A 43752-nucleotide genomic window follows, 5' to 3' on the forward strand; every position below is an offset into this window, starting at 1 on the left:
CGCCTCAAGGGTTCGCTGCGCCGGGCTTACGCCCGCCCTCGACCCGCCAAACCACCCACTGAGAATTCAAAAGAGGCATTTTTCTCATGCGGTGTCGATGATGAGCATTTCGAGGATGCTCTTCCAGCTATTGGACCGGGCGACCCGAAGAGACACAGGGTACCAGAGTCAGACAGAATCGCGGAGCTTGTGGCTCATATCTATGAACGACACTCCCTCGCCACGCAAGCACGCCGGGAGACGCGAATTTCAAAAACAGCGTTGCTCGCCGGGGCGAAAGACGGCCGACATAAGAATGTTTCCCGGAGCCCGGAGGTTCTCGAAGCCTTAAAGGCCTGCTGTGACACATATCAAAGTTGGCGGACACGTATAACAACCATTCTCTGCGCGAAGGTCCGAAATTGTTCGCCAGCATCCCCTTACGCAGAGGAAGCAACGTATCTGAGCCTATCACGGAGACAGTTCCAATCCCGGCTATACATAGCTCGTCGCTGGCTGGAGGTCAACAATGGCAATTGGTGATGTCTCACATCTCCCTTTCTCGCGGGCCGAGGCGGAGCGAATTCGCATGAGCATAAGCCGCGGTGCAGATTGGTCGACCGCGGAGCTGGGGCGTACGGATGAGGGATATTTGAGGCAATTGACAGGGCGCCCTATCCTAAAGTGGCCGCCGGAACTCCCGCCGCATGACCCTCGTGGCGTGTCGAGTGCGCCGTCGTTCGAGTGCTGGAAAAAAGCTAGCGCGAGCAAAATCGGTATTGCAGGCTCGTACTTTAGCCACAAGGCAGGCGGTCGTACAGCGTGTCATTCTTTTCTCGAGGCAAAGCTTTTACGTTCGTTCGAGATGAATCCGTATGTGATTGAAATTCGCACCCAGTATCCATCTTGGGACAGGGACGCGTTTTTGGCGTACGCGCTTAGAGGCCGACGGATGCCTAAGAATAAGGTTTTGACCATAGACTTTATGCTTACATTGCATATACCCGGATACCCTTTTCGGCTATATCTCGGAGTCTCAGGGAAGCCGAGCGCGCTCTTACAAGAGCCGGCGGTTTTGGGTCGTCACGAGCGTGAGACTTCTCAGCTATGGACATGGGGTTGCGCGCACGAGGTGATGACTGAAAGGACGGTGACCGAGCGTGAACACGTCAACTGTCGAAGACTTCTTTCATACATGCTCCACACAGATGACATCGGGGCGCTGGTGCCGGCGGTCGTTGAATTTGCGCAGGCTATCTCCACCACAACAGCTAGCGGACCGCTGAAGAGGGTCATAGGGATGGTCGCAAAGCGGCTCGGGCACGACGAGAGAATGGGCTTCCGGCTCTTCGGCCTTGCTCATTTTCTAGGCTACCTTAGATGGAATCATCGATACGAATTGGACCCTCGCAAACCGTTGAGCCTAAGCGATTAGACTCGTTTTTGGTTCACCCCGTGAATTGGAGGTTGAACATGATAACCGCTGGGCCGTTCTTAACAATAACAGGAAACTGGGTTAAGACAGTCAAAGGTGGCGGCGAACGGCTCTATCGATATTTAGCCGAAGACGCGACCAACGTCTGGGTGATGGAGGTCGGAACCGTCAAACAAGATGCCGCAATCGTTCACAAACCCCTGAAGACCAAAGGCTATCGTAAGCAGTGGAGAAAGCAGGAGATTAGCGTGTGGCTGAAGGCGAATCGCCTTAGACATATCGAAGAGCGCTGCATCCCAAACGAGATTCTCGATGCTCGGCTGCCCCCCGGCATGAGCGACGAGTTGGACATGAAACGGAGTCTCGTCGATTTCGTAAAAGATGAGTTCGGAGACAGTTATGTATTGACCGAAAAGGGCTACAGGGAAGCCGTAAAGCTTGCATCAAGCACCTTCGACGTCGCTCCACAAACGGCGGCTGGTTGGCTCGAGTATGACTTGTTCTATGGCCATCATGTGAACTCGAATGTCCCGCATAATTGGAACAAGGGCGGCCGTGGGCTACCACGAAGGGCCCTAAGGAGCGCGGACGGCAAGCTTGTGCCGATTCTCGGAAGGCCAACTGATGCGGAGGTGATTGACCCTGACACGAAGCTAAAACGTCAGCGTTGTCCGCCTAGGCGCTATGCAAACTGGTGTGAGTTTGTAACGCGCGAGGCGTGGAACAGTGATGACAGAATAAAAGTTATCTTAGAGCGTTACAAGCTGCTCCAGGTCGGTTTTAATCGCGATGTGCAGGGTATTGTCAGAGCGTTCCCTGCTAATCGCAAACTACCAAGTGATAACTATCTTACGCAAATCGCACGGCCAATTCTCAGGCGAGTTAGAGAGGAGCGACGAATCGCTCGTTCGAATCAACCGGGCCATCGGCGGGTTCTATCCGGAGGCAGCGGGAATCAGTTGGCGTACGGTGACTTGAGCGTCTACGACATCGACGCAACTCCCGTTGATAATCACATCCTATACGGGCGAGAGGAGATTTATATAAACGGATGTGGGAAGCCGACGGCGCTACTTGCGGTCGACCGAGGAAGCGATGCCATTGTTGGCTGGTACCTAACCTTCGGGTTTGAAAACGGTGACTGTTATCGGCGCTGTGTTTTTTCCGCCTACACGCCGAAAGAACGTGAATTGGCGCGATGGGGCGTGCTTCATCTGTTGCCCGGGATGGTCTATGGAGCGGCCAGTCAAATCTTTATTGACCGTGGGCCGGGCATCTCGGAAAACATGCAAATGGCATTCGTCGAGCGCTTGCGGAATGACCTACTGATGGCTCGCCCAGGCGACCCTGCGGGGAAAGGGCACGGCGAGCAGGTCATGCTGATGATTCAAGCGGACCTGAGCCACGTCTTGGGGTCAACACACAAGACGGGAGACAAGGAAGTTGACCGACAAAAGCTGAAGGTTGCGAAGAAAGTGGCTGTAGAGCTCGAGGTCTATATGGTTGCTTTTCTCTCAGCTATTGCCAGGCGGAACCTCGAGTTGGATGCACGCCATCTTTTGACTTCCGATATGATTAAGGATGAATTGAAGCCCGTCCCGGTCGAGATATTCAATTACAACAAGGGGCTTCGTGATGGTGACTTCGATTGGGATTGGAGCGAGGAAAAGATATATCGCAACCTTTGCTGGATTCCCCCGTCGAAAGCACCGGACGGTTTCGTCTCATACGATGGTCGTCAGTATTCGTCGGCGATGCTTCGTGCACAGGCAAGAGTTTTTCAACAGGTGAACCCGGGCAAAACGCTGGTCGTGAAGCTTTTCGATGTCCCAAATGCTCCGTTGACGCTTCTCTGGGAGGACGCTGGTTGCAATCTTCAAGTCCTCGAGGCAGAGTCCAAAACCCAGGCGACGTATGAAGATACATTCAAGTGGCATCACGACTTCGTCTCAAAACTGAAAAATAAAAGATTGCGGGAGGCACGGGCTCGCAATGCATCCACAACCCGTCAGGCGACCAACTCTTCCGGCTCAGTTTCGGAGACCAAACAAATCAAACTCGATGCAGTCGAATCTCGAGGCGAAGCTGCGGGCGTAGCAACATCTTCCCGAAGTGCAAGGAAGGCGGCCAAAGAGCATCTGGACAGGCAAGACTCGAAGCATCTGTTCGCGGCACTTGGAGTGCCGCAAGGCGACGAAGGTGTTCAGACGGCAGTTAGCGGTTCCGCAAATGAGCATGACAGCGGCAATGATGGAGGGCAAGATTTCTTCACGGATTTCTAAGTCGTTGCATCGTCCATGCTCCACACATAAGCTGCCTCAGAGCTGTCCACCTAGTTAGCACTGGCCTGAGGGCGAATAGCGTGCTAGGGGTGCGCATGAAATTGTGTGCTCAGAAATCAAGTCGCTCGCGCGCGCCGGAGCCGATGGCCTGGATTCGAATTGCTTTTGAGTAAGGGAAACCGGATACCACACGGTTGGCGCAGAAATCCGGGCAGGGGTTCCGTTGCAAGGAAGCCCCTGTTTATAAAGGGTTTCCAAGACTTCTGTTGGTATTTGTGCGAATGCTACTTTTCGCACGACTCGCCAGGGTTTCCAGGCGTTCAAAATTGTGACTGAAGATGGGCCTCAACCAAAGCTGGCGGGCCCCAGCGACAAATCGTCTTGATGCCAGAAACCTTTTTATTTGAGAGCCACAAGAAGAAAAAGGTCCGCGCGTGTCGCGGACCTTTTTCATTTTCACGCGCCGAGCGCCCATCCTCCGAGCGCCGTCAACACCACGACGATGACCGGCGACACCCGGCCGACAGCCAGCAGCCCGAACGCGGTCAACGCCAGCGCGACATCCGAACGCGAATGCACGGCGCTCGTCCACACGGGGTCATAGAGCGCGGCGCCGAGAATGCCGACGACCGCCGCGTTCACGCCGCCCATCGCCCGTTGTATCGCGTCGCGCTGGCGCAGGGTCTCCCAGAACGGCAACGCGCCGAGCACGAGCAGGAACGCAGGCAGGAACATGGCGACGAGCATCGCCAGACCGCCGGTCCATCCGCCGAGCGGCGCGGGCATCACCGCGCCCAGGAACGCGGCAAAAGTGAAGAGCGGACCGGGCACGGCCTGCGTCGCGCCATATCCGGCGAGGAACACGTCGTTGGGCACCCAGCCATTCGGCACGATGCTCGCCTGCAACAACGGCAGCACGACATGCCCGCCGCCGAAAACCAGCGCGCCCGACCGATAAAACAACGACGCCATGTCGAGCCACGTCGCGCCGGTCCGGGCCGCGACGCCGGGCAGCAAGGCGAGCAGCAGGAAAAAAATCGCGAGCAAAAGCGCGCCTTGCGCGCGGCCTATGCCATAACGCCGATGCTGTTCCGACGGCAAGTGCCTCAGCGTCAGCATGCGCCAGCCGATGAGCCCGCCGATCGCGATAGCGCACATCTGCCCGGCCGCCGATGGCGCCACGAGCGCGATCAGCGCCGCGCCGATCGCGATGCCCGCCCGCAACCGGTCCGGGCAAAGCGACGTCTTCATGCCCCAGACCGCTTGCGCGACGATCGCGACCGCGGCGAGCTTGAGCCCATGCACGATGCCGGAATGGCTCGACTGCGGCCAATGCGCCAGCCCCAATGCAAACACGATGAGCGCGATCGCAGACGGCAACGTAAATCCGGCCCAGGCCGCAAACGCGCCGAACCAGCCAGCGCGTCCGAACCCGACGGCGATGCCGACCTGACTGCTCGCCGGCCCCGGGAGAAACTGACACAGCGCGACGAGATCGGTGAAGCTCGCGTCGTCGAGCCATTTCCGCCGTTCGACGAATTCAGCGCGAAAGTAGCCGATATGCGCAACCGGCCCGCCGAACGACGTCAGACCGAGTTTGAGGAACGTCGCGAACACTTCAAAGGGCGTTCCGCGCGCCGGGTTCGGGTTCATGCGAGGCCATCGTCCTGTGGACAAACGTGTTGGCACGTCACGGTGTTAACTGTTGGCGGTTTCTGAACAACTCGACGTTTACCGGCGCGACGCGAAAGTTGTCCCAGGTTCAATCCGAAACCGGACGCGCTATACCGGACTTGTCGTTGCGGTAAACCTCTGACGTAAAACGCGCATCGGCAGTTATCCACTGATTTGCGGCGAGCTTGTTAACTACTACCACGTATACATACGAACTCTTTTGTTTACTCAAGCAACGGGGCCGCCATGCTCAAAACCGCAGCGCCCATTCGTTCAGCAAGGACTCAGGCGGCAGCAGCGCCATGCGCGTGTCGCAACCGTTCGCGGCTATTGCTCAGGTGCATGCGCATCGCGGCGCGCGCGTCGTCGGGATCCTGACGCACGATCGCCTGATAGATCGCCTTGTGCTCGCTCAGCACGCTGCGCAGACGTTCGATCTGATCCAGTTCCGCGATCTCCGCTTTGCCCAATCGCGTGCGCGGACTGACGCCGCGTCCCATCTGACTGAGGACGTCGTAGAAATAACGATTGCCGCTCGCCCGCGCGATCTGCAAATGAAACTCGACGTCGTGTTGCAACACATCCGTGCTGCCGCTCGCCAGTTGCCCTTCGAAGCGCTCGAGCGCGGCGGCGATCTGCTTCAGATGCGCGTCGGTGCGACGGCCGGCGGCGAGCGCGGCGGCCGCGCCTTCCAGATCGATGCGAAATTCGATGATCGCCATGATGTCGAGCAGATTCGACAGATCCGCGTCCTTGAGACGCACCGACTCGCGCTCCTCCGACGCCCTCACGAAGGTGCCGACGCCGTGCCGCGTCTCCACGACGTTCGCCGCCTGCAAACGCGACATCGCCTCGCGCACGACGGAGCGGCTCACCGACAGCCGTTTCATCAGTTCGGCTTCGGTCGGGATCTTGTCGCCGGGGCGGAGGACGCCGCGTTCGATATCGTCGAACAAGGTTGCGACGACTTTATCGGTGAGACTGGCCATGTGATTGGTTGCTGACAGATTGTGTTTTTGGACGCGCGGCGTTTTTGCCTGTTGTCGGACGTCCCGGCTCGGCTTAGTCTAGACAGACGTCGATGGATGTCCGACAACGCATCTTCCTGCCGGCCAATCGATTCGTCAATTCGACATGCTTTCTTGTCCTCTCAGCGTTTAGAAATAAGACGTCGTATAAGTACGAGTTGATGAAACCACACCGAAGTGTCTGAAAATTAAGGAAACAAGGGTTTACGCTCCTGTCGCCAAGTCCTAGAATGACGGTACTCTGTGTTAAGACGTCTGATAACTAATCGTGCTCAGACTTGCCGCTTTCCATTCCGATCGCCGTCGTCACAGGGAGGCATCATGCCGTCTTCGTCACCGTATCAACCGCTGCCCAATACTTTCCGAACGTCGCTGCGCGAGCGCAAGCGGCTCATCGGCTGCTGGATGTCGCTGGCTAGCCCGATCGTCACCGAGCTTGTCGGCGTCGTCGGATTCGACTGGATGCTGCTCGACGCCGAGCACGCGCCAAACGACGCGCTCACGCTCATCCCGCAACTGATGGCGCTGAAAGACAGCCCGAGCGCGCCCGTCGTGCGGCCGCAGGCGAACGATCCCGTCGCGATCAAGAAGCTGCTCGACGGCGGCGTCGTCAATTTCCTGATTCCCTTCGTCGATAGCGCCGCCGACGCCGAGCGCGCCGTCGCCGCAACGCGTTATCCTCCTCAGGGCATCCGCGGCGTGTCGGTCGGGCATCGCGGCAATCGCTACGGCACGGTTCCCAACTACTTCCAGGTCGCGAACGACAACATCAGCGTCTCGGTGCAGATCGAGAGCCGCGCGGCGGTCGAAGCCATCGACGAGATCATCGCGGTCGAAGGCGTCGATGCGCTGTTCGTCGGCCCGTCGGATCTCGCGGCGTCGTACGGTCATCTCGGCAATGCGAACCATCCGGACGTGCAGGCGGTCATCGCCCATGTCTTCGAACGCGCGCACGCGGCCGGCAAGCCGAGCGGCATTCTCGCGCCCGTGCAGGAAGAGGCCGAGCGCTATCTGGCGATGGGCAGCACGCTCGTCGCCGTGTGCGCCGATCTGGGCATGCTCAGAAACGCGGCACAGGGCGTGAAGAAACACTTCATCCCGGAATGAGCGTCGCGCTCAACGCACCGGCATCGAAAATCGACATCAAGGAGCGATACATGCAAAAGGCAGGCTTCATCGGACTGGGCATCATGGGCAATCCCATGGCGGCCAATCTTCTCAAGGGCGGCGTCCAGCTCGCGGCATTCACGCGCAGCGGCGTGTCCGCCGACCTGACGGGCGCGGGCGCCACGGCCTGCGAATCGCCCGCGGCCGTCGCCGCGCAGGCCGACATCATCTTCATCATGGTGCCGGACACGCCGGACGTCGAACGCGTGCTGTTCGGCGAGAACGGCGTCGCGAGCAAGCTGAAGAGCGGTCAGATCGTCGTCGACATGAGCTCGATTTCGCCGATCGCCACGCGCGAGTTCGCGGCGAAAGTGCGCGAAAAGGGCGCGGATTATCTCGATGCGCCCGTTTCCGGCGGCGAAGTCGGCGCGAAGGCCGCGTCGCTCACGATCATGGTCGGCGGCGCGCAAGCCACGTTCGACAAGGTCAAGCCGCTCTTCGACATGATGGGCAAGAACATCTCGCTGATCGGCGAAGTCGGCGCGGGGCAGGTCTGCAAGGTCGCGAATCAGGTGATCGTCGCGGCGACCATCGAGGCGGTCGGCGAGGCGCTGCTGCTCGCGTCGAAGGCCGGCGTCGATGCCGAAAAGGTCCGCACCGCGCTGATGGGCGGCTTCGCGTCGTCGCGCATTCTCGAAGTGCACGGCGAGCGCATGACGAAGCGCACGTTCAATCCGGGTTTCCGCATCGAGCTGCATCAGAAGGATTTGAATCTGGCGCTCGCGACCGCGCAAGCGCTCGGCGTCGCGTTGCCGAATACGTCGACGTGCATGCAGTTGTTCAATGCGTGCGCCGCGAATGGCGGCAAGGCGTGGGATCACTCGGGCATGGTTCGCGCGCTCGAAATCATGGCGAATCACGAGATCGGGCAGAAAGCGAAGTAAGCATCAACGAAGTGACGATCACGAAGCCGGCGCCAGCCGGCTTTGTTGTTTTCGGCCGCCCAGCGGAGTTGTCTGACGTCTTGTGGGGATCGCAACTGTACGGAGCGAGACGTGCTGAAATGCCAGAAAGTCCTTACGAGACAAGATATTGACGACGCAAGGGTAAACGCGAGATTGGCTGGACGAGCACGTCGCCATACAATGTCATCAGACAACGTATCACCCTCACAGGATCACGCCGATGTCCACGAACACTCCGAAAGTCACCGAATTGCGCGTTGTGCCGGTCGCCGGCCGCGACAGCATGCTCATGAATCTGTCCGGCGCGCATGGCCCGTTCTTCACGCGCAACATCGTGATCCTGAAGGACAGCGCGGGAAATACGGGCGTCGGCGAAGTGCCGGGCGGCGAGAACATCCGCAAGACGATCGACGATGCGCGCGCGTTCGTCGTCGGGCAATCGATCGGCAATCTGCATTCGGTGCTGAATCAGGTCCGCACGAAGTTCGCCGATCGCGACGCGGGCGGCCGCGGCCTGCAGACCTTCGACCTGCGCACGACGATTCACGCCGTCACCGCGCTCGAAGCCGCGCTGCTCGATCTGCTCGGCAAGCATCTCGGCGTGCCGGTCGCGGCGTTGCTCGGCGAAGGCCAGCAGCGCGATGAAGTCGAAATGCTCGGCTATCTGTTCTATATCGGCGATCGCAACAAGACGGATCTGCCGTATGCATCCGGCGCAGACGGCCAGGACGACTGGGACCGCGTGCGCACCGAAGTCGCGCTGACGCCCGAAGCGGTCGTGCGCCTCGCGGAAGCGGCGCAAGCGCGTTACGGCTTCAACGATTTCAAGCTGAAGGGCGGCGTGCTCGCGGGCGACGCGGAAATCGAAGCCGTCACCGCGCTCGCCGAGCGTTTCCCGCAGGCGCGCGTGACGCTCGATCCGAATGGCGCGTGGTCATTGGCCGAAGCGATCCGCCTGTGCCGCGACAAACACGACGTGCTCGCGTACGCGGAAGATCCGTGCGGCGCGGAGAACGGCTACTCGGGCCGCGAAGTGATGGCGGAGTTCCGCCGCGCGACCGGTCTGCCGACGGCCACCAACATGATCGCGACCGACTGGCGCCAGATGGGTCACGCGATCCAGTTGCAATCCGTGGACATCCCGCTCGCCGATCCGCATTTCTGGACGATGCAAGGCTCGGTGCGCGTCGCGCAGATGTGTAACGACTGGGGCCTCACGTGGGGCTCGCATTCGAACAATCACTTCGATGTATCGCTCGCGATGTTCACGCATGTCGCCGCTGCCGCGCCGGGCAAGATCACGGCCATCGACACGCACTGGATCTGGCAGGACGGCCAGCGTCTGACGCGCGATCCGTTGCAGATCGTCGGCGGCAAGGTGAAGGTGCCGGAAGTGCCGGGTCTGGGCGTCGAGCTGGATATGGACGAAGTCGAAAAGGCGCACGCGCTGTATCAGCAGCACGGCCTCGGCGCGCGCGATGACGGCGTCGCGATGCAGTATCTGATTCCGAACTGGAAGTTCGACAACAAGAAGCCGTGCCTCGTGCGCTGAACGCGCGCCTAACCCTTCAAGCGTTCGATGAGCGCGATTCCCGCCGCGGGATTGCGCTCCTTGAATCCGCTGATGACGTATAGAAACACGTCGCGCGATGCGGCTTTCGGCGCCGCAGCCTTGCCGAAGGTCTGCAAGTCGTCGGGCGAGCCGCCCGCCGCCCACGTCTTTGCGCGCTCGGTCCAGCGATCGAGCGCCGCATTCGCATAGCCCTTCGCCTGCTTGTCCGTCGTGCCCATGATGCGCGCATAGACGAACGGCGCGGTCACATCCGCGATCTGCGGATACTTCGAATCTCCCGCAATCACCACCGCGACGCGATACTTTCGCGCAAGCGCAACGAACGCCGCATCGCAAAAGCTCTCGTGCCGCACTTCGATCGCGTGGCGAATCGCGCGGCCTTCCACTTTCGCGGGCAGCAGTTCGAGAAAGCGCTCGAAGTCGTCGGGATCGAACTTCTTGGTCGCCGCGAATTGCCAGTTGATCGGACCGAGCTTGTCCTTCAGTTCGAGCACGCCGCTGCCGAAGAATCGTTCGATCGTTTCGCCCGCTTCGGCGAGCACCCGGCGATTCGTCGCGTAGCGCGGGGCCTTCAGCGAGAACACGAAATCATCCGGTGTTTCGTCGCGCCATTTGATGAACGTCGCCGGCTTCTGCGAGCCGTAGAACGTGCCGTTCACTTCGATGGACGTCAGCGCGCGGCTCGCATATTCGAGTTCGCGCTTCTGGGCGAGACCTTCGGGATAAAACGTGCCGCGCCACGGCTCGAACGTCCATCCGCCGATGCCGACGCGAATGCGCGCGGTCTTGCTTTTCGAGGCGGCCATCGACGCTTACTTCCGGCCGACGAGATAGCTCACGCCTTGCGGACCATACTGCTCCGCGTGATCGATGTGGGTCGCGAGATGGAAGATATCGCCGGTGCGATAGGTGCTGGCGTCATCGCCGATGCGGATCGTGACGTCGCCTTCGAGAATCAGCGCTTTGGCTTCGAACGGATGCGCGTGGATATCGAGCGAACCGTTCGGCTCGCGCGTCACGGTGACCACTTCGTCGAAACCTTCGCTGGAGAGAAGAGCGAGAAATTCGTCTCGGTGCATGCTGGCCGTTCCTTGGAGAAGGGAAGGCGCGTCCGCTCTTGTCGAGCGGGCGCGCCGGGTCATGCACCTATGCTAACGCAGTTGAACCGCCTCAGTTGCCGAAGAAGATGTTGCATTGCGGCCCGCGCGTGCAAGGCTTGGAGGCCGGGCTGTCCATCGTGCCCATCGTGGTTGCGCCGGCCGCGCCGGTCGTCATCGGCGAGCCGCCGTAGGACATGTCCGTCGACTGGCTCTGCATGGCGCTTTGAGCGGGCGCGCCGGGATCGGTCCAGGTGTCGGCGGTGGCCTGACCCGGAACCTGCGCGGTGCGATAGTAAGTCTGCTGGGCCGATGCGATGCCCGCAGTGGCGAGTAACGAGGCGGCGAGCGCCGCCATGGCGATACGTGATTTCATGTCGACTCCTTGATCGGAAGGCGCGCTCGCGAGGACACCGCGTAACGCTGTTCGCTGATTCGGATCGTTGATCCGCACGTAACGTGCCACGGTGCTGCGTGTGCCATGCGTGGCGCGCTGGCGAACGGATGATCGGCGCCGGTTTCCGGCGAAGCTGCAGCGGCGGATGAGCCGGACTTGTTCGTATGCGATGCAGACGGAGCGCCGGTGCGCTTGCCGGCGAAGGGACCCGCGGGTCCGCAGAAGGCACATGCCGCGCTGCTCCCTTCGTTATAGGCCGCCGGTGCACGAATGAACAGGACAATCGAACGCGCGCGCCGCTTCCGGTCGCGCGTGTGACGTGCGGCTGTCGATCGCGTCATCGCGGCATCGGTTCTAGAATGCGAAGGCTCACTCACGAACGCAGGGACATCGCCGACATGACCGTCACCATCTATCACAACCCGAAGTGCGGAACCTCGCGCAACACGCTCGCGCTGATTCGCAACGCGGGCATCGAGCCGGCCGTGATCGAGTATCTGACGCATCCGCCGGCGCGCGAGACGCTCGTCGCGCTGATCGCGCGCGCGGGTATGTCGGTGCGCGAGGCGCTGCGTGAAAAAGGCACGCCTTATGCCGAGCTCGGCCTCGACGATCCGGGCCTCACCGACGATCACCTCATCGACGCCATGCTCGCGCATCCGATTCTGATCAACCGTCCGTTCGTCGATACGCCGAAGGGCGCGCGCCTCTGCCGGCCATCGGAGCTCGTGCTCGATATCCTGCCCGAAGCGCAGAAAGGGCCGTTCACGAAGGAAGACGGCGAAGTCGTCATCGATGCGTCCGGCAAGCGTGTGCGCTGACGCACCTTGGTTTTCGCTGACCGTTACCTGACGTTACCTTTCTGGCAAGCCCGTTGCACCTGTATCCGGCATCGCTTTTTAGACTGCACCTGACTCACAGAGCACTCGGTGCAAGGAGAAAGCGACATGAAGAAGAAACTTCTTGGTACGGCAATCGGATTGGCGGGGCTTGCAGCACTGGCGATGTCGGCATCGGCGAATGCGCATGTCGATGTCGCGGTGGGCGTCGGCGTGCCGGTGTACGCGCAACCCGCGGTGCCGGTGTACGCGCAGCCCGCGGTGCCGGTCGGCTATTACGGTTACGGCGATCGCGACGAGCGTTGGCGCGAGCGCGAATGGCGCCGCCACGAATGGCGCGAGCGCCGCTGGCATCACGAGATGCGCCGCGAGGAACGCTGGCGCGAGCGTCACGACTGGTAAATCGCGCTGAGCGCACAATCGAACGCGGCGGGCCGGCAGGGCTGCGCCGCGTTTTTGCGTGCTTTGTGCGACATCGTGCCGCATGGACGGCCGGTTCAAGGCGCGTGCTTTTATGCCGTAAACACGTCGGTGATGTCGGATACTCGTGCTCGCTCGCCGCGAGTCCCTTTCAGCGCATCATCTTGCCGTTGCGCGCGCGATTCCGCCGTGCCGGATATCCGGCGTCGACTTCCTCAAAGCACGAGCGATATCCCGTCCACTTTCAGCGATGTTCAGTCCCGTCAGCATTCTCGTCGTTACCGCGCTATCGAGCATCCTCTCGATACTGGTGCTGATTTCGCTGCTCTCGCACGCGATTGCCGGCGTGCCGCGCTGGCTTTGGGCGAACGTGCTCGCCATCGTTTCGCTGGTGCTTTTCGCCGTGCAGGGCGTCGCGCCCGCGTGGCTCGGCATCGTCGCGGCGAATCAGTTGCTGGCCGCCACGGTCCTGCTCATCTACGAAGGCTGCAACGATTTCTTCGATGTGCGCATGCGCCCCGTTCAGCGCCTGACGGGCTGGACGATGTGGCTCGTCGTGATGACGGGCATCGTGTATTACACGTACGTGACGCCCGATGTGAACGTGCGCGTGGTGATCGTGTCGGTGTTTCATGCCGCCTGCGATCTCGCGATCGCCGGGCGCGTGCTGATCGAGCGTCCGAAGGAACGGCCGCGCTACAACTATCTGTTCGTCGCCGGCGCGGCGGCGCTCGGCGCGCTCGGCCACACGGTGCGCGGCGCGATCTACGTCGTGAAGCCGCCCGCGCAGGCCTCGCTGCTCGAGCCCGGCGCGATGCAAATCACGTTTCTCGCTCTCGGCATTCTGGTGCTGCCGTCGCTGTGCATCGGTCTCGTGATGATGGCGCACGACCGGCTCGCGCAGCGGCTCGAACGGCTCGCGCGCTTCGACGATCTCACCGGCGCGCTTTCGCGCAAGGCACTGCTGGCGGCGGCGGCCGGGCGTCTTGCGCGGGCGTCGCGTGAAGGCGCGCGTGAGTATGTCGCGGTCGTCGACATCGACCATTTCAAGAGCGTGAACGACCGGTACGGTCATGCGGCAGGCGACGAAGTCCTGCGCCATTTCGCGGCGATCGTGCGTGCGCGCATTCGTGAGGGCGACGCGTTCGGGCGCATCGGCGGCGAGGAGTTTTGTCTGTTCTGCACGGCGGCGCGCATGGAGGAGGTCACCGCGCTCGTCGAGCGGCTGCGCAAGACCGTCGAAGCGACGCCGTGCGCCGTGCCCGGCGGCGTGCTGCACTATACGTTCAGCGCAGGCGTTGCGGCATGGGACGGGCGCGAGCCGCTCGCGTCGCTGATGGCGCGCGCCGATGGCCTGCTCTACGCCGCGAAGGTCGCGGGCCGCAACCGCGTGAAGGCGCCCGCCGCCGGCGCGTTTGCCTAAGTCTCTTCCACGTCGGCGTATTTCTGGCGCTCGTGTTCCGGCTTGTCCATCCAGCGCCGCAGCAGACGCTTTTCGATGGCGCGCCCGATCGTGAGCAGCGCGATCATCAGGATCATCGCGATGAACGCGACGCTCCAGGCGCCCAGACCGCAGACGATGCCGACCGCCGCCGTCACCCAGATCGACGCCGCCGTGGTCAGCCCGCGCACGCGATTCTCGCGCGGATTCTGCAGGATCACGCCCGCGCCGAGAAAGCCGACGCCCGTCACGATGCCCTGCACGGCGCGCGACACGCCGGCGTCGTTCGTGAGCGTCATCGAGAAGCCTTGCGCGCACATCGTCGCGATGCATGCGCCGAGCGACACCAGCCCGAGCGTCTTCATGCCGGTCGGTTTGCCGTGCAGATCGCGGTCGATGCCGATGACGCAGCCGATCATCATGGCGGCCAGCATGCGCCACACGACGTCGACGAGAACGGGATAGGGAAGCATCGCGTCATCTTCGCATGGCACGCCGGAGCGCGCGTAATTTTGGTGCGCTAAGGTGCCGGGTCCGACGCAGGACAAACGCAAAACGAGGAGACGAAGTGAGTCAGATGCCTAAATTCACGATGGTCGATGCCGCGCCGACGCCCGTCGGCCCGTTCTCGCATGCGGCCGAAGCCGATGGCTGGGTGTTTCTCACCGGCCAGATGCCGACCGATCCGGACGACGACACCGCGCCGCTGCCCGAAGGCGTCGCCGCCCAGACGCGCCGCGTGATGGACAACCTGATTCTCGTGCTGAACGGCGTCGGCCTGACGCTCGACAACGTGGTCAGCGTGCGCATCTTCCTGACCGAATTCAAACGCGATTACGACACGATGAACGCGGTGTATCGATCGTACTTTCTGCCGAAGCCGCTTCCGGCGCGCACGTGCATCGGCGTGACCGGGCTTGCGCGCGATGCGCTCGTGGAGATCGATTTCGTCGCGAAGCGTCCCTGAACGCGATCATTTGCGTTTCGACGCATCGACCCATCGAAAGGTGAGATTGATGCGCTCGCCGCGCGCGCCCGGCTCCTTCGGCACGCGATGTACCCATTCGAGCTGCGTGCGCCCGCGCATCACGAGCAGGCTGCCGTGCGTCAGCGCGAGCGTGTGCGTGGCGTGCGTGCGCGCGTGACGGAATTCGAACGTGCGTGTCGCGCCGAGACTCACCGACGCGATCACCGGCTCCGGTCCCAGCTCGCGTTCCTTGTCGGCATGCCAGCCCATGCTGTCGAGCCCGTTGCGATAGCGGTTCAGCAGCACGCTGTTGAAGCGCGTGTGGCAGACGGCTTCGGCGCGTTCGCGCAGTTGCGCGACGGCGGGCGTCCACGGCTGCGGCACGTTGCGGATGCCCGAGTAGACATAGACCGCATCCGGCTCGCCTTGCCATGCGGTCAGGCGCGGCAGCGGCACGCGGCCGCCGGGCGTGGTCATCGTGTCCTGCTGCCAGCCGACTTCCGCGATCAGCGCGCCCATCAGGTCGGAGCCTTCGTCGGCGTCGATCCAGTCCGGATGCCACGCGATATCGGGCTTAGGAATGTCGTCGAAGAGATCGAACATGGCAGTGCTGCGGCAACGGCGGCGGAAGAAGCATTCACGATAGCAGAGCCGCCGCGCGCCGTGCTTGCGGCGTCATTTCCTTGAGCGCCAACCCGCTGTGCTACATTCCCCGAGTCATCTCAATAAAGTCGTGCAAGGGCCGGAACATCCGCTTCGTCCTTTTCTGCGCGACGACGTTTCACGGGGAATTGCATGAATACCACCGCCGAAGCAAGCGGCGGCGCGGCGCAGGGCCGCCGCATCCTGCTCGTCGACGACAGCGTCGATGCAGCGCTTGCGATGTCGATGCTGCTCGAAGCGCTCGGCCACGAAGTGCGCACCGAGCACGATGGCCCGCGCGCGCTGGCATCGATCGATGATTTCAAACCGGAAGTGGTCGTGCTCGATATCGGATTGCCGGGCATGAGCGGCTTCGACGTCGCGCGCGAAATGAGAAAGCGCGACGCGACCCGTAGCGCGCTGCTGCTCGCGCTGACCGGCTGGGGCAGCGACGCCGATCGCCAGAGCGCGTACGACGCGGGCTTCGATCATCATCTGACGAAGCCCGTCACCGTCGAAGATCTCGAAGCGCTGCTCGCGAAATCCTGAGCGTCTTATTCCACGCGCAGCCGCGCCATGTACGGCAGGTGATCGGACAGCCATGCGGTGTCCTGCGTCGGAATCAGCCATTCGACGGGTTTCATGCCGCGCACGAACATCTTGTCGAGCGCGAGCGCCGGTGAAAATGCGGGGAACGTGCGGCCGGATTCGCCGAGCATCGTCGCAACTTCGCTCATGCCGAGCTCGCCGAAGAGCGGCACCGAGTCGTTGCGCCAGTCGTTGAAATCGCCCGCGAGCACGAGCGGACCTTCCGGCGCTTCCTTCGCGATCCAGTGCGCAATCCAGTTCATCTGACGCAGCCGCGCCTGACGCGTGAGCGCGAGATGCGCGCACAGCAAGGTGATGGCCTGGCCGCCGAAGGTCGCGCGCGCGACCAGCAAGCCGCGCTTTTCGAAACGATGCGCCGAGATATCCCAGCGCCCGGACAGATCGAGCGGATGCGGCGAAAGAATCGCGTTGCCGTGCCGCCACGACGGCTTGAACACGTTCGGCCCGAGCGCGATCTGCAATTCGAGCGCCGTGGCGATTTCGGTGGCCTGGCAATGCCAGACATCGTCGAGCGGCGCGTTGAGCGGATTGCCGAAGCCGCTCGCGAGCACGGGCTGCGGCATGCGCCGCGCCATCGCTTCCTGCAGAAAATAGACATCGGCGTTGGTGGTCTGAACCCACCGCTGCATCGCGTTCCACGCGCGCAGGCCGAGGGGCGAGCGGCCCTTGTGAAGATTCCAGCTGACCGCCGTGAAATCCGGCGTAGCCGAATGAGCGGACGGGCCTGGCGGAAGATGTTCTGGGTTTCGCATGCGTTCTTCGTCTTGAGCGGCGGCCTCTTCAGGCTATGTCACCGCGGTTGTCATTGCGCCGCCGTCGACGAGCCCAGGCTCGCGCGCACCCGGTACGCAAGCGACGGATTGCTGTCGATGATCTGCCATTGTCCCCATTCGCCCGGCTTGAGAACGAGCCCCGGATGCGATCCGCTGACCTGACGCGGCACCGGCGGCAGCTTGCAGCCGGACGGCGACGCGCGCGAGCTGTCGTCCTGCAAGGTTTCCTGAGCGTCGATGGCGAGCGTGATGCCGTCGGCGTTCGCGTTCGTCGGCGAGATGGTGATCGTGCGTTGCAGGTCGATGTCGCCCGCTTTCTGATCCGCGCACCCGACGCGGTTGCTCACCTTGTTGTGATGCGTATCGGTGCGCGCCTGCCCGACGTTCGTCGTGCCGGAAAACGAGTCGATCTGTTGCCCGTCGCGCACGACCTGCAATTCCCAGGTCACCGGCTGCGTGGACGTGGATTGCGCGCGCGCGCCGAATGCGGCGAAACAGGCGCCCGTCACGAGCGCGGCGTTGAGAAAAGCGGTGCGTAGCGTTTTATGCATTGAAAGCGACTCCTGCGCGCGAACTGTTCGGATGGCGGCGCGGTTCGACGCGACCGCGGGATCGGCGTTCCCGGCGACTTCCCTCTGACACGGCGGCTCGGGTCCGGTTCTGCCAGGCCGCGAAACACACAATTGTGGCTTGAGACGGAGCAGGTTTCGAACCCGCTCGCCGCCTCGATCAGAACGATGATACTAGCGCGCGCCGCTCGCGGCCGTATCGACGAAAACGGGCGTCCCAATTAGCAGCACACGCGTTCGACTGCTCGCTTGCATGCGGTTTTGGCGTCGATACACTGGACTCGTCGACCATAAAATATGACGGGGTGTGACATGACGACGGCCGTGGTCAAACAGGAACTGGCGGTGGCATCGTTCAGCAAGGTCTACAGTCTCGACGACGTGGAAACCGCGCTCAACGACCTGCCCGAAGGCGCGAGCGACGCCTTGCGCGCCACCTACGAAAAAATGCTCAAGGCGGGCAATCTACGCTTTTGCGTGAAGCCGAACCGCATGCCGTCCGTCGACGATCTCGCCGCCGAGCTGCCGAACTTCGAGGAACCGCTGGCCGATATCCGCAAGCAGATCGCGCTGTGCCTCGAAACCGAGGATCGCCTCGAACTCATGCCGATGCTGCTGCTCGGCGAGCCGGGCATCGGCAAGACGCATTTCGCGAAACAGCTCGCGCGGCTGCTGGGCACGTCGAATCACTATGTCGCGATGAGCTCGCTCACGGCGGGCTGGATCCTGTCGGGCGCGTCGTCGCAATGGCGCAACGCGAAGCCGGGAAAGGTCTTCGACGCGCTCGTGAACGGCAGCTACGCGAATCCCGTCATGACCGTCGATGAAATCGACAAGGCCACCGGCGACGCGCAATACGATCCGCTCGGCGCGCTCTACGCGCTGCTGGAGCACGACACGGCGCAGACGTTCGTCGATGAATTCGCCGAGGTGCCGATCAACGCGGGCAACGTCGTGTGGATCGCGACGGCCAACGACGCCCGCGCGATTCCCGAGCCGCTCATGAACCGCATGAACGTCTACGAGATTCCGGCGCCCGACCGCGACGGCGCGCGGCGCATCGCGCAGTCGATTTACGCCGGAATCCGCAATGCCCACGCGTGGGGCGCGCGCTTCCCGGAAACGCTCGGCGACGCGCCTCTCGACGCGTTGACGCAGGCGTCGCCGCGCGGCATGCGGCGCGCGATGCTCAACGCGTTCGGCAATGCGCGGATCGACGGAAGACATCGTGTAGAGGCGCGCGATATCCAGATCGACCGCAATTCGCGCAAAAAAGCGATGGGTTTCTAAAACGCGCGTCTTTCGAAATTTGCCAAAAAGGCCGTCAAAACCTGTCATTTTTGACATCTGGCGGCCAGATTCTTGCCTTTTTCTGAATTGCACCGGAAAACGATGCAATTGATGTGTGTTTGTTGTGTATCGCGCAATAGTCCCGAACGTAAAATAGTTGGGACAAATTTGCCGCGGAAGAAGACATGGATCGGATCGAGTGCGTGGTAATCGGAGCGGGCGTCGTCGGACTGGCGATCGCCCGCGCCCTGGCCAAACGCGGGCGCGAGGTCATCGTGCTGGAGTCGGGCGAGGGCATCGGCATCGGCACGAGTTCGCGCAACAGCGAAGTGATCCACGCCGGCATCTACTATCCGCGCGGATCGCTCAAGGCCGAGCTGTGCGTGCGCGGGCGCGACATGCTCTACGCGTTCTGCCAGGAACACGGCGTGCCGCACCGGCAATGCGGCAAGCTGCTCGTCGCGACGGCGCGCAATCAGGTGCCGCAACTGGCGGCGCTCGAACAGAAGGGCACCGAGAATCGCGTGAAAGGGCTCGTGCGCATCAGCGGCGCGCAGGCGTCGGAGATGGAGCCGCAACTGCAATGCGTCGAGGCGGTGTGGTCGCCGCTGACGGGCATCGTCGACAGCCATCAGTACATGCTCGCGCTGCAGGGCGAGGCGGAAAATCACGGCGCGAATATCGTGTTCCACACGCCGGTCACATCGATCGATGCGCGCGAGGGCTGTTTCATCGTCGAGACGGGCGGCGAATCGCCGGCGCGCTTTCGTGCCTCGTTTCTCATCAACAGCGCGGGGCTGCACGCGAACGAGCTCGCGCGGAGCATTCGCGGACTCGACGACCGTCACGTGCCGCCGCTCTACTTCGCGAAGGGCAACTATTTCAGCGTGAGCGGGCGCGCGCCGTTCGAGCGGCTCATCTATCCGATGCCCAACGAAGCCGGCCTCGGCGTTCATCTGACGATCGATCTCGGCGGGCAGGCGAAATTCGGCCCGGACGTCGAATGGGTGCCGACGCTCAATTACGACGTCGATCCGCGCCGCGCCGATTCTTTCTATGCCGCGATCCGCGCCTACTGGCCCGGCCTACCCGACAACGCCTTGCAGCCCGCCTACGCCGGCATCCGGCCGAAGCTGTCCGGGCCGGGACAGGCGGCGGCGGATTTCGTGATCCAGGGTAAATCGGCGCACGGCGTGCCGGGGCTGGTGAACCTGTTCGGCATGGAATCGCCGGGATTGACGGCGTCGCTCGCGATCGGCGAACGCGTCGCCGACATGGCGCGCTGACGCGCATGCGACTTTCCGCCGTCGCTTATCTCTAACATTTGGCGTCGTCGACTCGCTTCCAGATTGCTATGCTCGGGTATCGCCGTCGCCAAGAACGGCGCTTCCCCCAATACAACATGGAGTGAGTCACCATGAAGACATCACGTCGCACGTTTCTCATTACGAGCGTGGGCGTCGCCTCGACGTTCGCGCTCGGCTCGAAGGCCGCCTTCGCCGCCGACGCACCGAAAGTCGCGGAAAACGATCCCACCGCGCAGGCACTCGGCTACAAGGAAGACGCGAGCAAGGTCGACAAGGCCAAGTACGCGAAGTACGCCGCCGGCCAGGACTGCGGCAACTGTCAGTTCTATCAGGGTAAGCCGACGGACGCCTACGCGCCGTGCCCGATGTTCAGCAACAAGCAGGTCGCGTCGAAGGGCTGGTGCAGCGCGTATGTGAAGAAGGCATAAGCGCAACAGACGTCATTCGGGAAGCGCGCCCGGCCGAAAGGCCCGGCGCGCTTTTCTTCGTTTTCATTTAGCTTGATCGCGGGAAAAACCGTCTTTACACTCGGCGAGGCAAAAAGAGCCGCGCGTGCGCATCTTTAGCGCGTACGTCCGATGCCAACGACCTCAGGGGATCGCATGCCAGGAAGAGCAATGAACGCGCGCGCCGTGACGGCGGCGGTCATCGGCAACGCGCTGGAGTGGTACGACTTCACCGTGTTCGGCTTCATGACGGTCGTCATCGCCCGATTGTTCTTTCCGGGCAGCAGCGACTATTCGTCGATTCTTCTGACCACCGCGACCTTCGGCGTCGCGTTCGTGATGCGGCCGGTCGGCGGCATCGTTCTCGGGCTGTACGCGGATCGCGCGGGGCGCAAGGCGGCGCTGACGCTCGTCATCGGATTGATGACGCTCGGCATTTTCCTTCTGGCGATTGCGCCGCCGTACTCGGCGATCGGCATCGGCGCGCCGCTCGTCATCGTGTTCGCGCGGCTGTTGCAGGGATTTTCCGCGGGCGGCGAGTTCGGCAGTTCGACCGCGCTCCTGATCGAAGCGGCGCCGTTCTCCAAACGCGGCTTCTACGGCAGCTTCCAGATGGCGAGCCAGGCGGCGTCGCTGCTGCTCGGCGCGATCGTCGGGTCGGCGATCTCGCGCGGATTGTCGCCCGAAGCGCTCGATTCCTGGGGCTGGCGCGTGCCGTTCATCTTCGGTCTCGTGATCGGGCCGATCGGACTGTATATCCGCCGCAACATGGCCGATACCGAAGCGTTCCTGCACGCGAAGAAAACCGCGCGCCGCGCGACGCTCGGCGAAGTGTTCCGCACGCATAGCCGCGAAGTGCTGTGCGGGCTCGGCTCGGTGATCGCGCTGACGGTGAGCGTGTACGTGCTGATCGCCTATCTGCCGACGTTCGCCGTCAAGCAATTGAAGCTGCCGTTCGGGCAGTCGTTCACGGCGTTGATCGTCGGCAATCTGCTGCTGACGGTGCTTTCGCCGATCACGGGTGCGTGGTCGGATCGCATCGGGCGCAAGGGGCTGTCGCTGTGGTCGCTCGCGATCACGCTCGTCATCATCTATCCGCTCTTCGCGTGGCTCGCGGCGGAGCCGAGCGTGATGCGGCTCGTCGTCGTACAGGCGCTGCTGTCGATCGCGCTGTCGGGCTACTATGGGCCGTTCGGCGCGCTCATCGCGGAGTTGTTTCCGGCGCACGTGCGCTCGACGGGGCTTTCGCTCGCATACAACATCGCGGTGATGATCTTCGGCGGCTTTGGGCAGTTCATCGTGACGTGGCTCATCCGCGTGACGGAGTCGCAGCTCGCGCCGACCTTCTATGTGATGGCCGGGCTCACGCTCTCGCTGATCGCGGTGGCGTGCATTCCGGCGACGCGTCACGCCGACGTCGACGAAGCGCGCGGCCTGTGACGGCGATTCTTCCTATTCCGTTCGGACAGGTGGCATCGCGCGGGCGTTGGCGGTCATAATCGGCGCATCGTTGTTCGAGTGCGCGGGTGGAATATGGTTAGGATGGTTGAATTAATCGAGCGGGATTAGGACGAAGCGCGGGAAGGCGGGCGGTTGAGCGAGTGGGGCGCGATGCCGTTGCTGGATTCGGAGGAGCTGGTCGTTGTATCGAAGGAGCGGCTGGAGTTGTACGCGGCGCGTCTCCAGGAAGTCGAAAACGAATTGTGCCGGCGGTCCGTCGATGAGGCGCTGGAGCAGTGTAAGGCACGGGGAATCACGCTCCTTTCGCCGGAAGATCTCGAAGAGGAAGAAGCGTCGCCCGGTGGAAAGTCTGCGCGCGTGCGGGGCAGGCGAGCGATCGAAAGCGGAGTGCGAGCGTCGAAAATCTCGTTCTTCGAGATGTTCCGCAGCTTGTTTGCGAAGCGAACGAAGCAGGCCGGATGATGGCGCGCGGCGTGAAGTTTTTGATGCCGAGCTGGCTCGACTACCATTTCTGGCGCGGCACGGATGCCAAGATCTTCGATCGGCTGACGGGCCTGATCAACGAATCCTGCCGCAGCCCATTCAAGGGAAGGGGCAAGCCCGAGCCGCTTAAGCGCGATCAGGCGTGGTCGCGGCGCATCGACGAGAGGAATCGCGTCGTGTATCTCGTCACGGACGAGCATCTTGTCATCGTTCGCTGCCGCGGCCACTACGGCGACAACTAGCGCTTACCGCTCCAACCCGGCCTTCACCAGCAACTCCGCCAGCACTTCCGTCATACCGCCTTCATGCGTTTCGGCGCGCTCCTTCAACTGCTTGACGAGCTTTTCATCGAGCTTGCATGCGAATGGCACGAGCCCTTTCGCCTGATCGAGCTTGCGCTGCTCGCGCCGGTCGATCTTCTGCGCATCCGCGGCGCCCGCGCGGCCACGGCCGCCTTGCTTGAGATCGTTGGCGAGTTTGAACGCCTTGGTCTGTTCCAGTTCGAATTTGTTCACGCGATGCTCCGGTCCGACGATTGATTGCAAACGCAGTATTGTATGTGAACGGACTTCAGCGGCCGGCCTCTGCCAGCGCATCGATGCGCGCCCGCATGCGTCGCCAGTGCGAACCTTCCCAGAACACACGACGACACACGTCGCAGGTCACGAAGCGCGCATGCCGCTCGCGCACGCCTTCGGGCACGCGGTCATCGATTTCGCCAGGCGCGGCCGGACGCAACGGCGCGTTGCACATCAGACACAGACGGAACGCGCGCACGTGCGGCCCGAGATCGAAGCGCTCCGAGACTTCGCGGAACTGGTCGTCGGCTTGCAGCGTGCGCACGTAGCATCCGTGCAGAACGGTGCGACGCTTGAGCAGTTCGCGATCGCGCGTGAGGACGATGCGCGCCTCGTCCTGCGCGAGCTGCTCGATTTCATCGTCGGGGAAGTTGTTGTCGTAGCGCGTGTCGAAGCCCGCGAGCCGCAGCAGTTGCGCGAGCCCGCCGAGATGCGCATCGGCGATGAAACTGAGACCCGCGGCGTCGAGCGGCGGCCGTAGCAATAGCGCGCCGTTTTCCATGCCGGCGGGTGCCTGACGCGCGGGATACACCTCGATGAGATCGTCCGGCTCGATCTGCGCGTCGAAACCGACCGCGCGGCCGGCCTTCGCGATCAGATCCACTTCCGTATGCGGCACGCCGAGCGCCTCGATCATGTGCTTGGTCGACGAAGACTTCGCGCACGCGCACACGAACGTATGCCCGCGCAGGGATCGAGCGAGGAAATCGTTCAGTTCGCGATGGAAGTGAAAGCGCGCCTTGACCATGCAGCAGTATGGCATCGGGCGCCTGAGCGCGCTTTGCGTCGATGTGCTCTACTGGCGCTCGGTCCGCGCGGCGTCAAGCGCGCGGCAGACGGACAAGGCGAAGGAGTGCACGAGCATGGATATCGGATTCATCGGACTGGGGGAAATGGGCGGCGCGATGGCGGAGCGCGCGCTCAAGGCAGGGCACACGGTGCGCGTCTGGAACCGCTCGCGCGACAAGACGCGAACGCTCGCCGATCAGGGCGCGTCGGTGGTCGATACGCCCGAGCAGGCCTTCGCCGGCGACGCGGTGTTTTCCATGCTCGCCGACGACAACGCGCTGCGCTCCGTGCTCGTCGATGGCGGCTTGCTCAAGCACGCGCCGAAGGGACTCGTGCACGTCAACATGGCGACGATTTCAGCGGCGCTCGCCGTCGAACTCGCCGAACTTCATGCGCAGCACGGCGTCGCATATGTCGCCGCGCCGGTGCTCGGGCGGCCGGACGTCGCGGCGGCGGGCAAGCTCAACATTCTCGCGGCGGGCGCGAGCGACGCGATCGACCGCGTGCAGCCCGTGCTCGATGCGCTCGGCCAGAAAACCTGGCGCGTCGGCAGCGAGCCGCAGCACGCGAACGTGCTCAAGCTCGCGGCGAATTTCATGCTGGCGTCGGCGATCGAGAGCTTCGGCGAGGCGGCGGCGCTTGTGAGCGGCCACGGCATCGAGTCGCAGACGCTGCTCGACGTCATCACGAATTCGCTGTTTCCCGGGCCCGTGTATCAGGGCTACGGGAAGATGATTGCCGAGCGCCGCTACGAGCCGGCGCTCTTCAAGGCGCGTCTCGGGCTGAAGGACGTGCGTCTCGCGATCGCCGCCGGCGATGCCGTCAACGTGCCGCTGCCCGTGGCGAGCGTCGTGCGCGACAACCTCGTCGATGCACTCGCCCACGGCGACGGCGAGAAGGATTTCGCCGTGCTCGGTCAGGTGGCGGCGCGCCGCGCGGGGCGCTGATTCCCTATGTGCGGTGTGGCGAAAGCGCGGTTCTGCCCGAATCGGCGAGGGCGGACGGCATAATGCGAATCCCGTTTCCTTCTTCGTCACGCCGCAATGAGCCTGCATCTCTGGTGGCTGTTCGTCGCCACTGTCTTCGTCGTTTCCGCGATTCCCGGTCCCAACATGCTGCTCGTCATGACGCACGGCGCGCGTCACGGCCTCAGGCGCTCGACGGCGACCATGGCCGGCTGTCTCACGGCGCTCGTCATCATGTTGTCGGTATCGGCGGCGGGTCTGGGCGTGTTTCTCGACGCATGGCCGCGCCTCTTCGACACGCTGCGTCTGACCGGCGCGGCGTATCTCGTCTGGCTCGGCGTGAAAAGCTGGCGCGCGAAGGCGAGCGCGATCGATATCCGCGATGAAAGCGGCGCCACGCGCTCTTCCGGGCGTTTCACGCTCTTTCGAAATGGCTTTCTCGTCGCGAGCAGCAATCCGAAGGCGATCCTCTTCGCGGCGGCGCTGCTGCCGCAGTTCATCGACGCCAGCCGGCCGGTGCTGCCGCAATTCGCGGTGCTCGTATCGACGTTCGCGGTCATCGAAGTGAGCTGGTACGCCGTGTACGCGGGACTCGGCGCGCGCATCGGCGACAAGCTGAAGAGCGCGAGCGTCGCGCAGGCGTTCAACCGGCTGACAGGCGGCGTGTTCGTCGGCTTCGGCGCGATGATGGCGCTCGTGCGTCACTGACACGTCAAACGTCTGCATAAACGGGTGCGCGAGTTGCTTCCGTTTGCAGTGCTTCATTCGCTTTCGAACATACATGCGCGAATGCCGGGCGCATAGTCGCGCTCGTCCGGTACGCGGCGGAATGAAAAGAACAGCAAAAGGGAGACGCCTCATGCATCCGTCTGGCCGACGTGCCGCTTTGGCCGTCTTGCCGCTCTGCTTCGGCGTACTGGCAGCGGCGCCCGCGCGTGCCGACGACACCCCGAGCCCGTGCGACGCGCTCAAGCGCATCGTGGCGGCGGCGCCCAATTTCTCGTCGCTATCCGCATTCGACGGCCGTCCGGTCGCGCTGCCCTATGGCGACGACGCGAAGTGCGCCGCCTCCCAAAGCAACTATCGATGCACGTGGACGCCGCACGGCGGTTCCAGCGCCGACGCGCTGCAGAGCGTCGCGGCGGACATCGCGTCGTGCCTGCCCGATGCCACGCACGACCAGAATTCGCCCGCGCGCCAGCACTTCTATCTGGGCGCACGCGGCGCGCGCACCGGGATCACGGCGGCGCAGGCCGGACCGAACACACTGAAGCTCGAGATTGACGGTTCCCAATGAGGCCATCGTGAGCAAGCGCATCCTGATAGCCGATGACGACGACGATGCGCTCGCCGGCCTCGCGAATCTGCTGACCGGCATGGGCTACGAAGTCGCGCTCGCGGCAAACGGCGCGCAGGCCGTCGAAGTCGCCGCGCAGTTCGATCCGGAAGTCGTGGTCCTCGATCTCGGCATGCCGCTCGTCGACGGCCTCGCGGCGGCGCGCGCGCTGCGCACATTGCCCCACGGCCACGCGATGATGCTCGTCGCGCTGACGGGCTGGGGGCAGCCGCAACATCGGGAAATGACGCTCGAAGCCGGTTTCGACGTGCATCTCGTGAAGCCGATATCAGCCGATCAACTCCAGTTCATCCTCTCGATGATGCAGCCCTGATTTCGGGTTGCAGCGCTGCGTCAGCGTGCCGCAACACGTAATGTTGCGACGCACCAATATTCTTGATATATTTACTCCTGTCTCCTCCATGTCTCCACTGATATGGATTCAGCCCGCCAGCCTTGGCGGGCTTTTTTTCGTCTTTACGTTTCGATGCTGCGCCGCATCGACAGATATAAAAAAGGCCGATCCGCGTCGAGCGAACCGGCCTTTTTGTCTAGAGGAAGCGCAATCAGCGGGCGAGGCCCGACTCCTCGTCCGCGCCGATCGCCAGATTCATACACTGGATCGCCGCGCCCGACGCGCCTTTGCCCAGATTGTCGAGCCGCGCCACGGTCACGAAGCGCTCGTCGTTGCCGAAGACGAAAATGTCGACGCGATTCGTTTCATTGCACGCCTGCACATCGAAGAAACCGTCGTCGAGATTGCTCGCGGCGTCGAACGGCATCACGCGCACGAACGGCTCGTTGTTGTAATACTCGGCGAGCATGTCACGCACGTCCTGCGGCTTGGCGGGGCGCGCGAGCTGATCCGGCGAGAAATACGTCGTCACGGCGAGGCCCTTCAGGAACGAACCGACGATCGGCGTGAAAATCGGCGCGCGCTTCAGACCCGTGCGCACCGACATTTCCGGCAGATGCTTGTGCGTGAGACCGAGCGCATACGGGCGCGGGCTCGTGAGCTTCTCGTTGCCGCCCGCTTCGTACTCCGCGATCATCTTCTTGCCGCCGCCGCTGTAGCCGGTGATCGAGTAGGCGTGGGCGTTGAAATCGGCGGGAACGAGACCGCCCGCGACGAGCGGCTGCACCGACAGCACGAACGCCGACGCGTGGCAGCCCGGCACCGCGATGCGCTTCGACGTGCGCAGGCGCTCGCGCTGCGCACGCGACAACTCCGGCAGGCCGTACGCCCAGTCGTCCTGCGTGCGGAACGCGGTGCTGGCGTCGATCATCACGGTGCGCGCGTTGTCCGGCGCGACGAGCGAAACGGACTCGCGCGACGCGACATCCGGCAGGCACAGGAACGTCACGTCCGATGCGTTGATGAGCCGGCGGCGCTCCTCGACGTCCTTGCGCTTCGCTTCCTCGATGCGCAGCACTTCGATGTCACGGCGCTGCGACAGATATTCGAAAATCTTCAGGCCGGTGGTGCCTTCCTGTCCGTCGACAAATACTTTCGTGGTCATCTCGATCTCGCTGGTTCGTGCGGTTGCGCGCCGCAAAACCGACATTCTAAGGCGATTCCGAGGCGGGTTGATGTCCGCCGTTTTCGACGTCGCCGTGATGGCCGATCCAGCGCGCCGTCACCGCCGCGATGCGTGCGCCGAAAACCCTCGCCGTTTCCAGATCGCCGGGCGGCGGCGCTTCCTCGGGAGACGCATCCGCGGGCGATTGCGTGAGCAGGCCCGTGAAGCCGCCGACGAAGTTCAGGTCGTTGCGCGTGGCCGCCTTCGTGTTCGACGGCATCAGGCCCGTGCCGACCCAGATCATCCCGTGCTGCATCGCCAGCGTGACGAAATAGGAAATGGTCAGGAATTTGTCGCCGTTCATGTGCGCCGAATTCGTGAAGCCGGCCGCGATCTTGTCCTTCCATTTTTGCGCGAACCACGGCTTCGAACTCGCGTCGGCGAACTTTTTGAAATCGGCGGATGGCCCGCCCATGTAGGTCGGCGCGCCGAACACGATGGCGTCGGCGGCGTCGAGCTCGGCCCAGGCGGCGTCGTCGATGTCGCTGACGGCGATCAGTTTCACGTTCGCGCCGGCGTCGGCCGCGCCGGCGAGCACGGCTTCGGCGGCCTTCTTCGTATGGCCGTAGCCGCTGTGATACACGATGATGATGTTCGGCATGGTTTCCCCGAGTCGTTCCGTGCGCCGCGGCACGCGCCCAGGGCGTACCTTGCGGACGGTCCGGCCCAGTCTAGCAAAGACAATTTCCGGCCGACCGGCGCAACCGCACGGTTCTCGACGTCAGACTACCGGCCGTATGTGAAGGTGAGTTGCGCGCTGGCGATGGTCATCGTGCGGATTTCGTGCTCGAACATCAGCGCGGGCGTGCCCTGGCGCAGGCGCAGATCGGTGCCGTCGAGTGCGTACACGGTCACGACGTAGCGGTGCGGCTTGCCGGGGGGCGGGCAAGGGCCGCCGTAGCCGTCGGTGTCCCAGTCGTTGCGCGCTTCGATCGCGCCCATCTTGCGCAACACGCCGGAGGCGCTCGCGTTGTTCGGCAGCTTGTCCGTGCCGACGGGAATGCCCACGACCGCCCAATGCCACCAGCCGCGCCCAGGCGCATCGGGATCGAAGATGGTCACGGCGAAGCTGCGTGCGTTCTGGGGTGCGCCGTGCCAGGAAATCTGCGGCGAGCGGTTGCCGCCCTTGCAGTCGGCCTGATCGAAAAGCAGATCGTGCCCGATGACCTTGCCCGGCGCGAGATCCGTGCTCGTCACGGTGAAGACGGGATCGGCCGCGGCCTCGCGCGAATTCGGGAAAATCGCCGCGGCCACGGCGATGAACAGCACTGATGCGGCATGGCCAGTCGAACTCACGCGTCGGCCGGTGAGGCGCATGGGCTGAACTCCTGTCAGTATCGTCGCGCGTTATAGCAGCGTTTCGCTAGCTGCAACGATGTTTTTTGTCTCAGTGATGCGCTTCCTCGCAGCTTGCAGTTTAACATTGCAACAAAGCATTAAAGCTTGGATTCCTTGAGACTTAACCGATGGCGCACTGTGCGCTCACCGGTTTGGACGTAGCGCGCAGCGCCTTGACGGCGATGACTTTTGACTCTATTGAATGTTGAAATGAGTAATTTGACGCAGATTCGCGCGGCACCCAAACGCCCGATATACAGGAGTTATAAATGAGCCAGCGAATAAAGGTCATCATTGCAGACGATCATCCGGTGATTCTATTTGGCGCGACGCAGGCGTTGAACAAGTTTCCCGAGGTCGATGTCGTCGGGCAGGCCCGTCAGTCGACGGAACTCATCCAGTTGCTCCAGAAGTTGCCATGCGACGTCCTCGTCACCGATCTCGCCATGCCCGGCGGCTCCTACGGCGACGGCATGCCCTTGCTCGGCTACATCGGCCGGCAGTTCCCGCGGCTGAAGCTCGTCGTGCTGACAATGCTCGAAAATCCGGCCTTGCTCAAACGTTTGCGCGAAGTGGGCGTCATGTCGGTGATCAACAAGGCCGACGACATGAATCACATCGGCTGGGCGATCCAGCATGTGATGCGCGGGCAGGAGTATCTCGGACCGTCCGTGAAAGCCGCGCTCGACAGCATGGGGCTCGGTGCCAACGGTCAGCAGCGCAGCGTGATCCTGTCCAAACGCGAACTCGAAGTGGTGCGCCTGTTCGTTTCGGGCATGACGATTACGGAAATCGCGGGGCAATTGCGGCGCAGTATCAAGACAATCAGCACGCAAAAGAACACTGCAATGCGAAAACTCGGCATCGAACGTGATTCCGAGTTGTTTCAGTACGCGCAAAGCAACGGTTTGATGAATCTTTCAGCCTATTCCGGCGACGGCTCGCTCGACGATTCATCGTTGCCAAATCCGAATTCGCTGTAGGCTGTTTGAAGCTATTTCGCAGCCAAATAAAAAGAGCCGCTGATTTTAATCCGCGGCTCTTTATTTTTTATTGCTCTACGGCTGCAAATCTTATTGCGGAGCAGCGGTTGCGCCGCCGTGCGCCGCCGACCATTCTGCCGGCGCGTGCAGGAATTTCTCGACTTCGTCGAGCGTCTTCGTTTCGAAGTAGCCTTGCTCTTTCGCGACGCGCAGCACGTCCCACCACGTGGCGAGCGCGTGCAGATCGACGTCGATATCCTTCAGCACCGACACGCTCTCCTTGAAGATGTTGTAGTGGAAGAGCACGAAGCAGTGATTCACCGTCGCGCCGGCAGTGCGCAGCGCGTTGATGAAGTTGATCTTGCTGCGGCTGTCGGTGGTCAGATCTTCGACCAGCAGCACGCGCTGACCTTCGGTCAGCAGGCCTTCGATCTGCGCATTACGGCCGAAACCCTTCGGCTTCTTGCGCACGTATTGCATCGGCACCATCAGGCGGTCGGCGATCCAGGCCGCGAACGGGATGCCAGCGGTTTCGCCGCCGGCGACCGCGTCGATCTGCTCGTAGCCAACGTCGCGCAGAATGGTCGCTTCGGCCATTTCCATCAGGCCGCGGCGCACGCGCGGGTACGAGATCAGCTTGCGGCAGTCGATATACACCGGGCTCGCCCAGCCGGACGTGAAGATGTACGGTTTTTCGGCGTTGAAGTGCACCGCCTGCACTTCGAGCAACATCTTGGCGGTGGTGTCGGAGATCGTCTGGCGATCGAAGCCTGTCATGGGCGAATCCTTGGACTTGTGTGGCGCTTGCAAAAGCGGGAGGCGGCCGCGAGGGCCTTGGCGCATGGTTCGACGCGAAAATAGCCGTCTTTCGACGGGCTTTTAGACGTTTCCTGCGCGCGTAGCCCGCCATTTTACCCGACGCGGCGTATCGTCGCGAATTGTTTGCGGTTGTGAAGCCGTGGCGCTCGCGCGTAAACTCCCGGCGCCGCTGCGTAACTTCACTTCGTCCGATGACATCCGTTCCCTCCACAAACGATTCCAACGTCGCGCCCACGCGCCACGCGCTGCAGGCGCTCATCGCGTCCGTTCTCGGCTACGCGATGGACGGCTTCGATCTGCTGATCCTCGGCTTCATGCTGCCCGCGATCGCCGCCGATCTGCATCTCACGCCCGCGCAGTCCGGCGCGCTCGTCACGTGGACGCTCGCCGGGGCGGTCGCGGGCGGCATCGTGTTCGGCATGCTGTCCGACTACTTCGGCCGCGTGCGCATGCTGACCTGGACGATTCTCGTGTTCGCCGTCTTCACCGGCCTGTGCGCGCTCGCGCAGGGATACGGCGACTTGCTGATCTATCGCACCATCGCCGGGATCGGGCTGGGCGGGGAGTTCGGTATCGGCATGGCGCTCGTCGCGGAAGCGTGGCCCGCGCGGTTGCGGGCGCGGGTGTCGTCGTATGTGGGGATCGGCTGGCAACTGGGCGTGCTCGCCGCCGCGCTCATCACGCCGATGCTCCTCCCGCTGATCGGCTGGCGCGGCATGTTCGCGGTCGGGCTGCTGCCGGCGGTGGCGTCGTTTTTCGTGCGGCGCCATGTGGAAGAACCGGCGCTCTTCACCGAGCGTCGCGCGGCCGCCAAAGCAAACGCGAACGCGAGCGCTGCCCGCAAAATTCCGCTCAAGCGCCTTTTCGACGACGCCCGTACTACGCGAGCAAGCATCGGCGTGATCATTCTGTGCTCGGTGCAGAACTTCGGCTATTACGGGCTGATGATCTGGCTGCCGAGCTATCTCTCGAAGACCTTCGGCTACTCGCTCACCCAATCCGGTCTCTGGACGGCGGCCACCGTGCTCGGCATGGCGCTCGGCATCTGGCTGTTCGGGCTTGCCGCCGATCGCTTCGGGCGCAAGCCGGCGTTTCTCGTCTATCAGATCGGCGCGGTCGCGATGGTCTTCGTCTATTCGCATCTGACGAGCCCGCTGGCGCTCTTGATCGGCGGCGCGGTGATGGGCGTGTTCGTGAACGGCATGCTCGGCGGCTACGGCGCGCTGATCTCCGAAATCTATCCGACCGAAGCGCGCGCGACCGCGCAGAACGTGCTGTTCAATATCGGGCGGGCGGTCGGCGGTCTCGGGCCGGTTGCGGTCGGTGCGCTGGCGGCGCGTTATTCGTTCGCGGTCGCGCTTGCGTTTCTCGCATCGATCTATCTGCTCGATGTCGTCGCGACGCTCTTTCTCATCCCCGAAAAACGCGGCGCGGAGCTCGACTGAGCGGGCAGTCATCCGATGAAAATGCGCTGAAACGTTGCATCGCGTCATTTCAAGTGCGCGGTGTACACTGGACGTCCCAAAAAAACCGATGGCTCCGTCCGCTCGCCTCATCCTTGCGAGCGGCACGCTGCGTCTATCCGACGCGACGAGCACGTGGAACTTGGTCCATCGATTCACATTTCCGCATTCATTGCAGCACGGTCGACGGCGGTGTGAACCCTGTTCAAATAATTCCCAAACGTCTCAGGTCAATCATGGACGAACAACTCAAGCAAAGCGCCCTCGCGTATCACCAGAATCCGCGCCCCGGCAAGATTTCGGTTACTCCGACCAAGCCGCTTTCCAACCAGCTCGACCTTTCGCTCGCATATTCGCCGGGCGTCGCGGCTGCGTGTATGGCGATCTACGATGAACCGCTCGACGCGCAGAAGTACACGTCGCGCGCGAATCTCGTCGGCGTCGTGACGAATGGCACGGCCGTGCTGGGACTCGGCAATATCGGCCCGCTCGCGGCCAAGCCGGTGATGGAAGGCAAGGGCTGCCTCTTCAAGAAGTTCGCGGGCATCGACGTATTCGATATCGAGCTGGCGGAAACCGATCCGGACAAGCTCGTCGATGCGATCGCGATGCTCGAACCGACGCTCGGCGGCATCAACCTCGAAGACATCAAGGCGCCGGAATGCTTCTACATCGAGAAGAAGCTGCGCGAGCGCATGAAGATTCCCGTTTTCCATGACGATCAGCACGGTACGGCGATCATCGCGTCGGCGGCGATTCTCAATGGCCTGAAAGTGGTCGGCAAGAAGCTCGACGAAGTGAAGCTCGTTTGCTCCGGCGCGGGCGCGGCCGCGATCGCGTGTCTCGATTTGCTCGTGCACCTCGGTTTGAAGAAGTCGAACACGCTCGTGATCGATTCGAAGGGCGTGATCTACGAAGGCCGCGGCAACCTGGATGCATCGAAGGAGCGCTATCAGGCATCGACCGATGCGCGCACGCTCGCCGACGCGATGCACGGCTGCGACGTGTTCCTCGGCTGCTCGAGCGCGGGCGTGCTGAAGGCCGACATGGTCCAGACCATGGCCGACAAGCCGCTGATTCTCGCGCTTGCGAATCCGGAGCCGGAGATCCGCCCGGAAGAAGCGAAGCGCGTGCGTCCGGACTGTATCGTCGCGACGGGCCGCTCGGACTATCCGAATCAGGTCAACAACGTGCTGTGCTTCCCGTTCATCTTCCGCGGCGCGCTGGACGTTGGCGCGACGACGATCACCGAAGAGATGAAGCTCGCGTGCGTGCGCGCGATCGCGGAACTCGCCGAAGAAACCGATCAGGGCGATGAAGTCGCGAAGGCATACGAAGGCCATTCGCTGGAATTCGGTCCGGAATATCTGATTCCGAAGCCGTTCGATCCGCGTCTGATCATCAAGATCGCGCCGGCCGTCGCGCAAGCCGCGATGGATTCGGGCGTGGCGACGCGTCCGATCAAGGACATGGACGCGTATCGCGAGACGCTTGGCGCTACGGTGTATCGCACGGGCATGGTGATGCGCCCGGTGTTCGCGGCGGCGAAGGCGGCTCCGGCGCGCATCGCGTTCGCGGAAGGCGAGGACGAGCGCGTGCTGCGCGCCGCGCAATTCGTGCTGCTGGAGAAGATCGCGAAGCCGATCATCATCGGCCGTCCGGCTGTCGTCGAAATGCGTCTGCAGAAGATGGGCTCGAAGCTGAAGCCGGGCGTCGACTTCGAGATCGTGAATCCGGAGGACGATCCGCGTTATCAGAAGAGCTGGCAGGCGTATCACGAAATCGCCGCGCGTCAGGGCGTGACGCCCGAGAGCGCGAAGGCCGCGCTGCGCAAGTTCAACACGCTGATCGGCGCGATTCTGGTTCATACCGGCGATGCCGACGGAATGATCTGCGGTCTCATCGACACGTATCAGGATCATCTGAAGTTCATCGATCAGGTGCTCGGCAAGGCGGAAGGCGCGAACAACTTCGCGGCGATGAACCTGCTGATGCTGCAAGGGCGCAATCTGTTCATCAGCGATACGTACGTCAACGAGACGCCGACGGCCGAACAACTCGCCGACATGACGATTCTCGCGGCGCGTGAAATCGAGCGTTTCGGCGTGCAGCCGAAGGTCGCGCTGCTGTCGAATTCGAACTTCGGCAGCGTGCCGAGCGCATCGGCGGAGCGCATGGCGGCAGCGCGCAAGCTGATCGCCGAGCGCGCGCCGGATCTCGAGATCGATGGCGAAATGCACGGCGACGCGGCGTTGTCGGAGGCGGTTCGCAAGGCTGCGTTCCCGGGCACGACGCTGCATGGCGAGGCGAACCTGCTGATCATGCCGAACGTGGAAGCGGCGAACATCACGTACAACCTGCTCAAGATGGTGAGCGGCGAAGGCGTGACGGTCGGGCCGTTCCTGCTCGGTGCGGCGAAGCCTGTTCATATCCTCACGCCGGCGGCGACGGTGCGCCGGATCATCAATATGACGGCGGTGGCGAGCGCGAATGCGCGGGTAGCGAAGTAAGGTTCGATGCGTCAGTGAAAAACGGCGATCCGGGGAACCGGATCGCCGTTTTTGTTGAGCGATGAAAAGTGAGTCAGCGCATCAGGCCACTTGTCTCGCTTCGCCGCCCTGCGGATCGCGCCACTGCCCCAGCAACCTTTCCCACTTCACCTTCGCGGCCTTCACGTTGTTTTCCTTGACGTGCCCATACCCGCGCATCGAATCCGGCAGATTCGCCAGTTCGACCGCAAGTGGCATCTTCTGCGCCGTCAGTCCGCCGATCAACTCACGCACCAATGCTTCGTACTCGCCAATCAACGCCCGCTCCATCTTCCGTTCTTCCGTGCGTCCGAACGGATCGAGCGCCGTTCCGCGCAGGAACTTGAAGCGCGCGAGAACGCGCATCGCGGACATCATCCACGGACCGTATTGCTTCTTCACCAGATGCCCGTGCGAGTCCTTGCGCGACAGCGACGGCGGCGCGAGATGCACCTTGATCTTCCAGTCGCCTTCGAAACTTCCGCGAATCTTGTCGAGGAAAACCGGATCGGCATATAAACGCGCGACTTCGTATTCGTCCTTGTACGCCATCAACTTGTGCAGATTCTTCGCGACAGCCTCAGTCAACGAATAATCACCGCCGCCAAGCTCCGCTTCCTTCGCGCGAACCGACGCAACCAACCGCCCGTACCGCGCCGCGTACGCCGTGTTCTGGTACTTCGCGAGATAGTCGAGCCGCTTGTCGATGAGCGCATCGAGCGCCTTCGGCGTATGCAGCGAGATGATCTTGCCCGGCGCCGCATCCGGAGCGCCATGCGCCAGCCGCGTGACGGCGGAAAGATCGTGCGCCGCGCGACGGCCCCATTCGAACGCCGCGAGATTTTTCTCGACCTGCACGGCATTCAGCTCGATCGCGCGCACCAGCGATTCATGCCGCAGCGGCACCCATCCCTTTTGCCACGCGAAGCCGAGCACGAACGGATTCGTATAGATCGCATCGCCCATCAGCGCGACGGCGAAGCGGTTCGCATCGACGAGCGCGACATGCTCGCCCGCCGCCGCGCGAATATCCGCCTCCGCGCTCGCGCCCGGAAAACTCCAGTTCGGGTTCTTGATGAACTCGGCGGTCGGCGTCTGCGCGCTGTTCACGACGACGCGCGTGTGATCCGGCTGCATCCGCGAGCCGCATTCGTTGCTCGCGGTGACGATCGCATCGCATCCGATGACGAGATCCGCCTCGCCCATCGCGATGCGCGTCGCGTGGATATCGGTCGGACGGTTCGCGATCTGCACGTGGCTCATCACGGCGCCGCCCTTTTGCGCGAGGCCGGTGACATCGAGCACGGTGACGCCTTTTTGCTCCAGATGCGCCGCCATGCCGAGCAGCGCGCCGATCGTCACGACGCCCGTTCCGCCGACGCCCGTCACCAGCACGCCATACGGCCGCCCGATGTCCGGCAGTTCCGGCGTCGGCACGGCGGGCATGGCATTGTCGGACACGCTCGTCGCCTTCGGCTTCTTCAACTGGCCGCCTTCCACCGTCACGAAGCTCGGGCAGAAGCCGTTCAGACACGAGTAATCCTTGTTGCACGTCGACTGGTTGATCTGCCGCTTCGTGCCGTACTCCGTTTCCAGCGGCTCGACCGACAGGCAATTCGACTTCACCGAGCAATCGCCGCAGCCTTCGCACACGGCCTCGTTGATGACGACGCGCTTCGCCGGATCGGGATACGCGCCGCGTTTGCGGCGGCGGCGCTTCTCGGTGGCGCAGGTCTGGTCGTAGATCAGAATCGACGTGCCCGGGATTTCGCGCAGTTGCCGCTGGATATCGTCGAGTTCGTCGCGATGATGCACGTCGATGCCCGGCGCCAGTCCGACGTTCGCCGTGTATTTCTCCGGCTCATCCGTCACGATGACGATCTTCGCCGCGCCTTCCGCCGCCAACTGGTGCGTGATCTGCGGCACGGTCAGCACGCCATCGACGGGCTGGCCGCCGGTCATCGCGACTGCATCGTTGTAAAGAATCTTGTAGGTGATGTTCACCTTCGCCGCGATCGCCGCGCGGATCGCGAGCAGGCCCGAGTGGAAGTACGTGCCGTCGCCGAGGTTCGCGAAGACGTGCTTGTCGTTGGAGAACGGCGCCTGGCCGACCCACGCGACGCCTTCGCCGCCCATCTGGCTGAACGTGCTCGTGCTGCGGTCCATCCACACGGTCATGTAGTGGCAGCCGATGCCCGCCATCGCGCGCGAGCCTTCCGGCACGTTCGTCGACGTATTGTGCGGACAGCCCGAACAGAACCACGGCTTGCGCTCCGCCTCGACGCGCGGCCGGGCGAGCGACTTCTCCTTCGCGTCGATCACGGCGATGCGCGCCGCGATGCGCGCGCGCACATCGGCGGGCAGATCGAACTTGTCGAGACGCGTGGCGATCGCCTTCGCGATGATCGCGGGCGACAACTCGTAATGCGCGGGCAGCAGCCAGTTGCCCATCGGCACGGACCATTCGCCGCCAGCGCCGTCTTTTTCGTCGAACTTGCCGTAGACGCGCGGACGTTGCGCATCCGGCCAGTTGTACAGCTCTTCCTTGATCGCGTATTCGAGAATCTGCCGCTTTTCCTCGACAACCAGGATTTCTTCCAGCCCGCGCGCGAACTCGTGCGCGCCTTGCGCTTCGAGCGGCCACACGCAGCCGACCTTGTAGAGACGGATGCCGATCTGCGAGCAGGTCGCGTCGTCGAGGCCGAGATCGGTCAGCGCCTGACGCACGTCGAGATACGCCTTGCCGCCGGTCATGATGCCGAAGCGCGCATGCGGCGAATCGATTTCCACGCGATCCAGCTTGTTCGCGCGCACGTAGGCGAGCGCGGCGTACCACTTGTAGTCGAGCAGACGCGCTTCCTGCACGAGCGGCGGATCAGGCCAGCGGATGTTCAGGCCGCCATCGGGCATCGCGAAATCGGTCGGAATCACGATTTTCGTGCGATGCGGATCGATATCCACCGAAGCCGACGACTCGACGACATCGGTCACGCATTTCATCGCGACCCACAGGCCGGAGTAGCGGGACATCGCCCAGCCGTGCAGCCCGAAATCGAGATATTCCTGCACGTTCGACGGAAACAGCACCGGCAGACCGCACGCCTTGAAAACGTGCTCCGACTGATGCGCGAGCGTCGATGATTTCGCGGCGTGGTCGTCGCCGGCGAGCACCAGAACGCCGCCGTGCTTCGCCGATCCGGCGGAGTTGCCGTGCTTGAAGACATCGCCCGAACGGTCGACGCCCGGACCTTTGCCGTACCACATCGAAAAAACGCCGTCATATTTGGCGCTTGGGTACAGGTTGACTTGCTGCGAACCCCACACGGCGGTGGCGGCCAAGTCTTCGTTCACGCCCGGCTGGAATACGACCTGATGCCCGGCGAGATGCTTCTTCGCCTTCCAGAGCGACTGGTCGAGGCCACCGAGGGGAGAACCGCGATACCCGGAGATGAATCCGGCTGTATTGAGACCAGCGGCTTTGTCGCGCTCTTGCTGGAGCATCGGCAGGCGCACGAGAGCCTGGATGCCGCTCATGTAGGCGCGGCCGCGTTCGAGCGTGTATTTGTCATCGAGCGTGACGGACGTCAACGCGGCTTCTAGAGAAGCTCTTTGTTCTGCGTCTAGCGGGGCGTTCATTCTGTGTCTTCCTCCACCCGAGGTTTGGGATCACCAAAGCATGTTTCGGGCCGTCGCGTCTTGTGAACGGTCGAGCCGGGATTTCAGTTTGCCGGTCTAAGGGTTTTCGAGACAGTGGGGCAAACCCGTTAAAAATTCCTCACTTAACACCGCTTTGCGTCAATTCCTTGACGATTTGACCGTCAGCAAGAGGGTTTTGTTACAGCGTGTAAATCCGACCGATTCGTGGAACCTTGCCGCTCATGTCTGTCTAAAATGGCGCTTCCGGAAATCCCTTGCTGTCTTTTTGTGCATTTTTGGCTTCCGGTAGCGGGTTGTACCCAGCAGTTAGAAGGAGATAACGATGAAACAACGCCACATCCAGAATGTCTTGATGGTTTCGGCCGCCTTTTTCGCCATCAGCGCGCCGGTGGGCGGCGCACGGGCGAATAATGCATCGCCGTTCGGGGCGTCGTCGGTTGCACAGGTCGCGCAAGTGCGCGTTCAGTCGGTTCAGTCGGGCGCGCAGAAGCGCCGCGAATCCGAAAGCAGCGACGACGAGACGGCGGGCTGACCCGCTCATCGCGGTCGGTGCCGTGCGCATCGGCCCGCTGAAATGAAAAAAGGGACATGATTTCATGTCCCTTTTTTGTGCCTATCGCGTGCCTCAGCCTGCCGTGGTGTCCTTCAGCACGCCGCGACGCATCTGATCCAGTTCGATCGATTCGAACAGCGCCTTGAAGTTGCCCTCGCCGAAGCCCTGATTGCCCTTGCGCTGAATGATCTCGAAGAAGATCGGCCCGATCTGGTTCTCCGTGAAAATCTGCAACAGGATCTCGTCCTTGGTGCCGTCGATCAGAATCTTGCGCTTCTTCAGTTCCGCGACCGATTCGCAGTGTCCCGGCACGCGGCGATCGACCAGTTCGTAATACGTGTCGATGGTATCGAGCAGCGCGATCTTCGCGTCGCGCAGGCCGTCGACAGTGCCGTAAATATCGCTCGCGCCGAGCGCGATGTGCTGAATGCCTTCGCCGTGGTACGCGTCCAGATATTCCTGAATCTGACCGGCGTTCTCCGAGCCTTCCTCGTTGATCGGAATGCGGATCTTGCCGCACGGCGAGGTCATCGCCTTCGATTTGACCGCCGTCACCTTGCCTTCGATATCGAAATAACGGACTTCGCGGAAATTGAAGAGCCGCTCGTAAAACTCCGCCCATTCGACCATGCGGCCACGATGCACGTTGTGCGTCAGGTGATCGATATAGGTCAGGCCGTGACCGACGGGGTTTTGCTCCGCGCCCGGAATCGGCTCGAAGTCGACGTCGTAAATGCTGATGTCGCCAATACTGCCCGGCTGGGCGCCGTTCTTGCCGCGCCAGCGATCGACGAAGTAGATCAGCGAATCGCCGATACCCTTGATCGCCGGAATGTTCAGCTCCATCGGGCCGGTCTTGTTGTCGAAACCCCATGCGCCGAGTTCGAGCGCGCGCTGGTACGCCTTGGCGGCATCGCCGACGCGGAATGCGATCGCGCAGATCGACGGACCGTGCAGACGCGCGAAGCGCTGCGCGAAGGAACCCGGTTCGGCATTGATGATGAAGTTGATTTCGCCCTGACGATACAGCGTCACGTCCTTATGACGATGCTTCGCGATCGCGGTGAAGCCCATCTGCTCGAACAGCTTGCCGAGCGCGATGGGATCGGGCGCGGTGTATTCGATGAACTCGAAGCCGTCGGTGCCGACGGGATTTTCCCAGGTCGTGGCGGTCATGCATGTCTCCAATTTTGAGTGCGGCGCGTGTGCGCGACGTGGAGACAGTTTAGTCAGGTGAGGGCGGCAAAAACTTGCGAAACAAATCGCGAGTTCATAAGATTGCGCACGATGCTGCCAATCCATAGCCTTCTGGAGCGATAAAATGGCCGACCCCGAACTGGACACGATAGACCTCCGCATTCTCGCGATCCTTCAGGAGAATGGCCGGCTGTCCAATCAGGAGATTGCGGATCGTGTGAATCTGTCGCCGAGTCCGTGCCTGCGGCGCATTCGCCGCCTGGAGGAAATCGGCGTGATTCGCGGTTACGTCGCGTTGCTCGACGCCAAAAAGCTCGGGCTCGGTCTGCTCGCGTATATCAACGTGCGGCTGGAGAAACGCGGCGGCACGCAGGCCGCGGCGGGCACGCCGAAAGCGCCGACGCACGGCGATCTGTTTCGTGAGGCGGTGCGTTCGTGGCCGGAAGTCGTCGCCTGCGACGCGATGACCGGAGAAATGGACTTTCTGCTGCGCGTGCAGGTGCGCGACATGGATGACTTCTCGCGCTTCGTGCAGGATGAATTGCTGCACCATCCGTCCGTGATCGATGTGCGCTCGAGCTTCTCGCTGGAGCGCATCAAGGAAACGACGGTTCTGCCGCTGCGATGAAATGAAAATGAAATAGGGCGGTCGATGCCGCCCTTGCTGGTCCCACTCGCAGCACTAACCCGCGCTGTTCTGATGATCGTTACGCCGCGTCCGCCGCCGGGACGAACGCCTGGAAAACTTGCGACGCACGATGCGCCTGGCGCTTGATCGCATAGTCGAAAACGGCGGCCTGCTCCTGAAGCATTTCGGCCATGATGCTGGTCTGGTCCGCCGGCGCGAGCGACAGATAAGCGTCCGCTTCGCCGTATGCGTACTCGATCTTCATGCCCGACTTCTTCGCGATATGCATCATGGTCGAGTTGCGCGACAGGCAGTGCATATAGAGCACCGAGACGTGCGTGTTGCGGCTACGCATGGCGGCGCGCTCGAACAGCTTCGAGCCAACGCCGCGGCCACGCGCGCTTTCGAGCACCGACACGCCGAACTCGGCGGTGCGCTTGTCGCCTTCGGCGGGCAGATAGGCCAGATGGCCGACGCCGACCAGTTCCAGCGCGCTGCCGAAGACGCCGAACACCTTGTCGTTCGCGAAATTGATATTGCGCACATAGTTCTCGATGACGTGATCCGGCACGATTTGCCCGAAGCGCAGCAGGCGGTCGTCTTCGTCGAGCGCGAGAAAGTGCGTGAGCAGGCGCTCGCGATCCGCCGAAGAGAGCTCGCGGACGAGAACCGGCAGACGCGCGTCTTTGAGCGGCTGATCGTGCGCGACGATCTGCTCGGCAGTGCGTTTGATGGTCATTTCCACGGTCGTTCCTCCTTCATTCGTGATGCAGCGTGCTGCAAAGCAAAACGAATTCTAGCCGATTCGGCGGAAACGGATACGGGAAAACCCTTAAAACGCACTAGACGATGCGTTCTAAACAGTCACTGAAATCGATTAAATTTGATGTAAATCAGTGACTTGAAGCAATTGCGTTAAAGCAACAATTCACCGACCGGTCAGTCTGTTGCGGAGCAACATTTTCAGCGATCGACGTTCAGCCCGTTCTCGATCATGTCGACGACCTGCTCGGCGAATTCGCTGTAGCCGAGCTTGCCGCCGGGCTTCAGCCAGGTGAACGTCCAGTTGATCATGCCGAAGACCATCATCGTGAGCGCGGTCTGATTGTCCTTGGTGGCGCGCTTCGGATACGCACGCGCGAGCTGACGCGCGAACGCCGCGACGATATCGCGCTGACGGTCGAGAACGATCTCGCGCTGCGCTTCTTCGAGATACTTCACATCGTTCAGGAGCGCGACGTGCCGGCTGTGCGACGTCTCGTATTCGGCGAGAAACGCGCGCACGAGATCGGCGAACGCCTCGCGTTCGCCCAGCCCGCGTCGCTGGCTCGAGCCTTCCACTTCCGCGATGATCAGCATCAGCCGCTTGGTGTAGCGGTCGAGCAGATCGAAGAGAATCGCTTCCTTGCTCTCGTAATAGTGATAGAGGCGCGCTTTGGACGTGCCGCTCGCGGCGGCGAGATCGGCCATCGAGGTGCTGGGGTAGCTCGTCTGGGCGAATTTCGCGGCGGCGAGTTCGAGGATCTGTTCGCGTTGCGTCTCGTGATCGGCAGCTTTGGTACGGGCCATGTGTTCGAAAATACGTTCTTATAGATATGGATTCAGCGGCGCAGCTCGGCCCGGCTGATTTCGGACGGCGTGCCGCGGATTTTAAGCCGTCCTGCCGTCACGAGTTCGCGGCAGCGCCAGAAAGCGATGGAATCGGAGAGCATGAAATCGAAGCGCTGTCCCATTGCCGCGCCGGCGATCCGGGCCGCCGGTTGCCATTCCGGGCTGGCGAGATCGAGCAGCGCTTCGTCGACGTCGAGCCATGTTCCCGATACGAGCATGTTGTCGCGCAGCCGGCGCGTCTCCGCGTTCGCGTGCTTCGCTTCCTGCCATTCGAGCGCGAGGCGGCTGATGCGCAGCACGGAAATCGGCGCCGCGGTCGGCAGCTTCGCGAGCAGTTGCCTCGGCGAGAACATGCCGACGGCCGTCGCGCGATCTTCGCGGCCGACGCGTTGCGGTTCGCTGTCGTCGGTTTTGATCGAGAGATCGTCGTGCGAGAGTTTCGCTTCGTTCAGGCGCTGCGGCGCGTTGCGCAGATGATAGGCGACGCGTCGCAACGTGAGTTGATCGGCGGCGCTCTGGCCATGCCACACGACGATCTGACCGTCGCCGCGCACGAGGCGGCTGAACAGCGCTTGCTGCGCTTCGAGTTCGTCCTCGAAGTCGATCGCGCTATTCAGCACCTGCCGCCAGAACGCGGCGCGCGCGAGCGACGATTCGTCGATGTCCCTCAGCGGACCGACGGCGAGATCGTCGCGCAGCGCGATGACGTGTTCATCGCGTTCCGCGCGCAGCAGCGCTTCGGTGAGGGATTGGGCCGCGCTGTCGCCATTCGTGACGTGAATCGTGTTCATCGGTATCGGATGCCGGAAAGACGAAAGGAGCGCTTGGGTCGCGGTCCTAGTTTACGCGATTCGAATGGCTGCGCTGTGCTTTAACGCTCGTCGAAACTCACCACCACCCGCTCGCTCACCGGATGACACTGGCAAGTCAGCACGAAACCTTC

At 62.6% G+C, this 43752-nt stretch carries 44 protein-coding genes; 24 read left to right on the plus strand and 20 right to left on the minus strand.

Translation table 11 applies throughout. From position 1 onward, the window contains the following. Positions 1–1452 precede the first annotated feature (1452 nt). Positions 1453–3696 (plus strand): TnsB C-terminal domain-containing protein, encoded by a 2244-nt coding sequence (locus tag AWB76_RS35485; protein ID WP_157696292.1) that lies wholly within the window; start codon positions 1453–1455, stop codon positions 3694–3696. Positions 3697–4152: 456 nt separating this feature from the next. Here the strand turns inward: AWB76_RS35485 and chrA are convergent, their stop codons facing one another. Further along, positions 4153–5349: a chromate efflux transporter gene (gene chrA, locus AWB76_RS35490; protein WP_061164762.1), complete on the minus strand. Its 1197-nt coding sequence runs from the start codon at positions 5347–5349 to the stop codon at positions 4153–4155. Between the two features lie 305 nt (positions 5350–5654). Next, a complete protein-coding gene (locus AWB76_RS35495) occupies positions 5655–6359 on the minus strand; it encodes a FadR/GntR family transcriptional regulator (protein ID WP_061164763.1) in 705 nt (234 codons plus the stop codon). A gap of 360 nt (positions 6360–6719) precedes the next feature. Here AWB76_RS35495 and garL point away from each other — a divergent pair, with 360 nt between their 5' ends. The 3 genes from garL to gudD all read left to right on the plus strand — a co-directional run bounded on the left by garL (position 6720) and on the right by gudD (position 10022). Next, a complete protein-coding gene (gene garL, locus AWB76_RS35500) occupies positions 6720–7505 on the plus strand; it encodes a 2-dehydro-3-deoxyglucarate aldolase (RefSeq protein WP_061164764.1) in 786 nt (261 codons plus the stop codon). Continuing rightward, entirely contained in the window at positions 7502–8449 is a 948-nt protein-coding gene (locus AWB76_RS35505; RefSeq protein WP_074171476.1) for a 2-hydroxy-3-oxopropionate reductase, read from the plus strand. The genes garL and AWB76_RS35505 overlap by 4 nt, the downstream gene beginning before the upstream one ends. A gap of 241 nt (positions 8450–8690) precedes the next feature. Continuing rightward, positions 8691–10022 (plus strand): glucarate dehydratase, encoded by a 1332-nt coding sequence (gene gudD / locus AWB76_RS35510; protein ID WP_061164765.1) that lies wholly within the window; start codon positions 8691–8693, stop codon positions 10020–10022. An 8-nt stretch (positions 10023–10030) separates the two neighbouring features. Here gudD and AWB76_RS35515 read toward each other — a convergent pair whose 3' ends face one another. The 3 genes from AWB76_RS35515 to AWB76_RS35525 all read right to left on the minus strand — a co-directional run bounded on the left by AWB76_RS35515 (position 10031) and on the right by AWB76_RS35525 (position 11516). Beyond that, positions 10031–10849 (minus strand): DUF72 domain-containing protein, encoded by an 819-nt coding sequence (locus AWB76_RS35515; protein ID WP_061164766.1) that lies wholly within the window; start codon positions 10847–10849, stop codon positions 10031–10033. A gap of 6 nt (positions 10850–10855) precedes the next feature. After that, positions 10856–11122 (minus strand): cupin domain-containing protein, encoded by a 267-nt coding sequence (locus AWB76_RS35520; protein ID WP_061164767.1) that lies wholly within the window; start codon positions 11120–11122, stop codon positions 10856–10858. Positions 11123–11213: 91 nt separating this feature from the next. Further along, on the minus strand, positions 11214–11516 hold the full coding sequence (locus AWB76_RS35525) for a hypothetical protein (protein WP_157696293.1): 303 nt from the start codon (positions 11514–11516) through the stop codon (positions 11214–11216). 419 nt (positions 11517–11935) lie between these two features. Between AWB76_RS35525 and arsC the strand changes: the two genes are divergently transcribed. The 3 genes from arsC to AWB76_RS35545 all read left to right on the plus strand — a co-directional run bounded on the left by arsC (position 11936) and on the right by AWB76_RS35545 (position 14219). After that, entirely contained in the window at positions 11936–12358 is a 423-nt protein-coding gene (gene arsC / locus AWB76_RS35535; protein ID WP_061164770.1) for an arsenate reductase (glutaredoxin), read from the plus strand. A 126-nt stretch (positions 12359–12484) separates the two neighbouring features. Then, entirely contained in the window at positions 12485–12778 is a 294-nt protein-coding gene (locus AWB76_RS35540) for a hypothetical protein (RefSeq protein WP_061164799.1), read from the plus strand. A gap of 268 nt (positions 12779–13046) precedes the next feature. Continuing rightward, on the plus strand, positions 13047–14219 hold the full coding sequence (locus AWB76_RS35545; RefSeq protein ID WP_061164771.1) for a GGDEF domain-containing protein: 1173 nt from the start codon (positions 13047–13049) through the stop codon (positions 14217–14219). Here the strand turns inward: AWB76_RS35545 and AWB76_RS35550 are convergent. Continuing rightward, on the minus strand, positions 14216–14710 hold the full coding sequence (locus AWB76_RS35550; protein ID WP_061164800.1) for an MgtC/SapB family protein: 495 nt from the start codon (positions 14708–14710) through the stop codon (positions 14216–14218). The two genes, AWB76_RS35545 and AWB76_RS35550, sit on opposite strands and share 4 nt — an antisense overlap. A gap of 104 nt (positions 14711–14814) precedes the next feature. Between AWB76_RS35550 and AWB76_RS35555 the strand changes: the two genes are divergently transcribed. Beyond that, positions 14815–15204, plus strand: a complete 390-nt coding sequence (locus tag AWB76_RS35555) for a RidA family protein (RefSeq protein ID WP_374729974.1) — start codon at positions 14815–14817, stop codon at positions 15202–15204. A gap of 6 nt (positions 15205–15210) precedes the next feature. On the opposite strand, the gene AWB76_RS35560 is transcribed toward AWB76_RS35555, so the two are convergent. Beyond that, positions 15211–15807 carry an alpha-ketoglutarate-dependent dioxygenase AlkB family protein gene (locus AWB76_RS35560; RefSeq protein ID WP_061164773.1) on the minus strand — a complete coding sequence of 199 codons (597 nt, stop codon included), beginning with the start codon at positions 15805–15807 and terminating at the stop codon, positions 15211–15213. 192 nt (positions 15808–15999) lie between these two features. On the opposite strand from AWB76_RS35560, the gene AWB76_RS35565 reads away from it, so the two are divergent. Further along, the gene (locus AWB76_RS35565; RefSeq protein WP_061164774.1) at positions 16000–16395 is read left to right on the plus strand and encodes a response regulator; all 396 of its coding nucleotides are present in this window, start codon (positions 16000–16002) and stop codon (positions 16393–16395) included. A gap of 5 nt (positions 16396–16400) precedes the next feature. Here AWB76_RS35565 and AWB76_RS35570 read toward each other — a convergent pair whose 3' ends face one another. After that, complete coding sequence (locus AWB76_RS35570) at positions 16401–17207, minus strand: endonuclease/exonuclease/phosphatase family protein (protein WP_061164775.1); 807 nt, start codon at positions 17205–17207, stop codon at positions 16401–16403. 50 nt (positions 17208–17257) lie between these two features. After that, positions 17258–17779 carry a hypothetical protein gene (locus AWB76_RS35575; RefSeq protein ID WP_061164776.1) on the minus strand — a complete coding sequence of 174 codons (522 nt, stop codon included), beginning with the start codon at positions 17777–17779 and terminating at the stop codon, positions 17258–17260. A 330-nt stretch (positions 17780–18109) separates the two neighbouring features. On the opposite strand from AWB76_RS35575, the gene AWB76_RS35580 reads away from it, so the two are divergent. The 6 genes from AWB76_RS35580 (at position 18110) to AWB76_RS35605 (ending at position 23026) form a co-directional block, all read left to right on the plus strand. Then, positions 18110–19087, plus strand: coding sequence for an AAA family ATPase (locus AWB76_RS35580; protein WP_061164777.1), 978 nt, complete (start codon positions 18110–18112; stop codon positions 19085–19087). A 185-nt stretch (positions 19088–19272) separates the two neighbouring features. Next, the gene (locus AWB76_RS35585) at positions 19273–20373 is read left to right on the plus strand and encodes an NAD(P)/FAD-dependent oxidoreductase (RefSeq protein ID WP_061164778.1); all 1101 of its coding nucleotides are present in this window, start codon (positions 19273–19275) and stop codon (positions 20371–20373) included. 131 nt (positions 20374–20504) lie between these two features. Beyond that, a complete protein-coding gene (locus AWB76_RS35590) occupies positions 20505–20822 on the plus strand; it encodes a high-potential iron-sulfur protein (RefSeq protein ID WP_061164779.1) in 318 nt (105 codons plus the stop codon). A gap of 174 nt (positions 20823–20996) precedes the next feature. After that, positions 20997–22280, plus strand: a complete 1284-nt coding sequence (locus AWB76_RS35595; RefSeq protein WP_061164780.1) for an MFS transporter — start codon at positions 20997–20999, stop codon at positions 22278–22280. Between the two features lie 171 nt (positions 22281–22451). Further along, on the plus strand, positions 22452–22763 hold the full coding sequence (locus AWB76_RS35600; protein WP_157696294.1) for a hypothetical protein: 312 nt from the start codon (positions 22452–22454) through the stop codon (positions 22761–22763). Further along, a complete protein-coding gene (locus AWB76_RS35605; RefSeq protein ID WP_208606652.1) occupies positions 22760–23026 on the plus strand; it encodes a Txe/YoeB family addiction module toxin in 267 nt (88 codons plus the stop codon). Before AWB76_RS35600 ends, AWB76_RS35605 begins: the two co-directional genes overlap by 4 nt. Positions 23027–23029: 3 nt before the next feature. Here the strand turns inward: AWB76_RS35605 and AWB76_RS35610 are convergent, their stop codons facing one another. Next, positions 23030–23299 (minus strand): hypothetical protein, encoded by a 270-nt coding sequence (locus tag AWB76_RS35610; protein ID WP_061164801.1) that lies wholly within the window; start codon positions 23297–23299, stop codon positions 23030–23032. A 55-nt stretch (positions 23300–23354) separates the two neighbouring features. Beyond that, complete coding sequence (locus AWB76_RS35615) at positions 23355–24110, minus strand: Mut7-C RNAse domain-containing protein (RefSeq protein WP_061164802.1); 756 nt, start codon at positions 24108–24110, stop codon at positions 23355–23357. Here AWB76_RS35615 and AWB76_RS35620 point away from each other — a divergent pair. From AWB76_RS35620 to AWB76_RS35635, 4 genes are all read left to right on the plus strand, one after another. Then, a complete protein-coding gene (locus AWB76_RS35620; protein WP_279616472.1) occupies positions 24109–25098 on the plus strand; it encodes an NAD(P)-dependent oxidoreductase in 990 nt (329 codons plus the stop codon). The genes AWB76_RS35615 and AWB76_RS35620 overlap by 2 nt on opposite strands. A gap of 96 nt (positions 25099–25194) precedes the next feature. Continuing rightward, positions 25195–25824 carry a LysE family translocator gene (locus AWB76_RS35625; protein WP_061164783.1) on the plus strand — a complete coding sequence of 210 codons (630 nt, stop codon included), beginning with the start codon at positions 25195–25197 and terminating at the stop codon, positions 25822–25824. 151 nt (positions 25825–25975) lie between these two features. Next, positions 25976–26413, plus strand: a complete 438-nt coding sequence (locus tag AWB76_RS35630) for a hypothetical protein (RefSeq protein ID WP_061164784.1) — start codon at positions 25976–25978, stop codon at positions 26411–26413. A 7-nt stretch (positions 26414–26420) separates the two neighbouring features. After that, positions 26421–26786 carry a response regulator gene (locus tag AWB76_RS35635; RefSeq protein ID WP_061164785.1) on the plus strand — a complete coding sequence of 122 codons (366 nt, stop codon included), beginning with the start codon at positions 26421–26423 and terminating at the stop codon, positions 26784–26786. A gap of 232 nt (positions 26787–27018) precedes the next feature. Here the strand turns inward: AWB76_RS35635 and argC are convergent, their stop codons facing one another. The 3 genes from argC to AWB76_RS35650 all read right to left on the minus strand — a co-directional run bounded on the left by argC (position 27019) and on the right by AWB76_RS35650 (position 29349). Then, on the minus strand, positions 27019–27972 hold the full coding sequence (argC, locus tag AWB76_RS35640; RefSeq protein WP_061164804.1) for an N-acetyl-gamma-glutamyl-phosphate reductase: 954 nt from the start codon (positions 27970–27972) through the stop codon (positions 27019–27021). A 46-nt stretch (positions 27973–28018) separates the two neighbouring features. Beyond that, the gene (locus AWB76_RS35645) at positions 28019–28633 is read right to left on the minus strand and encodes a flavodoxin family protein (protein ID WP_061164786.1); all 615 of its coding nucleotides are present in this window, start codon (positions 28631–28633) and stop codon (positions 28019–28021) included. Between the two features lie 125 nt (positions 28634–28758). Continuing rightward, positions 28759–29349: a YbhB/YbcL family Raf kinase inhibitor-like protein gene (locus AWB76_RS35650; protein WP_061164787.1), complete on the minus strand. Its 591-nt coding sequence runs from the start codon at positions 29347–29349 to the stop codon at positions 28759–28761. Between the two features lie 290 nt (positions 29350–29639). Here AWB76_RS35650 and AWB76_RS35655 point away from each other — a divergent pair, with 290 nt between their 5' ends. Further along, positions 29640–30353: a response regulator gene (locus AWB76_RS35655; protein ID WP_061164788.1), complete on the plus strand. Its 714-nt coding sequence runs from the start codon at positions 29640–29642 to the stop codon at positions 30351–30353. Between the two features lie 90 nt (positions 30354–30443). Here the strand turns inward: AWB76_RS35655 and AWB76_RS35660 are convergent, their stop codons facing one another. After that, entirely contained in the window at positions 30444–31130 is a 687-nt protein-coding gene (locus AWB76_RS35660) for an orotate phosphoribosyltransferase (RefSeq protein ID WP_008352701.1), read from the minus strand. 233 nt (positions 31131–31363) lie between these two features. Between AWB76_RS35660 and AWB76_RS35665 the strand changes: the two genes are divergently transcribed. Then, the gene (locus AWB76_RS35665) at positions 31364–32617 is read left to right on the plus strand and encodes an MFS transporter (protein WP_061164789.1); all 1254 of its coding nucleotides are present in this window, start codon (positions 31364–31366) and stop codon (positions 32615–32617) included. Between the two features lie 254 nt (positions 32618–32871). After that, positions 32872–35145 (plus strand): NADP-dependent malic enzyme, encoded by a 2274-nt coding sequence (locus tag AWB76_RS35670; RefSeq protein WP_061164790.1) that lies wholly within the window; start codon positions 32872–32874, stop codon positions 35143–35145. Between the two features lie 81 nt (positions 35146–35226). On the opposite strand, the gene AWB76_RS35675 is transcribed toward AWB76_RS35670, so the two are convergent. Further along, positions 35227–38799, minus strand: coding sequence for an indolepyruvate ferredoxin oxidoreductase family protein (locus AWB76_RS35675; protein ID WP_061164791.1), 3573 nt, complete (start codon positions 38797–38799; stop codon positions 35227–35229). 343 nt (positions 38800–39142) lie between these two features. Between AWB76_RS35675 and AWB76_RS35680 the strand changes: the two genes are divergently transcribed. After that, positions 39143–39352 (plus strand): hypothetical protein, encoded by a 210-nt coding sequence (locus tag AWB76_RS35680; protein WP_061164792.1) that lies wholly within the window; start codon positions 39143–39145, stop codon positions 39350–39352. Positions 39353–39445: 93 nt separating this feature from the next. On the opposite strand, the gene hppD is transcribed toward AWB76_RS35680, so the two are convergent. Next, positions 39446–40549, minus strand: a complete 1104-nt coding sequence (hppD, locus tag AWB76_RS35685; RefSeq protein WP_061164793.1) for a 4-hydroxyphenylpyruvate dioxygenase — start codon at positions 40547–40549, stop codon at positions 39446–39448. Positions 40550–40694: 145 nt separating this feature from the next. On the opposite strand from hppD, the gene AWB76_RS35690 reads away from it, so the two are divergent. Continuing rightward, positions 40695–41198 (plus strand): Lrp/AsnC family transcriptional regulator, encoded by a 504-nt coding sequence (locus tag AWB76_RS35690; protein ID WP_061164794.1) that lies wholly within the window; start codon positions 40695–40697, stop codon positions 41196–41198. 79 nt (positions 41199–41277) lie between these two features. On the opposite strand, the gene AWB76_RS35695 is transcribed toward AWB76_RS35690, so the two are convergent. The 3 genes from AWB76_RS35695 to AWB76_RS35705 form a co-directional block, all read right to left on the minus strand. Further along, positions 41278–41937, minus strand: a complete 660-nt coding sequence (locus AWB76_RS35695; RefSeq protein ID WP_244173618.1) for a GNAT family N-acetyltransferase — start codon at positions 41935–41937, stop codon at positions 41278–41280. Between the two features lie 224 nt (positions 41938–42161). Next, positions 42162–42767, minus strand: coding sequence for a TetR/AcrR family transcriptional regulator (locus AWB76_RS35700; RefSeq protein ID WP_061164796.1), 606 nt, complete (start codon positions 42765–42767; stop codon positions 42162–42164). Between the two features lie 32 nt (positions 42768–42799). Beyond that, positions 42800–43600, minus strand: a complete 801-nt coding sequence (locus tag AWB76_RS35705; RefSeq protein WP_061164797.1) for a DUF1835 domain-containing protein — start codon at positions 43598–43600, stop codon at positions 42800–42802. Positions 43601–43752 lie beyond the last annotated feature (152 nt).

This window comes from Caballeronia temeraria (assembly GCF_001544795.2).
Classification (GTDB): Bacteria; Pseudomonadota; Gammaproteobacteria; order Burkholderiales; family Burkholderiaceae; genus Caballeronia; species Caballeronia temeraria.

Coding starts and splice junctions, on each gene's coding strand:
- AWB76_RS35485 (WP_157696292.1), top strand. CDS start 1,453: ATGATAACCGCTGGGCCGTTCTTAACAATAACAGGAAACTGGGTTAAG.
- chrA (WP_061164762.1), bottom strand. CDS start 5,349: ATGAACCCGAACCCGGCGCGCGGAACGCCCTTTGAAGTGTTCGCGACG.
- AWB76_RS35495 (WP_061164763.1), bottom strand. CDS start 6,359: ATGGCCAGTCTCACCGATAAAGTCGTCGCAACCTTGTTCGACGATATC.
- garL (WP_061164764.1), top strand. CDS start 6,720: ATGCCGTCTTCGTCACCGTATCAACCGCTGCCCAATACTTTCCGAACG.
- AWB76_RS35505 (WP_074171476.1), top strand. CDS start 7,502: ATGAGCGTCGCGCTCAACGCACCGGCATCGAAAATCGACATCAAGGAG.
- gudD (WP_061164765.1), top strand. CDS start 8,691: ATGTCCACGAACACTCCGAAAGTCACCGAATTGCGCGTTGTGCCGGTC.
- AWB76_RS35515 (WP_061164766.1), bottom strand. CDS start 10,849: ATGGCCGCCTCGAAAAGCAAGACCGCGCGCATTCGCGTCGGCATCGGC.
- AWB76_RS35520 (WP_061164767.1), bottom strand. CDS start 11,122: ATGCACCGAGACGAATTTCTCGCTCTTCTCTCCAGCGAAGGTTTCGAC.
- AWB76_RS35525 (WP_157696293.1), bottom strand. CDS start 11,516: ATGAAATCACGTATCGCCATGGCGGCGCTCGCCGCCTCGTTACTCGCC.
- arsC (WP_061164770.1), top strand. CDS start 11,936: ATGACCGTCACCATCTATCACAACCCGAAGTGCGGAACCTCGCGCAAC.
- AWB76_RS35540 (WP_061164799.1), top strand. CDS start 12,485: ATGAAGAAGAAACTTCTTGGTACGGCAATCGGATTGGCGGGGCTTGCA.
- AWB76_RS35545 (WP_061164771.1), top strand. CDS start 13,047: ATGTTCAGTCCCGTCAGCATTCTCGTCGTTACCGCGCTATCGAGCATC.
- AWB76_RS35550 (WP_061164800.1), bottom strand. CDS start 14,710: ATGCTTCCCTATCCCGTTCTCGTCGACGTCGTGTGGCGCATGCTGGCC.
- AWB76_RS35555 (WP_374729974.1), top strand. CDS start 14,815: ATGCCTAAATTCACGATGGTCGATGCCGCGCCGACGCCCGTCGGCCCG.
- AWB76_RS35560 (WP_061164773.1), bottom strand. CDS start 15,807: ATGTTCGATCTCTTCGACGACATTCCTAAGCCCGATATCGCGTGGCAT.
- AWB76_RS35565 (WP_061164774.1), top strand. CDS start 16,000: ATGAATACCACCGCCGAAGCAAGCGGCGGCGCGGCGCAGGGCCGCCGC.
- AWB76_RS35570 (WP_061164775.1), bottom strand. CDS start 17,207: ATGCGAAACCCAGAACATCTTCCGCCAGGCCCGTCCGCTCATTCGGCT.
- AWB76_RS35575 (WP_061164776.1), bottom strand. CDS start 17,779: ATGCATAAAACGCTACGCACCGCTTTTCTCAACGCCGCGCTCGTGACG.
- AWB76_RS35580 (WP_061164777.1), top strand. CDS start 18,110: ATGACGACGGCCGTGGTCAAACAGGAACTGGCGGTGGCATCGTTCAGC.
- AWB76_RS35585 (WP_061164778.1), top strand. CDS start 19,273: ATGGATCGGATCGAGTGCGTGGTAATCGGAGCGGGCGTCGTCGGACTG.
- AWB76_RS35590 (WP_061164779.1), top strand. CDS start 20,505: ATGAAGACATCACGTCGCACGTTTCTCATTACGAGCGTGGGCGTCGCC.
- AWB76_RS35595 (WP_061164780.1), top strand. CDS start 20,997: ATGCCAGGAAGAGCAATGAACGCGCGCGCCGTGACGGCGGCGGTCATC.
- AWB76_RS35600 (WP_157696294.1), top strand. CDS start 22,452: ATGCCGTTGCTGGATTCGGAGGAGCTGGTCGTTGTATCGAAGGAGCGG.
- AWB76_RS35605 (WP_208606652.1), top strand. CDS start 22,760: ATGATGGCGCGCGGCGTGAAGTTTTTGATGCCGAGCTGGCTCGACTAC.
- AWB76_RS35620 (WP_279616472.1), top strand. CDS start 24,109: ATGCAGCAGTATGGCATCGGGCGCCTGAGCGCGCTTTGCGTCGATGTG.
- AWB76_RS35615 (WP_061164802.1), bottom strand. CDS start 24,110: ATGGTCAAGGCGCGCTTTCACTTCCATCGCGAACTGAACGATTTCCTC.
- AWB76_RS35625 (WP_061164783.1), top strand. CDS start 25,195: ATGAGCCTGCATCTCTGGTGGCTGTTCGTCGCCACTGTCTTCGTCGTT.
- AWB76_RS35630 (WP_061164784.1), top strand. CDS start 25,976: ATGCATCCGTCTGGCCGACGTGCCGCTTTGGCCGTCTTGCCGCTCTGC.
- argC (WP_061164804.1), bottom strand. CDS start 27,972: ATGACCACGAAAGTATTTGTCGACGGACAGGAAGGCACCACCGGCCTG.
- AWB76_RS35645 (WP_061164786.1), bottom strand. CDS start 28,633: ATGCCGAACATCATCATCGTGTATCACAGCGGCTACGGCCATACGAAG.
- AWB76_RS35650 (WP_061164787.1), bottom strand. CDS start 29,349: ATGCGCCTCACCGGCCGACGCGTGAGTTCGACTGGCCATGCCGCATCA.
- AWB76_RS35655 (WP_061164788.1), top strand. CDS start 29,640: ATGAGCCAGCGAATAAAGGTCATCATTGCAGACGATCATCCGGTGATT.
- AWB76_RS35660 (WP_008352701.1), bottom strand. CDS start 31,130: ATGACAGGCTTCGATCGCCAGACGATCTCCGACACCACCGCCAAGATG.
- AWB76_RS35665 (WP_061164789.1), top strand. CDS start 31,364: ATGACATCCGTTCCCTCCACAAACGATTCCAACGTCGCGCCCACGCGC.
- AWB76_RS35670 (WP_061164790.1), top strand. CDS start 32,872: ATGGACGAACAACTCAAGCAAAGCGCCCTCGCGTATCACCAGAATCCG.
- AWB76_RS35675 (WP_061164791.1), bottom strand. CDS start 38,799: ATGAACGCCCCGCTAGACGCAGAACAAAGAGCTTCTCTAGAAGCCGCG.
- AWB76_RS35680 (WP_061164792.1), top strand. CDS start 39,143: ATGAAACAACGCCACATCCAGAATGTCTTGATGGTTTCGGCCGCCTTT.
- hppD (WP_061164793.1), bottom strand. CDS start 40,549: ATGACCGCCACGACCTGGGAAAATCCCGTCGGCACCGACGGCTTCGAG.
- AWB76_RS35690 (WP_061164794.1), top strand. CDS start 40,695: ATGGCCGACCCCGAACTGGACACGATAGACCTCCGCATTCTCGCGATC.
- AWB76_RS35695 (WP_244173618.1), bottom strand. CDS start 41,937: ATGACCATCAAACGCACTGCCGAGCAGATCGTCGCGCACGATCAGCCG.
- AWB76_RS35700 (WP_061164796.1), bottom strand. CDS start 42,767: ATGGCCCGTACCAAAGCTGCCGATCACGAGACGCAACGCGAACAGATC.
- AWB76_RS35705 (WP_061164797.1), bottom strand. CDS start 43,600: ATGAACACGATTCACGTCACGAATGGCGACAGCGCGGCCCAATCCCTC.